At 56.6% G+C, this 57671-nt stretch carries 51 protein-coding genes and 2 pseudogenes (2 of these 53 running past the window's edge); 41 read left to right on the top strand and 12 right to left on the bottom strand.

The genetic code is table 11. The features are described 5' to 3' along the window. The 5 genes from ACOTX1_RS13125 to rnd form a co-directional block, all read left to right on the top strand. Positions 1-1218: the 3' portion of an ATP-dependent DNA helicase gene (locus ACOTX1_RS13125; protein WP_003859928.1), read on the top strand. It extends 693 nt beyond the left edge of the window; only the last 1218 of its 1911 coding nucleotides appear in the window; its start codon lies off the left edge, out of view; the stop codon is at positions 1216-1218. 66 nt (positions 1219-1284) lie between these two features. After that, positions 1285-1980 carry a tRNA (adenosine(37)-N6)-threonylcarbamoyltransferase complex dimerization subunit type 1 TsaB gene (gene tsaB, locus ACOTX1_RS13120; RefSeq protein WP_003859930.1) on the top strand — a complete coding sequence of 232 codons (696 nt, stop codon included), beginning with the start codon at positions 1285-1287 and terminating at the stop codon, positions 1978-1980. A 37-nt stretch (positions 1981-2017) separates the two neighbouring features. Beyond that, positions 2018-2599 carry a Slp family lipoprotein gene (locus tag ACOTX1_RS13115; RefSeq protein ID WP_023314324.1) on the top strand — a complete coding sequence of 194 codons (582 nt, stop codon included), beginning with the start codon at positions 2018-2020 and terminating at the stop codon, positions 2597-2599. 203 nt (positions 2600-2802) lie between these two features. Continuing rightward, positions 2803-4488, top strand: coding sequence for a long-chain-fatty-acid--CoA ligase FadD (fadD, locus tag ACOTX1_RS13110; protein WP_003859933.1), 1686 nt, complete (start codon positions 2803-2805; stop codon positions 4486-4488). A gap of 83 nt (positions 4489-4571) precedes the next feature. Then, the gene (rnd, locus tag ACOTX1_RS13105) at positions 4572-5687 is read left to right on the top strand and encodes a ribonuclease D (protein ID WP_122966917.1); all 1116 of its coding nucleotides are present in this window, start codon (positions 4572-4574) and stop codon (positions 5685-5687) included. Between the two features lie 86 nt (positions 5688-5773). Here rnd and minE read toward each other — a convergent pair whose 3' ends face one another. From minE to minC, 3 genes are read right to left on the bottom strand one after another with little or no spacing between them, the layout of a single operon-like run. Further along, the gene (gene minE / locus ACOTX1_RS13100; RefSeq protein ID WP_003859937.1) at positions 5774-6040 is read right to left on the bottom strand and encodes a cell division topological specificity factor MinE; all 267 of its coding nucleotides are present in this window, start codon (positions 6038-6040) and stop codon (positions 5774-5776) included. Between the two features lie 3 nt (positions 6041-6043). Further along, positions 6044-6856: a septum site-determining protein MinD gene (gene minD, locus ACOTX1_RS13095; protein ID WP_003859938.1), complete on the bottom strand. Its 813-nt coding sequence runs from the start codon at positions 6854-6856 to the stop codon at positions 6044-6046. Between the two features lie 22 nt (positions 6857-6878). After that, positions 6879-7586, bottom strand: coding sequence for a septum site-determining protein MinC (gene minC / locus ACOTX1_RS13090; protein ID WP_017384318.1), 708 nt, complete (start codon positions 7584-7586; stop codon positions 6879-6881). 123 nt (positions 7587-7709) lie between these two features. Here minC and ACOTX1_RS13085 point away from each other — a divergent pair, with 123 nt between their 5' ends. The 3 genes from ACOTX1_RS13085 to ACOTX1_RS13075 all read left to right on the top strand — a co-directional run bounded on the left by ACOTX1_RS13085 (position 7710) and on the right by ACOTX1_RS13075 (position 9226). Then, positions 7710-7985, top strand: coding sequence for a YcgL domain-containing protein (locus ACOTX1_RS13085; RefSeq protein ID WP_006810982.1), 276 nt, complete (start codon positions 7710-7712; stop codon positions 7983-7985). A gap of 47 nt (positions 7986-8032) precedes the next feature. Further along, positions 8033-8692, top strand: coding sequence for a fumarylacetoacetate hydrolase family protein (locus tag ACOTX1_RS13080; protein ID WP_003859945.1), 660 nt, complete (start codon positions 8033-8035; stop codon positions 8690-8692). Positions 8693-8785: 93 nt separating this feature from the next. Continuing rightward, positions 8786-9226 (top strand): YcgN family cysteine cluster protein, encoded by a 441-nt coding sequence (locus ACOTX1_RS13075; protein ID WP_015570314.1) that lies wholly within the window; start codon positions 8786-8788, stop codon positions 9224-9226. A 99-nt stretch (positions 9227-9325) separates the two neighbouring features. Here ACOTX1_RS13075 and dsbB read toward each other — a convergent pair whose 3' ends face one another. Together dsbB and nhaB are read right to left on the bottom strand one after the other, a co-directional pair. Then, on the bottom strand, positions 9326-9856 hold the full coding sequence (gene dsbB / locus ACOTX1_RS13070; protein ID WP_017693268.1) for a disulfide bond formation protein DsbB: 531 nt from the start codon (positions 9854-9856) through the stop codon (positions 9326-9328). Positions 9857-9902: 46 nt separating this feature from the next. Beyond that, a complete protein-coding gene (nhaB, locus tag ACOTX1_RS13065; protein WP_023314322.1) occupies positions 9903-11441 on the bottom strand; it encodes a Na(+)/H(+) antiporter NhaB in 1539 nt (512 codons plus the stop codon). Positions 11442-11642: 201 nt separating this feature from the next. On the opposite strand from nhaB, the gene fadR reads away from it, so the two are divergent. Further along, complete coding sequence (gene fadR, locus ACOTX1_RS13060) at positions 11643-12362, top strand: fatty acid metabolism transcriptional regulator FadR (protein WP_003859951.1); 720 nt, start codon at positions 11643-11645, stop codon at positions 12360-12362. A 114-nt stretch (positions 12363-12476) separates the two neighbouring features. On the opposite strand, the gene ACOTX1_RS13055 is transcribed toward fadR, so the two are convergent. Beyond that, complete coding sequence (locus tag ACOTX1_RS13055; protein ID WP_022651425.1) at positions 12477-14009, bottom strand: SpoVR family protein; 1533 nt, start codon at positions 14007-14009, stop codon at positions 12477-12479. A gap of 321 nt (positions 14010-14330) precedes the next feature. Between ACOTX1_RS13055 and ACOTX1_RS13050 the strand changes: the two genes are divergently transcribed. The 3 genes and pseudogenes from ACOTX1_RS13050 to ACOTX1_RS13040 all read left to right on the top strand — a co-directional run. Further along, positions 14331-15629, top strand: a complete 1299-nt coding sequence (locus tag ACOTX1_RS13050) for a D-amino acid dehydrogenase (protein ID WP_023314321.1) — start codon at positions 14331-14333, stop codon at positions 15627-15629. Positions 15630-15638: 9 nt separating this feature from the next. Next, complete coding sequence (gene dadX, locus ACOTX1_RS13045) at positions 15639-16709, top strand: catabolic alanine racemase DadX (RefSeq protein WP_003859954.1); 1071 nt, start codon at positions 15639-15641, stop codon at positions 16707-16709. A 105-nt stretch (positions 16710-16814) separates the two neighbouring features. Beyond that, a pseudogene (locus ACOTX1_RS13040) lies at positions 16815-16919 on the top strand (hypothetical protein); the annotation flags it as partial. On the opposite strand, the pseudogene ACOTX1_RS13035 reads toward ACOTX1_RS13040, so the two are convergent. Next, positions 16872-18539: pseudogene (locus ACOTX1_RS13035) on the bottom strand (potassium/proton antiporter); the annotation flags it as partial. The pseudogenes ACOTX1_RS13040 and ACOTX1_RS13035 sit on opposite strands and share 48 nt — an antisense overlap. 97 nt (positions 18540-18636) lie before the next feature. Continuing rightward, the gene (ldcA, locus tag ACOTX1_RS13030; protein ID WP_023314319.1) at positions 18637-19551 is read right to left on the bottom strand and encodes a muramoyltetrapeptide carboxypeptidase; all 915 of its coding nucleotides are present in this window, start codon (positions 19549-19551) and stop codon (positions 18637-18639) included. Positions 19552-19658: 107 nt separating this feature from the next. Between ldcA and emtA the strand changes: the two genes are divergently transcribed. After that, positions 19659-20270 carry a membrane-bound lytic murein transglycosylase EmtA gene (gene emtA / locus ACOTX1_RS13025; RefSeq protein WP_017384310.1) on the top strand — a complete coding sequence of 204 codons (612 nt, stop codon included), beginning with the start codon at positions 19659-19661 and terminating at the stop codon, positions 20268-20270. A gap of 37 nt (positions 20271-20307) precedes the next feature. On the opposite strand, the gene ycgR is transcribed toward emtA, so the two are convergent. Then, a complete protein-coding gene (gene ycgR / locus ACOTX1_RS13020; RefSeq protein WP_023314318.1) occupies positions 20308-21039 on the bottom strand; it encodes a flagellar brake protein YcgR in 732 nt (243 codons plus the stop codon). A 160-nt stretch (positions 21040-21199) separates the two neighbouring features. Here ycgR and ACOTX1_RS13015 point away from each other — a divergent pair, with 160 nt between their 5' ends. Continuing rightward, positions 21200-23302: a TonB-dependent siderophore receptor gene (locus ACOTX1_RS13015; RefSeq protein ID WP_023314317.1), complete on the top strand. Its 2103-nt coding sequence runs from the start codon at positions 21200-21202 to the stop codon at positions 23300-23302. Between the two features lie 85 nt (positions 23303-23387). On the opposite strand, the gene ACOTX1_RS13010 is transcribed toward ACOTX1_RS13015, so the two are convergent. The 3 genes from ACOTX1_RS13010 to ACOTX1_RS13000 form a co-directional block, all read right to left on the bottom strand. Continuing rightward, on the bottom strand, positions 23388-25070 hold the full coding sequence (locus ACOTX1_RS13010; RefSeq protein ID WP_023314316.1) for an alpha,alpha-trehalase: 1683 nt from the start codon (positions 25068-25070) through the stop codon (positions 23388-23390). A gap of 213 nt (positions 25071-25283) precedes the next feature. Then, positions 25284-26294, bottom strand: a complete 1011-nt coding sequence (gene gap, locus ACOTX1_RS13005; protein ID WP_023314315.1) for a type I glyceraldehyde-3-phosphate dehydrogenase — start codon at positions 26292-26294, stop codon at positions 25284-25286. Between the two features lie 78 nt (positions 26295-26372). Beyond that, the gene (locus ACOTX1_RS13000) at positions 26373-27353 is read right to left on the bottom strand and encodes a GlxA family transcriptional regulator (RefSeq protein WP_023314314.1); all 981 of its coding nucleotides are present in this window, start codon (positions 27351-27353) and stop codon (positions 26373-26375) included. A gap of 848 nt (positions 27354-28201) precedes the next feature. On the opposite strand from ACOTX1_RS13000, the gene ACOTX1_RS12995 reads away from it, so the two are divergent. The 27 genes from ACOTX1_RS12995 to ACOTX1_RS12865 all read left to right on the top strand — a co-directional run. After that, positions 28202-28696 carry a hypothetical protein gene (locus ACOTX1_RS12995; RefSeq protein WP_006810964.1) on the top strand — a complete coding sequence of 165 codons (495 nt, stop codon included), beginning with the start codon at positions 28202-28204 and terminating at the stop codon, positions 28694-28696. A 23-nt stretch (positions 28697-28719) separates the two neighbouring features. Further along, complete coding sequence (gene tssJ / locus ACOTX1_RS12990; RefSeq protein ID WP_015570327.1) at positions 28720-29223, top strand: type VI secretion system lipoprotein TssJ; 504 nt, start codon at positions 28720-28722, stop codon at positions 29221-29223. Positions 29224-29251: 28 nt separating this feature from the next. Beyond that, the gene (tssK, locus tag ACOTX1_RS12985) at positions 29252-30595 is read left to right on the top strand and encodes a type VI secretion system baseplate subunit TssK (RefSeq protein ID WP_022651416.1); all 1344 of its coding nucleotides are present in this window, start codon (positions 29252-29254) and stop codon (positions 30593-30595) included. 17 nt (positions 30596-30612) lie between these two features. Beyond that, a complete protein-coding gene (locus tag ACOTX1_RS12980) occupies positions 30613-31851 on the top strand; it encodes a DotU family type VI secretion system protein (protein WP_003859963.1) in 1239 nt (412 codons plus the stop codon). Between the two features lie 2 nt (positions 31852-31853). After that, entirely contained in the window at positions 31854-35474 is a 3621-nt protein-coding gene (gene tssM / locus ACOTX1_RS12975; protein ID WP_032667437.1) for a type VI secretion system membrane subunit TssM, read from the top strand. Positions 35475-35490: 16 nt separating this feature from the next. Next, positions 35491-36207 (top strand): type VI secretion system-associated protein TagF, encoded by a 717-nt coding sequence (gene tagF, locus ACOTX1_RS12970; protein WP_006810959.1) that lies wholly within the window; start codon positions 35491-35493, stop codon positions 36205-36207. An 11-nt stretch (positions 36208-36218) separates the two neighbouring features. Next, entirely contained in the window at positions 36219-37235 is a 1017-nt protein-coding gene (gene tssA, locus ACOTX1_RS12965; RefSeq protein ID WP_003859964.1) for a type VI secretion system protein TssA, read from the top strand. A 75-nt stretch (positions 37236-37310) separates the two neighbouring features. Next, a complete protein-coding gene (gene tssB / locus ACOTX1_RS12960) occupies positions 37311-37835 on the top strand; it encodes a type VI secretion system contractile sheath small subunit (RefSeq protein ID WP_008502644.1) in 525 nt (174 codons plus the stop codon). Between the two features lie 3 nt (positions 37836-37838). Next, entirely contained in the window at positions 37839-39338 is a 1500-nt protein-coding gene (gene tssC / locus ACOTX1_RS12955) for a type VI secretion system contractile sheath large subunit (RefSeq protein WP_006810956.1), read from the top strand. Positions 39339-39417: 79 nt separating this feature from the next. Beyond that, a complete protein-coding gene (locus ACOTX1_RS12950) occupies positions 39418-39843 on the top strand; it encodes a Rap1a/Tai family immunity protein (RefSeq protein WP_023314312.1) in 426 nt (141 codons plus the stop codon). 3 nt (positions 39844-39846) lie between these two features. Further along, a complete protein-coding gene (locus ACOTX1_RS12945) occupies positions 39847-40341 on the top strand; it encodes a T6SS effector amidase Tae4 family protein (protein ID WP_023314311.1) in 495 nt (164 codons plus the stop codon). After that, the gene (locus ACOTX1_RS12940) at positions 40326-40775 is read left to right on the top strand and encodes a T6SS amidase immunity protein Tai4 family protein (RefSeq protein WP_022651413.1); all 450 of its coding nucleotides are present in this window, start codon (positions 40326-40328) and stop codon (positions 40773-40775) included. Before ACOTX1_RS12945 ends, ACOTX1_RS12940 begins: the two co-directional genes overlap by 16 nt. Before the next feature lie 180 nt (positions 40776-40955). Next, positions 40956-41438, top strand: coding sequence for an Hcp family type VI secretion system effector (locus tag ACOTX1_RS12935; RefSeq protein WP_014884229.1), 483 nt, complete (start codon positions 40956-40958; stop codon positions 41436-41438). A gap of 600 nt (positions 41439-42038) precedes the next feature. Then, complete coding sequence (locus ACOTX1_RS12930) at positions 42039-43055, top strand: hypothetical protein (protein WP_023314310.1); 1017 nt, start codon at positions 42039-42041, stop codon at positions 43053-43055. Next, complete coding sequence (locus ACOTX1_RS12925) at positions 43056-43448, top strand: hypothetical protein (RefSeq protein ID WP_032634186.1); 393 nt, start codon at positions 43056-43058, stop codon at positions 43446-43448. Positions 43449-43452: 4 nt separating this feature from the next. Beyond that, a complete protein-coding gene (locus tag ACOTX1_RS12920) occupies positions 43453-43875 on the top strand; it encodes a hypothetical protein (RefSeq protein ID WP_126497698.1) in 423 nt (140 codons plus the stop codon). 90 nt (positions 43876-43965) lie between these two features. Further along, positions 43966-45741, top strand: a complete 1776-nt coding sequence (tagH, locus tag ACOTX1_RS12915; RefSeq protein ID WP_023314308.1) for a type VI secretion system-associated FHA domain protein TagH — start codon at positions 43966-43968, stop codon at positions 45739-45741. Next, positions 45738-46535 carry a PP2C family protein-serine/threonine phosphatase gene (locus ACOTX1_RS12910; RefSeq protein ID WP_003859969.1) on the top strand — a complete coding sequence of 266 codons (798 nt, stop codon included), beginning with the start codon at positions 45738-45740 and terminating at the stop codon, positions 46533-46535. Before tagH ends, ACOTX1_RS12910 begins: the two co-directional genes overlap by 4 nt. 16 nt (positions 46536-46551) lie before the next feature. Beyond that, entirely contained in the window at positions 46552-47538 is a 987-nt protein-coding gene (locus ACOTX1_RS12905) for a hypothetical protein (RefSeq protein WP_023314307.1), read from the top strand. Between the two features lie 9 nt (positions 47539-47547). Then, on the top strand, positions 47548-48360 hold the full coding sequence (locus ACOTX1_RS12900; RefSeq protein WP_023314306.1) for a type VI secretion system accessory protein TagJ: 813 nt from the start codon (positions 47548-47550) through the stop codon (positions 48358-48360). Then, positions 48353-48916 carry a type VI secretion system baseplate subunit TssE gene (gene tssE / locus ACOTX1_RS12895; RefSeq protein WP_015570336.1) on the top strand — a complete coding sequence of 188 codons (564 nt, stop codon included), beginning with the start codon at positions 48353-48355 and terminating at the stop codon, positions 48914-48916. Before ACOTX1_RS12900 ends, tssE begins: the two co-directional genes overlap by 8 nt. Positions 48917-48918: 2 nt before the next feature. Further along, entirely contained in the window at positions 48919-50790 is a 1872-nt protein-coding gene (gene tssF, locus ACOTX1_RS12890) for a type VI secretion system baseplate subunit TssF (RefSeq protein WP_263521627.1), read from the top strand. Continuing rightward, positions 50787-51830, top strand: coding sequence for a type VI secretion system baseplate subunit TssG (gene tssG / locus ACOTX1_RS12885; RefSeq protein WP_022651406.1), 1044 nt, complete (start codon positions 50787-50789; stop codon positions 51828-51830). The genes tssF and tssG overlap by 4 nt, the downstream gene beginning before the upstream one ends. 38 nt (positions 51831-51868) lie before the next feature. Continuing rightward, positions 51869-54484 carry a type VI secretion system ATPase TssH gene (tssH, locus tag ACOTX1_RS12880; protein WP_023314304.1) on the top strand — a complete coding sequence of 872 codons (2616 nt, stop codon included), beginning with the start codon at positions 51869-51871 and terminating at the stop codon, positions 54482-54484. Between the two features lie 24 nt (positions 54485-54508). After that, positions 54509-55942 carry a serine/threonine protein kinase gene (locus ACOTX1_RS12875; protein WP_023314303.1) on the top strand — a complete coding sequence of 478 codons (1434 nt, stop codon included), beginning with the start codon at positions 54509-54511 and terminating at the stop codon, positions 55940-55942. Positions 55943-55967: 25 nt separating this feature from the next. Then, positions 55968-57434: a hypothetical protein gene (locus ACOTX1_RS12870; protein WP_003859977.1), complete on the top strand. Its 1467-nt coding sequence runs from the start codon at positions 55968-55970 to the stop codon at positions 57432-57434. Then, positions 57431-57671: the 5' end (the start) of an ankyrin repeat domain-containing protein gene (locus ACOTX1_RS12865; RefSeq protein ID WP_023314302.1), read on the top strand. 521 nt of this gene lie beyond the right edge of the window; the window shows 241 of its 762 coding nt (coding positions 1-241); it begins with the start codon at positions 57431-57433; the stop codon falls past the right edge of the window. The genes ACOTX1_RS12870 and ACOTX1_RS12865 overlap by 4 nt, the downstream gene beginning before the upstream one ends.

The raw sequence follows: 57671 nt of genomic DNA, 5'->3' as shown, positions 1-57671 counted from the left end.
GACATCGCCAGCCAGTATTTTGGTCAGTCGCTCTCCAGCCGTCAGCTTCAGGATCTGGCGAAAGATATTACCATTGCCTATCGCACCGAACTCAAAGATACCCAGCAGTTGCAGAAGTGCGCGGACCGCCTGGCGCAATGCGCACAGGATTTCCGCTTACAGCTTGGCGAGCCGGGCTATCGCGGCAACCTGCGCGAACTGCTCGCAGACAAAAATATCCAGCGCGCGCTGCTGCTGCTCGATGATGCCCTTGAACTCTGTTACGACGTGGCGAAGCTGTCCCTCGGACGTTCAGCGCTGCTGGACGCCGCCTTCGAGCGCGCCACGCTTTACCGTGGGCGGCTGAAGCGGCTGAAAGAGATCAACCAGCCGGGCTACAGCTACTGGTACGAATGTACCTCGCGCCACTTCACCCTGGCGCTCACGCCGCTGACCGTTGCTGATAAATTTAAAGAGGTGATGGCGCAAAAGCCCGGCACCTGGGTCTTTACCTCGGCCACGCTGTCGGTCAATGACGATCTGCACCACTTTACCGAGCGCCTCGGCATTGAGCAGGCGGAATCCCTGCTTCTGCCGAGCCCGTTCGACTATGAGAGACAGGCGCTGCTGTGCGTGCCGCGCAATCTGCCGCTGCCTAACCAGCCGGGCGCGGCGCGCCATCTGGCGGCCATGCTGAAGCCGATGATCGAGGCCAACAACGGGCGCTGCTTTATGCTCTGCACCTCACACGCCATGATGCGCGATCTGGCCGAGCAGTTCCGCGCCACCATGACGCTACCGGTGCTGTTGCAGGGAGAAACCAGTAAAGGCCAGCTGCTCCAGCAGTTTGTCAGCGCCGGTAATGCCCTGCTGGTGGCGACCAGCAGCTTCTGGGAAGGGGTGGACGTGCGCGGCGACACGCTCTCGCTGGTGATTATCGATAAGCTGCCGTTTACATCGCCGGACGATCCGCTTCTGAAAGCGCGCATGGAGGACTGCCGTCTGCGCGGGGGCGATCCGTTCGACGACGTCCAGCTGCCGGACGCGGTCATCACGCTTAAACAGGGGGTAGGGCGACTGATCCGCGACGTCACCGATCGCGGGGTGCTGGTGATCTGCGACAACCGCCTGGTGATGCGTCCCTACGGCGCGACCTTCCTCGCCAGCCTGCCGCCCGCGCCGCGCACGCGGGATATTAAACGCGCGGTCCGCTTCCTGGCGAACCCGACGGCGGAGTAATTCTTCCCGGAGTGTGTTAAGATGCGCGCCATTTTGTGACTGACCATTGCGAGAGCGCGACGACTGATGCGAATTCTGGCTATTGATACCGCGACAGAGGCCTGTTCCGTTGCCCTGTGGAACGACGGTACGATTTTTGCTCATTTCGAAGAGTGCCCACGGGAACACACCCAACGTATTCTGCCCCTGGTAAAAACCATTTTAACCGAGGGCAACACCGCCCTGACTGACCTCGACGCGCTGGCCTACGGCCGTGGTCCGGGCAGCTTTACGGGCGTACGTATCGGGATTGGCATTGCGCAGGGGCTGGCGCTGGGCGCTGACCTGCCGATGATCGGCGTCTCCACGCTTGCGACCATGGCCCAGGGAGCATGGCGCATGACCGGCGCCACCCGCGTGCTGGCTGCGATTGATGCCCGCATGGGGGAAGTCTACTGGGCGGAGTACACCCGTGACGAAAACGGCGTCTGGCACGGCGAAGAGACGGAAGCGGTGCTTAAACCTGAAGCCGTCACCGGGCGCCTGAAACAGCTCTCCGGTGAGTGGGCGACGGTCGGAACCGGCTGGGCGGCATGGCCTGAGATGGCGGAGGACACCGGCCTTACGCTGGTGGACGGTAACATGCTCCTGCCCGCCGCAGAAGATATGCTGCCGATTGCCTGTCAGCTACTTGCCGCAGGAAAAACCGTGGCGGTTGAACATGCTGAACCGGTTTATTTACGAAACACCGTCGCGTGGAAGAAACTTCCTGGCCGCGAGTGAATCTCAGTAACAGGAACTGAGAAAAAGGAGTCGCATCATGGCGGTTCAGACTAAAGTTGTACGCTTTCTTATGGCAGGCGCGGTTGCCATAGCACTGAGCGGGTGCGTCACCGTTCCTGATGCGATCAAGGGCACCAGCCCGACGCCACAGCAGGATCTGGTACGCGTGATGAATGCCCCGGAGTTGTATGTCGGGCAGGAAGCGCGGTTTGGCGGCAAGGTGGTTGAAGTGCTAAACCAGCAGGGGAAAACCCGGCTGGAGATTGCCACTGTCCCGCTGGACGACGGCGCGCGGCCTGTTCTGGGTGAAGCCTCGCGCGGGCGGATCTACGCTGACGTCAGCGGCTTCCTCGATCCGGTAGATTTCCGCGGGCAGCTGGTGACCGTCGTCGGGCCGATTACTGGTTCGGTGGCGGGGAAAATCGGCCATACGCCATACAAATTTATGACCATGCAGGTGAACGGCTACAAACGCTGGCGTATCGCCCAGCAGGTGGTGATGCCGCCACAGCCAATCGATCCGTGGATGTGGGGACCGCATCCGTATCGTTACGGCTACGGTGGCTGGGGGTGGTACAATCCAGGCCCTGCACAGGTTCAAACAATAGTAACTGAGTAAGTTACTGTTATTGCTAGGAAAGAGACAGCGGCTCAGCCGCTGTCTCTGTTTTTTTACGGATAAAACGAAAAAAAAGAGTGACGCGCTTCGCAACCTGCAATCTGAACAATTAATAAACTGGTACGCTGAGTTAATATAATGTTAACAAACTGTTTATTATCGGGGCTGTGATGACGACGAACACTCATTTCAGAGGTGATGCATTGAAAAAGGTTTGGCTTAACCGTTATCCCGCGGATGTCCCTGCGGAGATCAATCCTGACCGTTATCAATCCCTGATTGAATTATTTGAACACTCGGTACGGCGCTACGCTGACCAGCCCGCGTTTGTGAATATGGGCGAAGTGATGACCTTCCGTAAGCTGGAAGAACGCAGCCGGGCGTTTGCGGCCTATTTACAGGAAGGGTTGGGCTTGCAGAAAGGGGATCGCGTCGCGCTGATGATGCCAAACCTTCTGCAATACCCGGTGGCGCTGTTCGGCATCCTCAGGGCAGGGATGATCGTGGTTAACGTTAACCCGCTCTATACCCCGCGCGAGCTGGAACATCAGTTGAATGACAGCGGCGCGGCGGCGATTGTGATTGTCTCCAACTTTGCCCACACGCTGGAAAAAGTCGTTGAAAAAACTCAGGTTAAGCACGTCATCCTGACGCGCATGGGTGACCAGCTCTCTACCGCGAAAGGTACGCTGGTCAACTTTGTCGTTAAATACGTTAAGCGGCTGGTGCCGAAATACCACCTGCCGGATGCCATCTCCTTCCGCCGCGCCCTGCATGCGGGCTACCGGATGCAATACGTAAAGCCGGAGATCGTGTCCGAGGATCTGGCCTTCCTGCAATACACGGGCGGCACCACCGGCGTGGCGAAAGGGGCGATGCTGACCCACCGTAACATGCTGGCGAACCTTGAGCAGGTTAACGCCACCTACGGGCCGCTGCTGCACCCGGGCAAGGAGCTGGTGATCACCGCGCTTCCGCTGTATCACATTTTTGCGCTGACCATGAACTGCCTGCTGTTTATCGAGCTTGGCGGTCAAAACGTATTGATCACCAACCCGCGCGATATCCCGGGGCTGGTCAAAGAGCTGGCGAAATACCCGTTCACCGCCATGACCGGCGTGAACACCCTGTTTAACGCGCTGCTTAACAATAAAGAGTTCCAGCAGCTCGATTTCTCCACGCTGCACCTCTCCGCGGGCGGCGGGATGCCGGTTCAGCAGGCTGTTGCCGAGCGCTGGGTGAAACTCACCGGGCAGTATCTGCTGGAAGGCTATGGCCTGACGGAGTGCGCCCCGCTGGTCAGCGTTAACCCGCATGACATCGACTACCACAGCGGCAGTATCGGTCTGCCGGTCCCGTCGACGGAAGCAAAACTGGTGGATGATGAGGATAACGAAGTGCCTCACGGTGAGCCAGGGGAGCTATGCGTCAGAGGGCCGCAGGTGATGCTGGGCTACTGGCAACGTCCGGATGCCACGGATGAGATCATCAAAGACGGCTGGCTGCACACGGGCGACATCGCGGTGATGGATGACGAAGGCTTCCTGCGCATCGTCGATCGCAAGAAAGACATGATCCTGGTGTCAGGGTTTAACGTCTATCCGAACGAAATCGAAGACGTGGTGATGCAGCACAGCGGCGTGCTGGAAGTGGCGGCGGTGGGCGTTCCTTCCGGCAGCAGCGGTGAAGCGGTGAAGATATTTGTGGTCAAGAAAGATCCTTCTCTGACCGAGGATGCGCTGATAACGTTCTGTCGCCGTCAGCTGACGGGCTATAAAGTGCCGAAGCTGGTGGAATTCCGGGATGAGCTGCCGAAATCCAACGTCGGGAAGATATTACGACGAGAATTACGTGACGAAGCCCGTGCCAAAGTGGACAATAAGGCCTGAGCTTCACGTTAATCGCCCAGACGCCGGTTAAGCCGGCGTTTTTTATGGGCGCAAACAAAAGAGAGTCCGATTTGAATTACCAGATGATCACTACCAACGACGAGCTGGCTTCACTGTGCGAGGTGACGCGTGAATTTCCCGCTATCGCCCTGGATACGGAATTTGTCCGCACCCGAACGTACTATCCGCAGCTGGGTCTGATTCAGATGTATGACGGCAAACACGTGTCATTGATTGACCCCCTCGGCATTACCGACTGGGCGCCAATGCGCGAGCTGTTGCTGGATACCGCCGTGACCAAATATCTGCACGCGGGCAGTGAAGATCTGGAAGTCTTTCTCAACACTTTTGGCATCATGCCGCAGCCGCTGATTGATACCCAGATCCTCGCGGCGTTCAGCGGTCGTCCGCTCTCCTGGGGCTTCGCCGCGATGGTGGAAGAGTACACCGGTCTGACGCTGGATAAGAGCGAATCGCGTACCGACTGGCTCGCGCGTCCCCTAACGGCGCGTCAGCTTGAATACGCCGCGGCAGACGTCTTTTACCTTCTTCCAATTGCCGGCCAGCTTATGAAAGAGGCTGAGGCGTCCGGTTGGCTGTCTGCCGCACTGGACGAGTGCCGCATGACGCAGCAGCGTCGTCAGGAAGTGGTTGATCCGAAAGAGGCCTGGCGTGACATCACCAACGCCTGGCAGCTGCGCACCCGCCAGCTGGCCTGTCTGCAACTGCTGGCTGACTGGCGTCTGCGTAAAGCACGTGAGCGCGATCTGGCGGTTAACTTCGTGGTGCGTGAAGAACACCTGTGGGCGGTGGCGCGCTATATGCCGGGTAGCCTTGGCGAACTGGACAGCATTGGCCTTTCCGGGAGTGAGATCCGTTTCCACGGTAAAACGCTGCTCGCGCTGGTAGAGAAAGCTCAGCAGCTGCCGGAGGACGCACTGCCAGAACCACTGCTTAACCTGATGGATATGCCGGGCTACCGCAAGGCATTCAAAGATATCAAAGCGCTGGTGCAGACGGTGGCGGGGGAAAGCAAACTGAGTGCCGAACTGCTGGCTTCACGTCGTCAGATTAACCAGCTGCTGAACTGGCACTGGAAGTTGAAACCGCAAAATGGTTTACCGGAGCTGGTCGCCGGATGGCGGGGGGAACTGATGGCCGAACGCCTGAATACCCTGCTGGAAGTGTATCCGCGCTAAAGAATTGTAGCCCCGGTAAGCGCAGCGCCACCGGGGAAATTGCCGGGGGGCGCGATGCTTGCCCGGCCTACAAAACCACAACCGGATTAACGCGACTCTTCCGCTTCCGGAAGCGTGACGTTCAGCTCCAGAATCGAAATATCCCCGTCTTTTTGCTCCAGCTGAACGGTGACCATTTCCGGGTCAATCTGCACGTATTTGCAGATCACTTCCAGAATGTCTTTGCGCAGCTGCGGCAGGTAGTGCGGTTCGGCGTCGCTACGACGACGTTCCGCCACAATGATTTGCAGACGTTCTTTTGCGATGTTGGCGGTGCTTTTTTTCCGCGAGAGAAAAAAGTCCAGTAATGCCATAACTTATCCTCCGAACAGGCGTTTGAGGAAACCTTTCTTCTCTTCTTCAATGAAGCGGAAAGGACGTTCTTCTCCCAGCAGACGGTCAACGGTATCCGCATACGCTTTACCCGCGTCTGCCTGTGTATCCAGGATCACGGGCTCGCCCTGGTTAGAGGCGCGCAACACGGACTGATCTTCCGGGATCACGCCAACCAGTTTGATGCGCAGGATCTCCAGCACGTCTTCCATGCTCAGCATGTCACCTTTGTTCACCCGGCCCGGGTTGTAGCGGGTCAGCAGCAGGTGCTCTTTGATTGGCTCCTGGCCATTTTCCGCGCGACGGGATTTCGAGGCCAGAATGCCGAGAATACGATCGGAATCACGTACTGACGAGACCTCCGGGTTGGTGGTGATGATGGCTTCATCCGCGAAGTAGAGCGCCATCAGCGCGCCGGTTTCGATACCGGCCGGGGAGTCGCAGACCACGAAGTCGAACTCCATCTTTTTCAGATCGTCGAGCACCTTTTCCACGCCTTCGCGGGTCAGGGCGTCTTTATCACGGGTCTGGGACGCCGGAAGAATGTAGAGGTTCTCGGTACGCTTATCTTTAATCAGCGCCTGGTTAAGGGTGGCATCGCCCTGAATGACGTTCACGAAGTCATACACCACGCGACGCTCGCAACCCATGATCAGGTCCAGGTTACGCAGACCGATATCGAAGTCGATTACGACGGTTTTCTTTCCCTTCTGGGCCAAACCAGTAGCGATGGCCGCGCTGGAGGTGGTCTTGCCAACGCCTCCTTTACCCGAAGTCACAACAATAATGCGTGCCATAGAAATTCCTTGTTAAAAGGGATCAATTTAACGGTTGAACGGTCAAAGCGTTATCTGCCAGTTGCAGACGGGCCGCTTTGCCATAAAATTCGGCTGGGATTTTATCGCTCAGCCAATATTCACCTGCGATAGACACCAGTTCTGCCGTCAGGTGAGTACAAAAAATTTGTGCTTCTCGATCGCCGCTGGCGCCCGCAAGCGCACGTCCACGCATCATACCGTAAACGTGAATATTGCCATCTGCAATCAGTTCAGCGCCCGCACTGACGTGGCTTGTAACAATCAGATCACAGTTTGGCGCATAAATGCGCTGACCGGAACGAACCGGCAGATCAATCAATCGCGTTTTTGTGACTGGGGCTACATTTTGCGCCGGAGGCGGGGGAGCGGGAACGGTTGCAGGCGTTGCACGTGGGGCTTTTTCTTTGCCCTCGTTTAACAAGGGCAAACCCGCGCGTTCAATTTCGGCTTTTAACTCTGCGTCTTTGCAGCCGCTTATGCCCACGATGCGCAACCCCGTGGAGGCGACGGCCTGCTGGAGCCGCTTCCAGTTAACCGGCCCCTCAAGGTCGCTTACATTGACGACGACAGGAGCATGCTTAAGAAAAGCGGGAGCCTGCGCGATTTTGTCTTCTAACGCCTGACGAATAACCTCGGGTTTTGCATCATGCAAATGAACCACTGATAAGGTGAAGCTACTGCCTTTAAGCTCGATGGGCGTATTTGACATCCTGGCCTTACTCAATTTGCTATTAACCGCAACACATCGCCGCGATATTCCGAAGAGTATCAGGCATGTTATAGTCAGGAGTATATTGAGGCAAGCAACCACCCGTTAATTCAGAGTAAAAACATGTTTTGTGTGATCTACAGAAGTACCAGCCGCGACCAGACCTACCTTTATGTCGAAAAGAAAGACGATTTTTCCCGCGTGCCTGAAGAATTAATGAAAAGCTTTGGCCGACCGCAGCTGGCGATGCTGCTGCCGCTGGACGGCCGTAAGAAGCTGGTGAACGCCGATCTGGAGAAAGTCAAAAAGGCGTTAACCGAGCAGGGCTATTATTTACAGCTTCCGCCGCCACCGGAGAATTTATTAAAACAGCATCTTGAGGTGAGCGGAAAGAAATAAGCCCGGGTCCTTCCGGGAACAACTCATCAACCGATTAGGGGTCGACCATGTATCAACATCATAACTGGCAAGGTGCATTACTGGATTATCCCGTCAGCAAAGTGGTCTGCGTGGGCAGCAACTATGCAAAACATATTCAGGAGATGGGCAGCGCCGTGCCGGAAGAGCCGGTTCTGTTTATTAAGCCAGAAACCGCACTGTGCGATATTCGCCAGCCGCTGGTTCTGCCGCAGGGACTGGGCTCGGTGCATCATGAAGTGGAGCTGGCGGTGCTGATCGGCGCGACGCTGCGCCAGGCGACCGAAGAGCATGTAGAGAAAGCGATTGCGGGTTACGGTGTCGCGCTTGACCTGACGCTGCGTGATGTTCAGGGCAAAATGAAGAAAGCGGGGCAGCCGTGGGAAAAAGCGAAGGGTTTTGATAATTCATGCCCGATTTCCGGTTTCATTCCGGTGAGTGAATTTACCGACGATCCGCAGAACACGCCGCTCAGCCTGAAGGTCAACGGCGAGATCCGCCAGCAGGGAACGACCGCTGACATGATCCATAAGATCGTTCCGCTGATTGCCTACATGAGCCGCTTCTTCACCCTGAAACCTGGCGACGTGATCCTCACCGGCACTCCGGAAGGTGTGGGGCCGCTGCTTAGCGGCGACGAACTGGATGTCAGTTTTAACGGCCTGTCGCTGAAAACCCGCGTGCTGTAAAAGCACCTTGCCGCCTGAAAAGGGCGGCAAAACTTGCATCAACGTGCCAGACTCGTTATAAGGTGCGCTCTATTTTGACGTGTGGACATCCCGATGAACGACATTCCTTTCTGGCAAAGCAAAACTCTCGACGACATGACCGACGCGGAGTGGGAATCGTTGTGTGACGGCTGCGGGCAGTGCTGCCTGCATAAGCTGATGGATGAAGATTCGGACGAGATCTATTTCACCAACGTAGCCTGCAAGCAGTTAAACATCAAAACCTGCCAGTGCCGCAACTATGAGCGCCGTTTCGAATATGAGCCGGACTGCATCAAGTTAACCCGTGAAAATCTACCGACCTTTGAGTGGCTGCCGCATACCTGCGCGTATCGCCTGCTGGCGGAAGGGAAAGATCTGCCCACATGGCATCCGCTGTTGACGGGGTCGAAAGCGGCGATGCACGGTGAACGTATTTCCGTGCGCCACATAGCGGTGAAAGAGTCCGAGGTGCGGGACTGGGAAGACCACATTATGAATCACCCTAATCGGTGACAATAAAAAACCCGCCGAGGCGGGTTTTTTATTGTGCGCAATTTTGTCGAGTGGCGCTGCGCTTACCCGACCTGCAAAACTGACGTTGCCGTTTTGCTTTTACCGTCCAAAAAGATCGCGTTTCTTTGGTTTGAACGGCTGGGCAATCAGCACCAGCAGCGCCACCACAAAGTAGGCGACAAAAATGCCCACCAGCCACTGCGGCATCTCCAGCGTCAGGAATTCCCACTGGCGTACAGAGCAGTCACCGGAGGCCACAAACACCTGCGGCAGCCATTTATCCAGCGGCAGCCAGCTCGGGAAGCGGGCGGCAAAATCGCAGGTCATAAACGGCGACGGGTGAAGCTGCATTTGGGTGTGCTCCCAGGCAAGCGCAATGCCTTTCCCGGCGCTGTACAGCCAGATGGCAATTGCCGCATAGCGTAACGGTGATTTGGGTGCAATCGCACCTACCAGACCCGCGCCCATAATGCCGAACAGCGCACAACGCTCATAAATACACAGTACGCAAGGTTTCAGCCCCATCACATGCTGAAACCACAGCGCGACCATTTCCAGCGCAAAGGCGGTCAGGGCCATCAACAACCACGCTCCGCGACCGCGTGAGCACTGGTTCAAAAATCGCAACATAATCATTTCCCTGGAACATGCTTAGACAGCGCAGTGTAAACGAATTTTAATGCGCCGCAAGTATACCTGCTTGCAATAACCATTGCGTACAGGGAACGAGAGTAATTTTGATGCACAGTAAACCAACCAGGGTAAGCACCAGCGTATACGGCAGCGCCATCCAGACCATTCTTCCATAAGAAAGTCGTATGAGTGGCGCCAGCGCCGAGGTCAGCAGGAAGAGGAATGCCGCCTGACCGTTCGGGGTTGCCACGGAGGGGAGGTTGGTTCCGGTATTGATCGCCACCGCCAGCAGCTCGAACTGTTCACTGCTGACAATCCCTTGCTCCATCGCGGCTTTGGCCTCATTGATGTATACCGTCCCGACAAAGACGTTATCAGATATAGAGGACAACAGACCGTTAAACAAATAGAACAGCGTTAGCTGCGAATCTGGCGTAGCCTGAAGCACAAACGCGATGATCGGCGCGAACAGATGTTGGTCAATAATCACCGCCACGACGGCAAAAAACACCGCCAGCAGGGCGGTAAACGGCAGCGCTTCGGTAAAGGCTTTTCCAATAGCATGTTCGTCCGTAACGCCGCCCAGGCTGGTTGCAAGGATAATTACCGACAGGCCAATCAGCCCCACCTCGGCAAGGTGGAAGGCCAGCGCAGCGATAAGCCACACGCCGATGAAACCCTGTGCAATCAGGCGCAGCGTCTCCTGGCGCGTGCGTTGTTTGCGGCTCTGCTCGTCAAACTTATGCAGCTCCTGGCGGACCTGATCGGGCAACGTCGCGCCATACCCAAAGAGGTTGAATTTTTCGACCAGCACACAGGTGGCTAACCCGCAGACCAGCACGGGTACGCTGACCGGCGCCATGCGCAGGAAAAATTCGCCAAAATGCCACTCAGCTGCTTTGGCGATAATCAGGTTTTGCGGCTCCCCGACCATGGTCATCACGCCGCCCAGCGCCGTCCCCACGCCTGCATGCATCATCAGGCTGCGCAGAAATGCGCGGAACTGTTCCAGCACATCGCGGTTGTGCGCCTCAACGTGGCTGTCGTCCTGCAAGTTATCGCCAGGACGAGACGAGGCCACCCGGTGGTAAATCCCGTAAAAGCCGACGGCGACGCTGATCACTACCGCCACGACCGTCAGCGCATCCAGGAAGGCAGAGAGGAAGGCTGCGGCGAGGCAAAACGCCAGCGAGAGCAGCGTTTTCGACGGAATGCTCAACAGCAAACGGGTGAAGATAAACAGCAGAAGCTGCTTCATAAAGTAGATCCCCGCCACCATGAAGATCAGCAGCAGCAGGACTTCAAGATTCGACGCTATCTCGTTTTTAACATGCTCCGCGCTGGTCATTCCAATGACCACGGCTTCCAGCGCCAGCAGCCCGCCGGGCAACAGCGGATAGCACTTCAGCGCCATCGCCAGGGTAAAGATAAACTCGGCGACCAACATCCACCCGGCAACGAAGGGATCCAGCAAAAAGATAACGGGATTAACGACCAGGAATACCAGTAAAGTGAGTTTGTACCAGTCAGGTGACTGACCTAAAAAGTTGCGCCACAGCGCGCGCCCAAATGAAATTTCCACGACAGACGTCCTTTCCCCGTCAAATAAGACAAGACATCAGTATACGCAAAAATGGCGGCAAAGCGGGGGATTAAGCCATTTGTAAATTTCATAAAAATGAAACGGCGATCCCTCTTTTCTGTCTCTGCTGCGCTATCTGCCTCTGCACGCCTCTGGTATGATGAGTGCAATTTGCTAAAGCTGTGTAATGGAAATCTCACTATGGTCATTAAGGCGCAGAGCCCGGCGGGTTTCGCGGAAGAGTACATCATTGAAAGCATCTGGAATAATCGTTTCCCTGCGGGATCAATTCTACCTGCTGAACGCGAACTCTCTGAACTGATTGGCGTCACCCGTACCACGCTGCGAGAAGTGCTCCAGCGTCTGGCGCGCGATGGCTGGTTGACGATACAGCATGGCAAACCCACTAAAGTGAATAACTTCTGGGAAACGTCCGGGCTGAACATTCTGGAAACGCTGGCGCGTCTCGATCACGAAAGCGTACCGCAGCTGATTGATAATCTGCTTTCCGTGCGCACCAACATCGCCACCATTTTCATCCGCACCGCGTTTCGCCAGCACCCTGAAGATGCGCTGAAGGTACTTGCTACCGCCAATGAGGTGGAAGACCACGCGGATGCCTTTGCGACCCTGGATTACAACGTGTTCCGTGGTCTGGCGTTTGCTTCCGGCAATCCGGTTTACGGTCTGATCCTGAATGGAATGAAAGGGTTATATACGCGCATTGGTCGTCACTACTTTGCTAACCCTGAAGCCCGCAGTCTGGCGCTTGGCTTCTATCATAAACTGAGCAAACTCTGCACCGAAGGGCTGCACGATCAGGTCTATGAAACCGTGCGTCGTTACGGCCACGACTCCGGTGAAATCTGGCACCGGATGCAGAAAACGCTGCCGGGTGATTTAGCGATTCAGGGCCGGTAAAAGAAAAAACCTCTCGATTGAGAGGTTTTTTTTCGCCGGGTGGCGGCTTCGCCTGAGCCGGCCTACAGGTCCCGTAGGCCCGGTAAGCGTAGCGCCACCGGGCAAAAAATCCCACTACAGCGTATTCAACCGCGCCGGACACCGCTCCAGCAGCTCCACGCTGCCATCTTCGTTCTGCTGTTCCAGCAAGACGTCAAATCCCCACAGGCGATGCACATGCTTCAGCACTTCCTTACGCCCCTTATCCAGCGGCGCGCGGTTGTGCGGAATATAGCGCAACGTCAGAGAGCGATCGCCGCGCAGATCCACGTTCCAGACCTGAATGTTCGGCTCAAGATTACTCAGGTTGTACTGGGACGACAGGCGCGAGCGGATCTCGCGATAGCCCTCTTCGTTGTGGATCGCGGAGATCTCCAGGAAGTTGTTGCGGTCATCATCCAGTACGGTGAAGAAGCGGAAATCACGCATGATCTTCGGCGACATGAACTGGCTGATAAAGCTCTCATCCTTAAAATCACGCATCGCGAAGTGCAGCGTTTCCAGCCAGTCGGAACCGGCAATATCCGGGAACCAGTATTTGTCCTCTTCGGTGGGCGACTGACAAATACGCTTGATATCCTGGAACATGGCAAAGCCGAGCGCGTACGGGTTAATACCGCTGTACCACGGGCTGTTATATGCCGGCTGGAACACCACGTTGGTGTGGCTGTGCAGGAACTCCATCATAAACCGTTCAGAGACTTTTCCCTCGTCATACAGGTGGTTCAGAATGGTGTAGTGCCAGAAGGTCGCCCAGCCTTCGTTCATGACCTGGGTCTGCTTCTGCGGATAGAAATACTGGCTCACCTTGCGCACGATGCGCAGGATCTCACGCTGCCACGGCTCCAGCAGCGGGGCGTTTTTCTCCATAAAGTAGAGCAGGTTTTCCTGCGGCTCGGAAGGGTAGCGACGCGCCTCGGCGACGGTTTTCTCCTCCTCACGTTTTGGCAGGGTACGCCACAGCATATTCACCTGGCTTTGCAGATACTCCTCGCGGCTCTTCTGCCGGGCTTTCTCCTCCTGCAAGGAGATCTTCTGCGGACGCTTATAGCGGTCAACGCCGTAGTTCATCAGCGCGTGGCAGGAGTCCAGCAGTTTCTCAACCTCGTCCACGCCGTAGCGCTCTTCGCAGTCGGTAATGTAGTTACGGGCGAAGATGAGGTAATCAACGATTGAGCTGGCGTCCGTCCAGCTGCGGAACAGATAGTTATTTTTGAAGAACGAGTTATGTCCATAGCAGGCGTGCGCCATCACCAGCGCCTGCATGGTAATGGTGTTCTCCTCCATCAGATAGGCAATACATGGGTTAGAGTTAATGACGATTTCATACGCTAATCCCTGCTGCCCGTGCTTATACAGCCGCTCTGTCTCAATGAATTTTTTACCAAACGACCAGTGCGGATAGTTAATCGGCATCCCGACGCTGGAGTAAGCGTCCATCATCTGTTCCGAGGTGATGACTTCAATCTGATGGGGGTAGGTATCCAGACGATAGAGTTTGGCCACCCGGTCGATCTCCGCCAGGTAGACATCCAGCAACTCGAAGGTCCAGTCGGGTCCATCGCTCAGACGGGTGCTGTCCCTGGACATGGAATCTAGTGTAGCCATTAGCGCGCCCTCGTTGTTGGTCGCTCTCTCTGACTGGAGAGCCTCCTTTCAAGCATAGATCACCCCATTCAAATACGCGGGGCGCAGAAATTTTTTCTTTGCGATTTCACGTTTTCGATACGGCAAAAAAAGCGGTGCTCACAGAATTTTCTACTGGTTAAAAATAACGCGCAGCAGGAGATCCCAAATAAGCGCTATCCCCTGATACAGCGGGATATGTGAGTTGAGTCACCATAAAAAAGTCATATGTTGAATAATATTTTCAACTAGGTTATCAATCTGTAATTAGATGATTGTTCTTTTGCTCATAATGGAGTGGCTATGCGTGTTGTCATACTGGGAAGTGGTGTCGTTGGCGTAACCAGCGCCTGGTATTTAAGTCAGGCGGGACATGAGATTACCGTTATCGATCGCGAATCCGGTCCGGCGCTGGAAACCAGTGCGGCGAATGCGGGGCAAATCTCCCCGGGCTACGCTGCGCCGTGGGCGGCCCCGGGCGTTCCGCTGAAGGCGATCAAATGGATGTTTCAGCGACATGCGCCGCTGGCGATCAGCCTCGACGGCACGCAGTTCCAGCTTAAGTGGATGTGGCAGATGCTGCGCAACTGCGACACCCGCCACTATATGGAAAACAAAGGGCGCATGGTGCGTCTGGCGGAATACAGCCGCGACTGCCTGAAGGCGCTGCGTGCCTCAACGGGCATTGAATATGAAGGACGCCAGGGCGGCACGCTTCAGCTGTTCCGTACCGCGCAACAGTACGAAAACGCGACCCGCGATATCGCCGTGCTTGAAGATGCGGGCGTACCGTATCAGCTGCTGGAAGCCAGCCAGCTGGCGCAGGTGGAGCCAGCGCTTGCCGAGGTCGCGCACAAGCTGACGGGCGGTCTGCGTTTACCGAACGATGAAACCGGCGACTGCCAGCTTTTCACCCAGCGTCTGGCGCGCATGTGTGAGCAGGCCGGGGTGAAATTCCGCTTCAATACTTCTGTCGACAAACTGCTGTCGGAAGGGGAGAAGATTTACGGCGTGAAGTGTGGGGAAGAGGTAATCAAAGCCGATGCCTACGTGATGGCGTTTGGCTCCTACTCAACCGCGATGCTGAAAGGGATCCTGGATATCCCGGTCTATCCGCTGAAAGGCTACTCCCTGACCATTCCTGTGAAAGAGGACAGCGGTGCGCCGGTCTCGACCATTCTTGATGAAACCTACAAAATCGCCATCACCCGCTTCGATAACCGGATCCGCGTCGGCGGCATGGCGGAAATCGTGGGCTTTAATACTGAGCTGCTTAAACCGCGTCGTGAAACGCTGGAGATGGTCGTGGGCGATCTCTTCCCGCGCGGCGGCTTCATTGAGCAGGCGACGTTCTGGACCGGCCTGCGCCCAATGACCCCGGACGGCACGCCGATTGTGGGCCGTACGCCATACAAAAATCTGTGGACGAACACCGGCCACGGTACGCTTGGCTGGACCATGGCCTGCGGTTCGGGCCAGCTGCTGAGCGACCTGATCTCCGGGCGGACGCCGGCAATTCCGTTTGACGATTTGAGCGCCGCACGCTATCAATCAGGGTTTACCCCATCGCGTCCACAACACCTGCACGGCGCGCATAATTAAGGAGTCGCAATGTCCCGTCCTATTCTGGCCCAGCTGGATTTGCAGGCGCTGAAGGATAACCTGCAAATTGTTCGCCGTGCTGCGCCGGGTTCTCGTGTCTGGTCGGTGGTGAAAGCCAACGCCTACGGTCATGGTATCGACCGTATCTGGAGTGCGCTCGGCGCCACCGATGGTTTTGCCCTGCTGAATCTGGAAGAGGCCATCCTGCTGCGCGAGCGCGGCTGGAAAGGACCGATCCTGCTGCTGGAAGGATTCTTCCATGCGCAGGATCTGCCTCTGCTGGATAAGTACCGCCTGACGACCAGCGTTCATAGTAACTGGCAGATCAAGGCGATTCAGGACGCGAAGCTGCATGCCCCGCTGGATATCTATCTCAAAGTGAACAGCGGGATGAACCGTCTGGGCTTTCAGCCTGAACGGGTGCACACGGTCTGGCAGCAGCTTCGTGCGCTGAAAAACGTCGGTGAGATGACGCTGATGGCGCATTTCGCCGATGCGGAAAAGCCGGACGGAATTGCCGATGCCATGGTCCGCATTGAGCAGGCGGCAGAAGGGCTGGACTGTCCACGTTCGCTGTCGAACTCAGCGGCAACGCTCTGGCATCCTGAAGCGCACTACAACTGGGTGCGTCCGGGGATCGTTCTGTACGGCGCGTCACCCTCAGGTCAGTGGCAGGATATCGCCAACAGCGGCCTGAAGCCGGTGATGACGTTACGAAGCGAGATTATCGGCGTGCAGACGTTAAAAGCGGGCGATACGGTGGGCTATGGCAGCCGTTATCGGGCAGCGGGCGAACAGCGTATCGGTATCGTGGCGGGGGGCTATGCAGATGGTTATCCGCGCATCGCCCCGAGCGGCACGCCGGTGTGGGTCGATGGCGTGCGCACCGGCACGGTAGGCACCGTCTCAATGGACATGCTGGCCATTGATTTAACGCCGTGTCCCCAGGCGGGGATCGGGTCACCGGTTGAGCTGTGGGGCAACGAAGTTAAAATTGATGATGTGGCCGCTGCGGCGGGCACCGTTGGGTATGAGCTGATGTGCGCGCTGGCACCCAGAGTGCCTGTTGTGACGGTGTAACTTGTGTATGTGCCGGGTGGCGGCTTCGCCTTACCCGGCCTACAAAAGCCCGAAAGTAGGTCGGGTAAGCGTTATCGCCACCCGGCAAAAAAGCAGCTACTCCGCCTCTTCCTCCATCGGCCTTACGCCGACTTTGCGCACCGCATTATCTTCTTTCTCGGCTACCGTCCAGATCATCCCGGCAAACTCCACCTGGTCACCGACGACCGGCGCAGCCCCTAATAATTGCTGAATAATTTCACCCAGTGTTTGCTGGTTATCGCGATTCTCCAGTCCACCTTCCAGGCCATAAATCAGCGCCACATCCGCAAAGCGGGCGCTGGCTTCGAGGATAAAATCGCCGAAGAAACGCTGATCCAGCGCCACCGGGGGCGACTGGCTGAACAGCTTGCCGAGGGCAGGCAGGTCGCGCTCGCGGCCAATCACGCAGAGAATATCGTTCTCACGCAGCCGCGTGCTGCCGGTCGGGTGAAGCAGGGCGTTATCCCGGAACAGGGCGGCAATGCGCGTTTCAGCGGGCATATGCAGATCGCGCAGGGACGCGCCCACGCACCACTTATCGGCGCTTAGCTGGTAGACAAACTGTTCCCAGGGATTCTCAGGGTGAATATCCAGCCCCACGCGGGAGACCGGCCAGCCAATGGGCGGTACCACCACTTTGGCTTTTTTCGCCGCCCAGCCCAGCGACGTCCCCTGGAACAGCAGCGACACCAGCACCACGAAGAAGGCGACGTTGAAGAACAGGCGGGCGTTGTCCAGCCCGGCCATCATCGGGAACACTGCCAGAATAATCGGCACCGCGCCGCGCAGACCCACCCAACTGATAAATATCCGCTCACGCAGGTTAAACCCGCGGAACGGTAGCAGCCCGGCAAACACCGACAGCGGACGGGCGAAGAAGATCATCCAGGCCGACAAAAGCAGCGCCGGTACGGCGATAGGCAGCAGGTCCGACGGCGTCACCAGCAGGCCCAGCACCAGGAACATGGCAATCTGCGCCAGCCAGGCCAGACCGTCGAAGTTCTGCAAAATGGCGTGACGGTTGCGAATCGGTCGGTTGCCCAACAGGAAACCGCAAAGGTAAACCGCCAGAATACCGCTGCCGTCCAGCGCGGTGGTGACGGCAAAGATCAGGATCCCGCCGCTCAGGGCCAGCAGCGGGTAAAGGCCGGAAGGCAGCGTAATACGGTTGATCGTCTGCTGTAACAGGTAACCGCCGCCGAGACCAATGATAATCCCCAGGCCAAACTGCTGGAGGATGTGCCAGGCGAACATCCAGCTCAGGCCGGTTTCGTGCTGCTGGATCATCTCAATCAGAGTGATGGTCAGGAACACCGCCATCGGATCGTTACTGCCGGATTCAATCTCCAGCGTGGAGCCAACACGTTCGTTCAGCCCCTTGCCGCCGAGCAGCGAGAAAACCGCTGCCGCATCGGTCGAGCCGACGATCGCGCCAATCAGCAGGCCTTCCATAATATCGAGGTTAAACAGCCAGGCCGCCATCATACCGGTCAGGCCGGAGGTGATCAGGACGCCGACGGTCGCCAGAGACAGCGCCGGGCCTAAGGCAACGCGAAACGAACTTGCCTGGGTGCGCATACCGCCGTCCAGCAGGATGACCGCCAGCGCGAGGTTACTCACCATATAGGCGAAAGGGTAATTATCGAAGGGGATACCGCCGATTCCGTCGACTCCCGCCAGCATGCCGATAGCCAGGAAAATGACAAGAATAGGTATGCCAAGGCGCGATGAAAATGAACTTAATAAAATGCTGAAGGTTACCAGGATGGAACCCAGAATGAAAAGACTGATTATCGCTGTGGCACCCAATGTCGTCTTACTCCCACCTCAATGTGAACGCTGTTATTAAAACCCTAACATATTAACAACGGTAACTGCGTATTATTGAGGGGGAATAACGGCTTTTTTATGCCTTTAAGACCGGATGACCGCTGATTGTTAACCGACTGCCTGAATTATCGTGTACAAGGTGCGCCCGGGCGCCCAGCGGCAGCGTAACGGTTTGCTGCTCATGCCCGAAATCCAGGCCAGCGATCACCGGGATATCCAGGCGGGAACGAATGAAATCAATCATCGTTTCCAGGGAATAGCCTGCATCGTAATCGTTGGGGGCTGAACCGCTAAAACTGCCCAGCACAATGGCCGACTGCCGATCCAGGATCCCGGCGTGATACAGCTGCAACAGCATGCGTTCGACACGGAACGGGTGTTCATTGATATCTTCCAGCACCAGTATGCCATCCGTGATCTGCGGCAACCACGGCGTACCAATTAGCGACACCAGCATCGCGAGGTTGCCGCCCCACAGCTGTCCTTCACATTCCCAGTGCGGTCCATTGCCTTGCCACTCGATGGTGAACGTCGGGTTTTGCAGGGCGCGCCAGAAATGGTCCTGCGTAAACGCATCCAGCTCCGGCGCGCCAAAGTTACCGGCCAGCATCGGGCCGCTAAAGGTAATGACGTTATGCAACGCCAGCAGGCCGAGCTGGATCGCCGTGAAATCGCTGTGTCCGCAGATTAACAGCGGATCCTGCTGCTGGCGCGCGGCCAGCCCGGCCCAGTCGATGCTATCCAGCAGCCGGCTTGCGCCATAGCCGCCGCGCACGGCCAGCACAATGGTGTTTTCACCTTCCAGCGTCGCCAGGCTGTTGATATCGCTCAGTCTCTGCGCCTCCGTACCGGCAAAACGCTGCATGCGGCGGGGGATAATTGTCTGATTTTCTACCTGATGGCCCATTTCCAGCAGGCGTTGAACGCCCCGCTGTGCCGCCTCCTGATTGATGCAGTAGCCTGACGGTGCGATGAGATGAAACTGAGGCATGGCAATTCCTTGCTGAATGAGAATCTAATTGTCTATATCATGCCGCTTATACGCCGCCTGCTTCAAGGGGCGACGTACCGCGATGACCGGCTATAAGGATAGATGACGTGAAATTGAGATGGTTTGCTTTTTTGATTGTGCTGCTCGCTGGCTGTAGTTCAAAACATGATTATCAAAATCCCCCCTGGAACCCTGAAGTGCCGGTAAAGCGGGCCATGCAGTGGATGCCGATCAGCGAACAAGCCGGAAAGGCCTGGGGCGTGAGCCCGCGTCTGATCACGGCGATCATTGCCGTGGAGTCCGGCGGCAACCCGACGCTGGTGAGTAAATCGAATGCGGTGGGGCTGATGCAGTTAAAAGCCTCGACGGCGGGAAGAGAGGTCTATCGCTACATGGGCTGGAAGGGACAGCCATCCACCAGCGAGCTGAAAAACCCGGAGCGTAATATCTCTATGGGAACCGCTTACCTGAGCATTCTCGAGCATGGCATTCTGAAGGGGATTGACGATCCGGAAGTGATGCAATATGCACTGGTGGTGTCGTACGTTAACGGAGCCGGCGCGCTGCTCCGAACCTTCTCATCCGATCGCAAAGAGGCGATAGAAGAGATTAACGATATGGATAAAGATGAATTCTTCGAGCACGTTGTGAAGAATCATCCGTCAGCACAGGCTCCACGTTATATCTGGAAAGTCCAGAAAGCGATGGACGCTATGTAACGCCTTTGTCGGGCGGCAGCACGCTGCCCGACGCCTATCAGCGCACTTTATTCGCGCGTTCCCGCGCTTCACGCTCCAGTGAGAAGATGATGCGCTGTAGTTCGCGTTCGGCGCCTGGCCCGACATTCAGAAAGCGAAAGCTCAGTCGCGGCGTGGTAATGGTTTCGTTTTTGCCGTCCACCACCTTGCGCTCGCTGATGGCAATCAGCTGGGCGTCAAACCAGAAGCGTCCCCATCCGCCCATATCCAGCTCAATCTGACTAAAACGCATACCTTCCACCAGCCCTTCCGGCTTCGGCGTATCCATTAACGCGCCCATCCCGCCCAGTGACAGGTCGAAGAGACGAAAGCGAATCTCTTTTTTGTCCGGCATTTTTGCCTTACAGAAATAGGCCGGGTGAAGCGGAGCGCTGATGCGAAAAAACTCCCGGCGTTGCACGAACCAGAGGTTAGCGGGCAGGGGAGCGATAAACGCAGGCAAACCCTGGTACGCGATCGTGGTCAGACGAGGCAGCACAAACTCGACTTTCGCCCCCTGCGTTTCGGCCATCACCGAGAGATTCTCTGCCTGTAGCGCGGCACGGTTTTCATCGCTCTGGCTACCCAGATCGACGATCAGGTGCTCTGCCGTCACGTCCAGGATCTTGCTGATAAACTGGCTGGTTGACCAGTTGATGCGCAGCGGCACCTCGCCTTTTTTCAGGTCGCGTAACACCCCTAATACAGCCAGCGGATTTTGTTTCAGGAACTGCTCACTGTAGCTACTCACGCCAGATGGCTCCTCGATAGATGACAGACTGTCTCTGGGTTATCGGCACGCGGGCATGAAACTTAATACAAACGATCTGTTTTTCTCCGCCGATATTGATTTGCTAATGGAAATGATAATAATTGCCGTTCCCAATACCATCTAATAACAAGACGACACTATGAGCACTTCACGTTTTGCGTTATGCGCGTTGGCAGGCGCCGTCACGCTGGCATTGCAAACACAGGCTTTCGCAGAAGAATCCACCATCGTGGTGACAGGCACAGAGCAGGGCAGCGCGCTTCCTGCCTGGACCAACAGCGCCACGAAATCAGCCGTCGCGGAAAGTAAAACGCCGCAGGTGATCAACACCATTGCCGCTAAAGAGATTGAGCAGCGGCACGCCAGTTCGGTAAACGAGATCCTGCGCTATGCGCCGGGCGTTTCCACGGAGGTGCGCGGGAGCACCTCTTACATGAGCGAGTACAAAATCCGCGGGTTCAACGTCGATCAGGAGTTCTACAACGGCCTGCAACTTCCCTATAACGTCACCGGGAACACCAAAGCGCGAATCGATCCGCTGCTGATTGAGAGCGTCGATATCCTGAAGGGGCCGTCATCCGTGCTGTATGGCGGCGGCTCACCGGGCGGGCTGGTCAATATTCAGAGTAAAAAGCCGCAGAAAGAGGCGAAAACGGAACTGGGCTTTAATACCGGAAACCGCAATCTGAAGGAGGGATACCTGGACTCCACGGGGCAGATCGCGAACAGCGACTGGAACTATCGCCTGCTGGGCAAAGCGACGGAAAGTGACGAACAGGCGCACACCACGCGCTATGAAAACTATCTGGTGGCCCCCTCCGTGACCTGGCAGCCTGATGACAAAACGCGCCTGACCATTGACGCGCTGGCGCAAAATACGCCGAGCCTGACGCCGTCTGATCCGATGCCGCTAAGCTATCTGCGGTCTAAATACGCCGATCGTCGTGACTATGCCGGGGATGAGTGGAGCGGCTTTAAGCAGCGCCAGTGGATGCTGGGATACAGCTTTGAGCATGAGTTTGACAGTGGCTGGGGCTTTAACCAGAAAGCGCGCTACTTTGACGTGGACACCCACCAGCGCAGCGCCTATTCCACCGGGACGGGCAGCGAGGTCTACCAGCTTAACCGCTTCGCCTATACCACGGATGAAGATTTGCAGAGCTTCAATATTGATAACCAGGTCACCCGAACCGTCGCGCTGGGGGACTGGAAACATCATCTGCTGGCGGGCTTTGACTACCAGAAGCTGAACTCTCACTTCCATTATCGTTACGCCTCATCCACCCCGGGTATCGATATGCGTCATCCGGATCACTCGCAGATCGATAACGATGCGCTGGGGCTTGAAACCGCGCAGAAAAACCGACTCAGCTATCAGCAGAATGGCTATTACCTCCAGGATCAGATTGCGTTTGGCGGGCTGAACATGCTGGCCAGCCTGCGCTATGACGACTACCGTTCCGTCACCACTAACTATCTGCAAAACGGTGACAAAGCCTGGGTATCGCAGGATCGCCTCACCAAACGACTGGGCGCGCTTTATGCCTTCGACAATGGACTCTCGCCGTTTATCAGCTATTCAGAAGGGTTCGCCCCAGTATCGCCGCAGGGCACGCTGACCGCGAAAGACGTTAAGCCCACCACCAGCAAGCAGGTGGAGGGTGGGGTGAAATACCTGCTGGCGGAATACGCAACCACCTTCACCGCCTCGGTGTTTAACATTCGTCAGAAAAATGTGGTGACCAGCGATCCGGGCTTCCTCAACTATCGCCAGACCGGGGAAGTGGAATCGAAAGGCGCGGAGCTTTCCGCTATGAGTCGTCCAACGGATAACCTGACGCTGATTGCCAACTATGCCTACACCCACGCCATCAATACCGAAGATGACAAGTACCAGGGCAAACGACCGACGCAGGTCCCTGAGAACGCCTTTAATCTGTGGGGCGATTACACCTTCGACAGCACGCCGCTGAGAGGGGTAACGCTGGGGGGAGGCGCACGCTACACCGGGCCGATGGAGATCTCGCCAGCCAACGACGCAGGCAAGCTGGGCGGTACGACGCAGTACGATCTGGCGGCATCTTACCGCATGGGTGAACTGGCGCCATCGCTGGAGGGGCTGACGCTGAAAGCGAGCGCGCAGAACGTCACCAACAAAGAGACGCTCACCTGCTATGACGCGACCAACTGCTGGATAGGCCGCGACCGCACCTTCCAGGTCGGGGCGAGTTACAGCTTCTGAAAAAAGCCCGGTGGCGCTAGCGGGTCACTTTATTGCACGGAACCTGACCCTCGCCCCTTTGGGGAGAGGGTCAGGGTGAGGGGCGCTACTGCGCCGCCTGTTTCGCAGGTGCAACATCATCGTTTGCCGCAGGCTGATTCTCCGGTACGGTGTCGCATGGCTTCTCTTTCGGGCAGACCATGTCCAGCATCCTGAGCGTCACGCCGTTACTCCAGCCGAAACCGTCCTGCAACGGATACTCACCGCCGCCACCGCCGGTACCGGTCGAAGAGACATCGTACTTCTCAACCAGTTTCTTCTCGCGATCGTAGGTATGCTGAACGTTTTTCAGGAAACGCCAGGTCACGTCCATCGCCACTTTCTGCTGACCATAGTTCTGCAACCCTTCCACCGCTACCCACTGCAACGGCGCCCAGCCGTTCGGCGCATCCCACTGCTGCCCGCTGTTGATGGTGGTGGTAGAAATACCGCCCGGTTTCAGCAGGCGCGACGATGCGGCTGCGGCCACTTTATCGGCGCGATCCTGTGATGCGGCCTTCACATACAGCGGGAAGAGGGCCGCGGCAGTCAGCTGATTACGCACCTTCCTGGTTTTCAGATCGTAATCCGCATACCAGCCCTCTTTATCGTTCCACAGGTGGCTCTCTATGGCTTTCTGACGCGCGGAGGCCAGCGCGTCATATTTACTTGCGCTGGCGGTATCCCCGTCTTCCTGGCTGGCACGGGCCAGCAGTTTTTCCATCTTAAACATCAGCGCATTCAGATCCACCGGCACGATGCTGGTGGTGCGGATGGTATCCAGCTTCTGAGGATCGTCCATCCAGCGGGAGCTGAAATCCCAGCCCGAGGCCGCGGCAGAGCGCAGATCGCGATAGATCTCGGTGGCCGGACGGTTAGGGTTATTTTTGGCGGTGGTGACGTCATCCAGCCACGACTCAGGGCGCGGCGTGTCCCGATCGTCCCAGTAGCGGTTGAGGATCGCGCCGTCATCCAGCTTCACCACGCGTTTGTTCGCCTGACCAGGCTGGAGCCCATCAGCCCCCTCCATCCAGTAGGCATACTCTTTTTCCATCTGCGGACGGTATTTCTTTAACGCGTCGCTGTCATGCGTGGCCAGCAATTCCACCATCAGCGAGAAGAACGGCGGCTGAGAGCGGCTCAGGTAGTAGGTGCGGTTACCGTTAGGGATATGGCCCCAGGTATCAAGCTCGTAAGCGAAGTTGTCCACCATGTCGCCGATCTTATCCCAGTGGCCGCTCTCGGCCAGCCCCAGCATGGTGAAATAGCTGTCCCAGTAATAGACTTCGCGGAAGCGTCCTCCCGGCACGACATAGGGTTTTGGCAGAGGCAGGAGGGAGTCCCATTTGTTCGCTTTGTCGGTGGTGCGGGTCAGAACAGGCCACAGATCGTCTATGTGTTCGCGCAGGCTCTGGCCCTCAGGGGGAACATATTTCTCACCCTCCTTCGGCAGGATAAAGTTCATCTCCACGAAGTGGCGCAGGTCAAAACCGGTCTGGGTATGCTGCATCCGGTAATCCGCCAGGATCATTAGCGGGTCGCTTTTGGGAACGGCATCCGCGAAGGTTTTCTGATCCGGGAACAGTTTGGCGCTCTGTACGTCATTAAAGAGGGGGCCAAGAAGAATATCAGGTGAGCTTTGCTGGCTCGTTGGCTGGTCTTCAGCATAACCAAATGCGGTAACACCGAGTAGTGCGCCTGCCAACGCAAGGGGTAAAAAAGCGGGGCGTCGTGCGCGAGGTCTTATCATCGGTTCGTCTCCTGTCTTCACTGAGCAGCGTGACCGCTGTTGTCAATTACCTGAAAACCTTAGACGAATATCGTTAACTTCGCGTGTTGAATATCCCATTTTTCACATAACCAGATAATTCGGGTGCGCTTTCACAACACCGGGGGTGGATTACTTAATTTTTAACCACATCACGGAATGGCCGGGTAAGCTTCAAGCCACCCGGCTTAAGCCCTACAACCCTTTTTTATCCATAAGCACCGCCAGATCCACCAGACGGTTCGAGAAGCCCCATTCGTTGTCATACCACGACAGGATCTTCACCATATTCCCGCCAATCACCAGCGTTGAAAGCCCGTCGATGATGGATGAGCGCGGGTCGCCCTGATAATCACGGGAGACCAGCGGTTCATCGCTGTAGCCCAGGATGCCTTTCAGCGGCCCGCTGACGGCGGCCTGACGGAACGCGTCATTCACCTCTTCGGCGGTCACGTTGCGGCTCAGCGTCACCGTCAGATCGACAATCGACACCACCGGAACCGGTACGCGCAGGGAATATCCGGTGAGTTTGCCGTCAAGTTCGGGGATCACTTTCCCGAGCGCTTTTGCCGCGCCGCTGGAGTAAGGCACAATGGATAATGCTGCCGCGCGCGCGCCGCGCAGATCTTTTTCCGGCTGGTCATGCAGCGCCTGGCTGTTGGTGTAGGCATGCGTGGTGTTCATCAGCCCGTGTTCAATGCCAAATTGCTGGTGCAGCACCTGCGCCGCTGGCGCCAGACCATTAGTGGTGCAACTCCCGTTGCTGACTACAAAATGCTGGGCCGGATCGTACAGCGTGTGGTTCACGCCCATTACCACCGTCAGATCATCATTTTTAGCCGGGGCGGAAATAATGACGCGTTTTGCGCCGCCGCTCGTGATATGCACCGCTGCTTTTTCACGTTCGGTGAAGAAGCCGGTGGCTTCGATTACCACCTCAACGCCCGCGTCTTTCCACGCAATGTTTGCCGGGTCGCGTTCACTGAATACGGTGATGCGTTGCCCGTCAACCTGTAGCGCGCCGTCCGCCGCTTCAACGGGCACCGGCAGCGTGCCGAGCAGAGAGTCATATTTCAGCAGATGGGCGAGGGTTCTACTGTCCGTCAGATCGTTAATGGCCACAATCTGGAGATCCGGGTTGCCCAGCGCCGCGCGAAGAACATTACGTCCGATACGGCCGAAACCGTTAATACCGACCTTAACCATGATGCACTCCTTATCTGTGTTGTCTGGAGTGACTTTAGGCGTCAGGTCGGATGGCGTAAATGACAAAAAAGGATCAGATTACGCCATTCTGCGGCAGTGGAAGCGCTGGCGATATTCGCCCGGCGTGAGATGAAGCTGCTTTTCAAAAACGCGGCGCAGGTTGATGCTGGTCCCAAACCCGCTTTTTTCGGCAATGACCTCAAGCGGATACGAGGTCTGCTCCAGAAGCTGTCGTGCGGCGGCCAGGCGCGCTTCGGTGACATAACGGGCCGGAGGTACACCGACGTCACGCGTGAACACACGGGTGAAATTGCGCGGACTCATGGCGACCCGTTCGGCCAGCCTTTCGACGCACAAATCTGCGGTGAGGTTTTGCAGGATCCAGCTTTGCAGTTCGCTAACCGGTCCGGTCGCGCCGGACTGCTCCAGTTTATAGCGGCTGAACTGTAGCTGGCCGCCAGGCCGACGCAGGTACATCACCATATCCTGCGCCACGTTGCGGGCGAGGGTGAAGCCGTAATCATCCTCCACCAGCGCCAGCGTCAGATCAAACCCGGAACTGACGCCGCCGGACGTCCAGACGGGGCCATCCTGAACATAGAGCGGGCCGCCCTCAACGTTGACCGCAGGATAGCGGGTTTTCAGAGTTTCCAGCAGCCGCCAGTGGGTCGTCGCCCGGCGCCCATCGAGCAGTCCGGCCTGTGCCAGCAGCAGGGCCCCGCCGCAGACAGAGGCGACGCGGCGCGCATGCGGCGCGGCCAGGTGCAGCCAGTCCACCACCGCGGTGCTTTCCTGTTCATTCATGCCACGACCGGTAATGATGATCGTATCCAGCGGCTCGCGCGGATCCAGCTCCGGCAGGCGATAGTCCGCCAGCAGGTTTAAGCCGGACTGGCCGTGGATCACCAGGTGAGGCTGGGTGGTGGCGATAATGATGCAGTAGCGGGGCTGCGCCAGGCCGTCCGGGTGCAGCCGGTTGGCCTGCATCAGAATGTCGGCGATACCGGCAGCCTCAAACAACATGCCACCGTCAGGTACGATAATCAGGATCTTCTTCATGTCCTGAAAAGTACCTTTATCACAAAATAAGTCAAGCGGCAGACAAACACCGTCGCAGAGACAAATGAGGCGTGCCGGGTGAAAGCGTGGAACGGCAGATGTTGGAAAGAAGTAAAAGAAATATGTAGTAACGGTAAAACTTTTTGCGTTAGGTTTACTGTTACTGCCGCTGAAACCCCCAGTTTATGGGCTGCAATGAAGTGTTCTGAACAATAAGAGAACAAAAAGATGTAGCCATGCTTAATTATTAAGGCTCAAAAAATAACCTCGGAGGATAATTTCGAGTAGGTTATTTCGGATCGCAAAATTAAATCCCTGCCATTTTCTTTACCGTCATTTGTTAATGCGGGATGCACGCACCCAATAAAAGTTATCTTCCAGATGCAACAATGAAAATATCCCAGATATATCCCACAGCGCACAGAAAAAATGAAATTCTACTAATTATGGTAGTGGCGATAATAAGGGGTTACGTTAATGATAGTGGTTCTCTTTTGCCTTTTTAGCCATTAATTTTCATACAGTTACGCTAGAAATTCGTCTAAGAAAAAGACGATTTCAGCTAAGTGCGCATTTTTTATGAGATTAATCCTATAATGCATTGGGCGTATCATTAAACGCCATTAAGCAGGCAAGAAATATTGAATTGATGACAAGCTCATGTAAACTTGTCTACCGTTTGTCAAAATATGTCAGGAGCATGCTGGGCCCATTTCTGTTGGGTTCGTGCGGTAGCTATGCCTTAAAATAGTTACCTGCTGAAAATATCCCGACTATTTTAACAATAGCACCTAAGTCAAATTTTATCCCCCTCTCTTCATCCTCTAAATATCGCTACGGAAAAGCATATGAAACTGCGTGTATTGTTATCACTTCTGTTTGTTATGGCGGTGGCGGGCTGTAAGGCGCCGCAAAAACCAGCGATCACCGATGATACGATTGTGACCAGCCAGGTGAATGGCATCACGCTGACGCACCGTCACGCTGTTACCCCTCCGGCGGAGTTCACTCAAGTGAATGAACCGTATCGTGCCATGTACCCGGCATCCCTGATGAGCCGTCCTGACTACGGTGGAAAAGTGATCCGTACGCTTGAGACCGGCAAAACTTACGTCGTGCTGGGGCAGGTTGAACATTTCTGGATGGCGCTGGCCGATGAAGGGAGTGAACAGCTGATTGGTTATGTGCCGATGCGTGCCGTGATCAAGGCTGACCAGTACGAAGCCACCGTGCGTAAACAGGCACTGCGCCCGAAAGCGCGTAAGAAAACCACCTGTGTTGATGTCGATGGCAACAGCAAAGCCTGCAAAGACAGCGCGAACGGTACCTGGATCCTGAACTAAACGGGTTTCACGAGCATATTTTTATGAATAATAAAAATTTTCATCGGATGTGGTTCCCTTTTTTTGCGTTGATTTTCGCGCTGATCGGTGGTTGTACGTCGTCTTCACACAGCGACCCCTCCCGCTACAATCTTCAGTTTCAGGCTCATCCTCAAATCAATGATTCTGCGCCGCTTAAGGTCAGAGTGTTGCTGCTGAAATCCGATGCGGATTTCATGTCCAGTGACTTCTACTCCTTACAGAACAACGCGTCAGCCACGCTTGGCGCGAATCTGCTGAACAGCGATGTGTTCTTCCTGATGCCGGGCCAGCTTTCGAAAACCCTGAGCGGGCAAAGCTCACCGGAAGCGCGTTATATCGGCGTGATGGCGGAATACCAGGCGCTGGACGGCAAAAAATGGCGCGTCTCACTTCCTTTGCCTGTTCCCGGCGAAAACGCGATTTACCAGTTCTGGAAATGGTCCGCAGATGAACTCCAGGCCAGCGTCTTCCTTGACGTAAATGGTATCCGGGTCATCAGCCAGTAACGCCCTTCATAACAGGAAAGAGATCATCATGACGAAAGCAGAAAAGGTCGTCTGGACCGAGGGCATGTTCCTGCGTCCCCACCATTTTCAGCGGACAGAAAGTTACCTCCTCAACCACGTTCGTGAGTGGGGGGCCTTGCAGCGTTCGTATCTCTGGGGCTTTCTCGACCTTGAGCTGGATGAAGCGATGCTTCGCCAGGGCTGTATTGCCCTCAGCTACTGTAGCGGTTTGCTGCCTGACGGCACCTTTTTCCAGGTGCGCAGCGACCGCAACGGTCCGGCTCCGCTAAAAATCCCCGATAATCTCACCAATGAAAAGGTGGTGCTTGCGCTGCCGGTTCGTCGCGGTGGCCGTGAAGAGGTGATTTTCAGCGAGGAGCAGTCTTCTCTGGCGCGTTTTATTACCTTTGAACAAGAGGTGGAAGACGACAACGCGATGTCGGTCGGGGAGGCGACGGTTCAGTTTGGCCGCCTGCGTCTGACCCTGATGCTGGAGAAAGATCTGACGGCAGAATGGACCGCCATCGGCGTGGCGTACGTCGCTGAAAAGCGCAACGACAACCACGTGCGGCTGGATAACAGCTACATCCCGCCAATGCTGAACGCCAATAACAGCCCGCAGCTGTACGGCATGATCAATGACCTGCACGGCTTGCTGGTGCAGCGTAGCCAGCAGATCGGCGGCCGCCTGCGTCAGCCGGGGCGTTTCAATACGTCTGAGATGGTTGAGTTCACGCTTCTCTCGCTGATCAACCGCCACCTTGGCGATGTCTCACATTTAAAAACGCTGCCGCTGCTTCATCCGGAAGCGCTCTGGCGCAGCTGGCTGCCGTTTGCCACGGAGCTCGCCACCTGGACGCCGCAGCGTACCGCAGAGAGCATACTGCCGGTATACGACCATGACGATCTCGCCGTTTGCTTCAGCAAACTGATGCTGATGCTGCGTCAGGGACTGTCGCTGGTGATGGAAGATCATGCCATCCAGCTGCCGCTGCACGAACGCTCCCACGGTCTGAACATCGCCACCGTGCCGGAGACCAGCATGGTCCGCGAATTTGGCTTCGTGCTGGCGGTAAAAGCCAATGTCCCCGGCGAACACCTGCAAACCCATTTTCCTGCCCAGATGAAGGTTGCGCCAGTCTCGAAAATCCGCGATCTGGTTCAGCTTCAGCTGCCGGGCATCATGCTTCGGGCAATGCCCGTCGCGCCGCCGCAGATCCCGTGGCATGCAGGCTACAGCTATTTCGAACTCGAAAGGGGCAGCGAACTGTGGCACGAGATGGACAAGTCCGGGGCATTCGCGCTGCATCTCGCAGGGGAATTCCCGGGTCTCGATATGGAGTTCTGGGCCATCCGTAGCCCGACAGAATAATAAAGCGAGCGCTTAATATGCAGGAACGACAGGATACCGGCAGTGATGCCGTGTTTACCGGAGCCAGTGGGAACAATCAGCTGGTGGCGGCCGCCAATCCGCTGCTCAATGCGATTCCGCAAATCCGTCATTCGGTTTCCCACGACGATCAGGTCGGGCTGCGCCAGCGCCTGATTGACGAAATTCGCCGTTTCGAGGTGCGATGCCAGCAGGCGGGCTTACCGTATGAAGTGATTGTCGGCGCGCGCTACTGCCTCTGCACGGCGCTGGACGAAGCCGCCGCGCTGACTCCCTGGGGAAGCAGCGGCGTCTGGTCAAGCAATGGTCTGCTGGTGACGTTTCATAACGAAACCTGGGGCGGCGAGAAGTTTTTCCAGCTGCTGGCGCGTCTGTCGCAGAATCCGCGCGAACACATTCTGCTGCTGGAGATGATCAACTACTGTCTGCTGCTCGGCTTTGAAGGCCGCTACCGCGTGCTGGACAATGGCCGGACCCAGCTTGAAACCATCAAACAGCGCCTGTGGCAGATGATCCGTGGCGTGCGCGGCAGCTACCCGCCGCCGCTCTCGCCGCACCCGGAAGATCGCCCCGTTCTGCGCAAGCTCTGGCGGCCGATGATCCCACTCTGGGCGTGCGTGGCGCTGGTCGGTTTTATCGCCTGCCTGTTTTATATCGTGCTGAACTGGCGTCTGGGTGATAACACCAGCCCGGTACTGGCGAAAATTTACCAGTCCCAACTGCCGGAAACCACGATCCAGCAGCCTGCGCGTCAGCTGCCGGCAGTGCTGAACCTGCGCGGCTTCCTGAAACCGGAAATTGATGCCGGTCTGGTGGCCGTTAAGGATGAGGCGGATCGCAGCGTGGTGATCCTGAAAGGGGACGGACTCTTTGCCTCGGCCTCAACGGTGGTGCGCGATCGCTATGAGCCGGTCATCGACCGCATCGCCCAGGCGATGAATAACGTCAGCGGCAAAATTCTGGTGGTGGGGTACAGCGACAACGTGCCGATCCGCAGCGCACGCTTCGCCTCCAACTATGAACTCTCGCTTGAGCGCGCCCGTTCGGTGCAAAAACAGCTCCAGGGTAGCCTCTCGCAGCCTGAGCGCGTCAAAGCCGAAGGGCGGGGCGAGATCAACCCGGTAGCGCCTAACACCACGCCTGAAAATCGCGCCCGTAACCGCCGCGTGGAGATTACGCTGCTGGTGTCGCCTGACAATACCCAGGCCGAGCTGAACGGATTGCCGCAAGGAAACTAAGGATGCTGACTACTCTACTTTCTATACTGACCAATCGCATTCTGTGGAGCTTCCTGGGCGTAACGGCGCTCGCGGCGGTCATCTGGATGATTGGCCCGCTGTTGTCCATCGTAGATACCCGCCCGCTTGAATCAGAGCAGAACCGCGTCATCAGCATTGCGGTGGTCTACCTGATTTGGGCCCAGAGCCATATTCTGCCACGGCTGTATAACGCCTGGCTGAACCGTAAGCTGATGGACAAGCTCAACGAAAATACCACCAGCCCGGAGGCGGCCGATCCGCAGAAACGTCTGAACAGCGAGGAGCAGATCCTTGCCGGGCGTTTCGATGAAGCCGCCCAGATGCTGAAAAAAGCCCACTTCAGCAAAGCGGGACATGGCGCACAGTGGACGCAGCGCTTCAGCACGCAATACCTCTATCAGCTGCCGTGGTACGTCATTATTGGCGCGCCGGGTTCCGGTAAAACCACCGCGCTGGCCAACTCCGGGCTGCAATTCCCGCTGGCGGATCGCTTCGGTAAAACCGCGCTGCGCGGCATTGGCGGCACGCGCAACTGTGACTGGTGGTTTACCAACGAGGCGGTTCTGCTGGATACCGCGGGGCGCTATACCACTCAGGAGAGTGAGCAGGTTCAGGACGCCGGGGAGTGGCTGGAATTTATCAACCTGCTGCGTAAATACCGCCGTCGCCAGCCCATCAACGGCGTGATTATTACTATCAGTATTTCCGACCTGCTTTCGCAGTCCGCTGAGGCCTCCCGACAGCAGGCGGTCAACCTGCGCCAGCGTCTCTCCGAGCTGCATGAACAGCTGGGTATTCGCTTCCCGGTTTATGTGATGGTGACCAAAGCGGACCTGCTTAAAGGCTTCCGCGCCTGGTTTGCGGATTACGACAAAGCCCAGCGCGACCAGATCTGGGGCTTTACGCTGCCGTGGGAGCAGACCAAACACGCCGATTACGATCTGATGGGCAACTTCCAGCAGGAATTTTCCCTGCTGCAACAGCGTCTGGATGCTGGCCTTCCGGAAACCATGCTCAAAGAGCATGACGCCAAAACCCGTGCGGAAGCCTATCTCTTCCCGCAGGAGTTCGCCGCGCTGCGTCCGCTGCTGGCAGACTACCTGAGCACGGTCTTTGCCCGCTCAAACTTCGAAACCGAATTTTCGCCGCGCGGCATCTACTTCGCCAGCGGCACCCAGGAAGGGATGCCGTTTGACCGCGTGATGGGCGAGCTGAACCGCGCGCTCTCCTTACCTGAAGGGGAGGAAAGCACGCGCTGGGATTCGGTGAGCAAAGAGGCGCCGATACCGGGCGCGAAGGGTCAAAGCTTCTTCATTAAGAACCTGCTGCAAAACGTGATTTTCCAGGAAGCGGGTATCGCCGGGGAAAACCGCTGGTGGGAGCTTCGCAACCGCGCCGTGATGTGGTCCGGCTACGCGGCGCTGCTGGCTCTGCTGGTGATCCTGGGTGGCCTGTGGCTGACCAGCTACGCTAAAAATAAAGCCTATCTGGAAGAAGTGGACGCAAAAGTGCCGATGCTGGAGCAGCAGAGCAAGGCGCTGCAAAACCAGCCCCAGCGCGATCTGTTTGCGCTTCTGCCGCTGCTTAACAGCCTGGTGGATCTGCCGAAAAGCGATGCCTTCGACGTTAACGACCCGCCGGTTTCCCGCCGCATGGGGCTTTATCGCGGGGATGACGTCAGCGATGCCTCGCAGTCTCTGTATCAGAAGGCGCTGGATCAGATGCTGCTGCCTGCTGTGGCGATGCACATTACCACCTGGCTGCGCAACGACAACGGCAGCGATGTGGAGTATAGCTATGAGGCGCTGAAAGCCTATCAGATGCTCTACCAGCCGAAGCACTATGACGGCAAATTCCTGCACTCGTGGGTAATGCTCAACCTGCAACGCAACCTGCCGCAGAACGTGACGCAGGCGCAGCTTCAGGAGCTGGAATGGCACCTGACCCAGTTGCTGGAGCCAAAAATTCAGGCTTCACCGTATGCGCAGGATGAGGATCTGGTGGCCCGTGAAAGGGCGCTCATCAACCAGCAGCCGCTCTCCACCCGCGTATATGGCCGCCTGAAACGTCTGCTGGAGCATGATGAGAACCTGAAGCCGGTTTCGCTTTCAGATCTCGGCGGCTCGCAGAGCGAGCTGGTGTTTTCCCGTAAGAGCGGCAAGCCGGTGAGTGAGGGCGTGCCGGGGCTCTATACGCCGGACGGCTACTGGAAGAGTTTTAACGACCAGATCGACAGCGTGACCACCGCCCTGCACGAAGATGATGCCTGGGTGCTGGGAGCAACCGCTGCCCAGGAAGATAAACAGCAGATCGATAACGCCGTGCGCCAGCTCTACATGCGCGACTTTATCGTCAACTGGGATCGCTTTCTCGCGGACATACAGCTCAACAACAGCGCCGATCTTTCCCAGCGCATCAACACCGCGCGCCTGCTTTCAGGCACCAACTCGCCGCTGCGCCGTCTGGTACTTAACCTGAGCAAGGTGCTGACCCTGTCGCGCACTGCGCCTGCCCCGGAAGATGCGCAGAAAGCGGAAGACCAAAGCAACCGCGCCACCCGTACGCTGGAAGCGCTGTTCAGCAACGGTGACAATGTCCCGACGCAGGGCGCGGTTGTGACGCAGGCGCCTGAGCAACTGGTGACCGACCACTATGCGCCGATGATTGAGCTGGCGCAGCCGCTGGAGAAGGGCGGTAAGACCATCGTCTTTGATGATTTTCTCAAGCAGGTTGACGAGCTTTATCGCTACCTGACAGCCGTTCAGGATGCAGCAAACAGCGGTATGCCCGCGCCGGGCGGCGATGCCATCAGCCGCCTGCAAGCCAGCGCGGGCCGTCTGCCGGGCGGGCTGCAAACCATGTTCAGTAATATGGCCGTGGGCGCCAGCAGCGATACCCAGCGTCGCGATCTGGAGAACGTGCGTAAGCGCATCAACGTGGAAGTGGGCGGGTTCTGCCGTCAGGCGATTGCCGGGCGTTACCCGCTGGTGCGTAGCGCCAGCACCGAAGTGACGCCGGACGATCTCGCCCGCATGTTCGCGCCGGGCACCGGACTGATGGACACCTTTTTCCGCGACAACCTGACCAACAAGGTGGACACCACCCAGGCGAACTGGCGCTTTATGCCGGGCATCGACGGTAAAACGCTGCCGGGCAGTGAAGGGCTGCTGCGTCCGTTCCAGCAGGCGCAGTCTGTCCGCGATGCCTTTTTCGCCAATGGCGCGACCACGCCATCCTTTAAGGTCACGGTGCGCACCGTGCGGATGGACAACACCATTCTGAACCTGACGCTGGACGTGGACGGCCAACTGCTGCGCTACAGCCACGGTCCGCAGGCGGTGCAGATCATGACCTGGCCGGGGCCGGGCGGGACGAACCAGGTGCGTATGCAGCTCGGTCTGGCCAATGGCAGCACCGCAACGCTGGTGACCAACGGTTCCTGGGCGCTCAACCGCTTTTTCGACAAGGCGCGCACCAGCCCTGGCGCGGGTAGCCTGAGCCGTCAGGCCACGTTCAACGTCGACGGACATCAGGTCACGCTGGAGTTTGCCCCGAACAGCATCCGCAATCCGTTCCAGCTTCCCCGTTTCTCATGCCCATAACCGCAAGGACAGCCGTATGACGAATACCCCTGCGATGAACCGATATAGCTGGTATGGCAAATTACCCAGCGCCGGAGATTTTTTGCAGCGTCGCTTTCCGGATACCCTGCAACGCCAGTGGTCGCACTGGTTCCAGGTCGGCCTGCTGGCCTGGCAACAGGAAGAGCAGCGCAGCGGCGAGCGCCCGTTTTCTAAAGCCCCGGTGTGGAACTTTGTCGTCCCGCCGATGCTCGGTAGCCAGATGATTCAGATGGGCTGCCTGCTGCCGGGCCGTGACAGCGTAGGCCGCCACTATCCGGTATGCCTGCAACTGAGTTTCACTCCCGCCGAGTGGTCATCCCGCCTGCTCGGGCAGGCTGAGAGCTGGTACCAGCAGCTTGGTCGTCTGGGGCTGCACGCGGTGCGTAACAGCTATTCTGCCTCCCAGCTGGATGAAATGCTGATGACCATCCCGGCGCCCCAGCCGGTTGAGCCGCAAAAGCGCTCCGACATTCTCGACGTGATTGGCTATGACGACGAGGGTCAGAGCACGCTGGGCTGGCCGCAGGCGGCGGAGTGTTTTGATCCGCTGCGCCAGACCAGCTACTGGTGGACAAACCGCTGCGACGGCTATCCGCTGTACACCCACGTCCACAGCGGAAACTTCACCGGGCAGCTCTTTACGCTGCTGTTCGATCCGGCAGGCGGCGCCCGTCCGGGCCGCCACGGTCTTTACCCGCCTATGTTTGAATAAGCAGGGATCTTATGAATATCGATGAATTTCTCGCGCCGATAAGCCCCGACAACCCCTGCGGTGAAAACCTGGAGTACGACGCTGATTTCCAGGCCATGGGGCAGGCCAGTCAGGGCAAAGCCGAGCAGCAGTTTGGCGACACCATCATTCCGGCAGAGCCTGCCGACTGGAACACGGTGGAAAAACTCGCCACCAGCCTACTGGGACGCACCAAAGATCTTCGCGTCATGCTGGCGTTAACCCATGCCTGGACACGTCGTCGCGGGCTGGCAGGTTACGCCGACGGGCTACTGCTGGTGCAGGAAGCCCTGTCCCGTTACTGGGAGCAGCTTTACCCGCTGCTGGAAGAGTATGGCGAAACCGATCCGTTCTACCGCATCAACGCCCTCGCCGGGCTGAGTGATAAATCTGACCTGACGGTCGCGGTACGTAACGCCTCACTGCTCCGCTCAAACGGCGATGAGATTTCGCTCCGTGACGCCCAGGCGCTGCTTGACGGCAGTAAAACCGAGTGTCCGGATTATCCGGGCGGGCGTCCACGACTGATCGATGAGCTGGCCCGGGGCGATCAGCCCGGCACCGAAGCGGTAATCGTGATCAACGAACGCCTGCTGGCCATCCGCGAACTGCTTACCGGCTATCTCGGGGAAAGTGGCGTACCGGAGATGGAACAGCTGCTGAAAACCGTCGGGCTGGTCGCCAGCGCGTGTCAGGTGACCGACATCAGTAAGCTGCTGCCGAACCGTGACGCGCAGGCTGAACAGCACGCTGAGCCGCAGCCTGCGGCAGCGCAGCCCGTTCAGCCGGTCACCGACTGGCGCAGCGTGCAGGTGACCAGCCGCGCCGACGCGCAGCTAATGCTGGAAAAAGCGAAACAGTACTTTGCGCAGTACGAACCCAGCCATCCCGCACCGCTGATGATTGAACGGGTGCAGCGGCTGTCTGAACTCAACTTTATGGACATTATTCGCGACCTGGCGCCAGACGGCGTTAACCAACTGGAAAACATCTTTGGACGCCGCGAATGACGCGTCCTGGCATTATGACGACAGGCATGGAGTCTGCCGTTTCACCTTCACCGCGCATCTTTGATGGAGAACATCATGGCAATGAGTAACAGTGGACAGAAATTCATCGCACGCAACCGTGCTCCCCGCGTGCAGATCGAATACGACGTAGAGATCTACGGTGCAGAACGCAAAATTCAGCTGCCGTTTGTGATGGGCGTTATGGCCGATCTGGTTGGCAAGCCGGTGGAAAACCTGCCAGCCGTCGACGAGCGTAAATTCCTGGAAATCGACATCGACAACTTCGACGAACGCATGAAGGCGCTGAAGCCGCGCGTGGCGTTCCAGGTGGATAACACCCTGACCGGCGAAGGTAAGCTCAACGTCGATCTGACCTTTGACAGCATGGACGACTTCCTGCCGGACGCGGTGGCCCGTAAAGTAGAGCCGCTGAACAAGCTGCTGGAAGCCCGCACCCAGCTCTCTAACCTGCTGACCTACATGGACGGCAAAAACGGCGCGGAAGAGCTTATTGCAAAAATCCTTCAGGATCCGACGCTGCTCAAATCCCTGAGCCAGTTGCCGAAAAATGACGAAAGTGCGAAAGGTAGCGAGGAATAATCGATGAGCAACCAGACTCAACAACACGATCAGCAGGCGGGCCAGGCATTCAGCCAGGACGAGTTCAGCGCGCTGCTGAATAAAGAGTTCCGTCCTAAAACCGATCAGGCGCGCTCTGCCGTAGAAAGCGCGGTTAAAACCCTGGCGCAGCAGGCGCTGGAAAACACCGTGACCTTCTCAAACGATACCTACCGCACCATTCAGAACCTGATTGCCGGTATTGACGAGCAGCTTTCGCAGCAGGTGAACCAGATCATTCACCACGAGGAGTTCCAGAAGCTGGAAAGCGCCTGGCGCGGCCTGAGCTACCTGGTGAACAATACCGAAACCGACGAGATGCTGAAGATCCGCTTCATGAGCATCTCCAAGCAGGAGCTGGGCCGCACCCTGAAGCGCTACAAGGGCGTGGGCTGGGACCAGAGCCCGATCTTCAAAAAAATCTACGAGCAGGAGTACGGCCAATTCGGTGGCGAGCCGTTTGGCTGCATCGTGGGCGACTACTACTTCGACCACAGCCCGCAGGACGTTGAGCTGCTGGGCGAGATGGCGCGCATTGGCTCCGCGGCCCACTGTCCGTTCATCACCGGTACCGCACCGGGCGTGATGCAGATGGAGTCCTGGCAGGAACTGGCTAACCCGCGCGATCTGACCAAAATCTTCCAGAACACCGAATACGCCGCCTGGCGTTCACTGCGTGAATCGGAAGATGCCCGCTATCTGGGCCTGGTGATGCCGCGCTTCCTGTCGCGCCTGCCGTACGGCATTCGCACCAACCCGGTCGACAGCTTTGATTTTGAAGAGCAGACCGACGGCGCGAACCACAACAGCTACTCCTGGGCGAACGCGGCCTATGCGATGGCGGCCAACATCAACCGCTCCTTTAAAGAGTACGGCTGGTGCACCTCGATTCGCGGCGTCGAATCCGGCGGGGCGGTGGAAAACCTGCCGTGCCACACCTTCCCGAGCGATGACGGCGGCGTGGACATGAAGTGCCCGACCGAGATCGCCATCAGCGATCGCCGTGAAGCGGAACTGGCGAAAAACGGCTTTATGCCGCTGGTTCACCGCAAAAACTCCGACTTCGCCGCCTTCATCGGCGCGCAGTCCCTGCAAAAACCGGCCGAGTACCACGACCCGGATGCCACCGCTAACGCGCGCCTGGCCTCCCGTCTGCCTTACCTGTTCGCCTGCTGTCGTTTTGCTCACTACCTGAAGTGCATCGTGCGCGACAAAATCGGCTCCTTCCGCGAGCGCGAAGAGATGGAACGCTGGCTGAACGACTGGGTGATGAACTACGTCGACGGTGACCCGGCGAACTCCTCCCAGGAAACCAAGTCCCGCAAACCGCTGGCGGCGGCGGAAGTGCAGGTGCAGGAAATTGAAGACAACCCGGGCTACTACGCCGCGAAGTTCTTCCTGCGTCCACACTACCAGCTGGAAGGTCTGACCGTTTCCCTGCGCCTGGTTTCTAAACTGCCGTCGCTGAAGACGAAAGACGCGTGATAATAATTGCCGGCCCGCAGGGGCCGGCCATTTGTGCGTAAAAGCTTAACTTATTTCTGTCAGTGAATAAGGATATACGGTGAAATATATACTTTTGATCGCAACCAGTTTGCTGGCAGTTTCTACTCTGGCAAGCGCGGACGCCGGAAATTATAAATACCCTCAAGCGGAAGCATTGCCTCAGGATGACACATCAAACTTCCAACGCGATCCGACGCTGTTAACAGGGTACGATTTAAATCTGAGTGCAGAGCGTTTTGCTAAAGCCTGGCTGTCGAAAACGAATGAACGTGAACGCATTAAGGCAAATATGTATCTTCTCGGCGTAGTCGACGCGTCTGAGGGCACTGCATGGTGCAAGGGCAGGCCTTTTTTGCCAAATACAATACATGAGTTTCTCTATTCTCGTTTTGCGAACTTATCGAAACAGCAAGGCGAGGAGCGCGCTTCAAAAATCATCATTGACGGCATGAAAGAATTACGCCCGTGCAAAAAAGGAGAGTGACAAATGAGACCATTATACGAACAACTTAAACGTCAGCATTACTCTTCAAATCACACACGCGCGGGTTTTGCCTCGGGTGAACAGGTTTTTTCAGAAATTGGCTACGATTATTCGACGATTATCAAGCAACAACCGGCATACGAAAATACCTGTGCGGTAAGAATGAGCCTGGCATTGTTAAAATGCAATGTTGAATTTACAGGGCGTTTACCCATAAAGACCGGTCCCTATAAGGGAAAAACAATCGAGCCTGGCGCAAAATTACTTGCCGATCAGCTTTATAAATCCCATGTGTTTGGCAAGGCAGAAAGCTTTAAAGACCGCGAGGCTGGTGCACGCTCAATGTTGGGCCGAAAAGGTGTTGTTTTCTTCAATAAAATTGATGGATATGGCGGTGGTCATATCGACCTTATCGAGCCTCTGAGTAATAATTCTTTTATATGTAACTCCGATTGCTTTCCGTACTGTCAGGAAATCTGGTTTTGGGAATTAAAATAATTATATTCAGGTGTTTAAAGACCGTATTTCTTTTGCTCACTTGCTTATCTTTTTCTGCTCGCGGTGACAACCCTTACGTTGATTTTTATCAGCAGCAAACATACCGGCAGGTGGTTAAAGATTTTGTCCTGGCGCGCTGCCTTGCGCAGGTAGCAGATAAAGGCAGTCAATTTTCTGCTGATGCGGCCCGCAGTGCGAGTGCATTTATTGAATGGATACCGTTTGATGCTGAAAACGGTACTGACAAAGTTAACGCCATTATTGGAAAGTATAAAAACCAAATTAATGGTTTCCACTCGGAGCGCAAACCTGATGTAAAAGGCGTAACCTTAAATTGTCTACGTCTTTATCATAGCGACGAACTGAATAAACTGGTTCCGCAGCTCATCATTGGCGATCCTGATCGTACCTGGATTCAGGATAATCCGCAGTAGTAAAAGACTTCACATTCTTTCCGTTCATTCAGGGGGAATGTAAGACTGTCAAATGACACGGGTCGTTTGATATGAGGCAGAGGTAAAATATGGACGGTTTTATTCAGCCCCATGCTTTCCTGTTTGCCATATAAGGGCTTTTTCGAAAGCAATATTGTTCATCCACGAAGAGTAGATATTATGGCTATTGATATGTTTCTGAAGGTCGAGGGTGTTACGGGCGAATCTAAAGATTCTAACCACACCGGCTGGACTGACATTACCTCCTTCTCCTGGGGCGCGTCCCAGCCAGGTAATATGAGCGTTGGCGGTGGCGGCGGTGCCGGTAAAGTGAACTTTAACGATCTGCACGTTAACGCTCTGATCGACAAATCCACTACAGCAATCCTGAAACACTGCGCAAGCGGTAAACACCTGACCAAAGTTGAACTGTCCGTCTGCAAAGCGGGTGGTCAGCAGGTTGAATACACTCGCATCACCCTGGAAGACGTTCTCGTGACTTCTGTTCAGTACACCGGTGCCGACAACGGCGATACCGTTGGCGTGACCTATGCATTCCAGGCTGCGAAAGTGAAACAGCAGTACTGGGAGCAGACCACTGCCGGTGGTAAAGGTGCTGAAAGCAGCGCTGGCTGGAACATCAAAGAGAACAAAGAAGCGTAATTGTTCATCCATGACCGGGGAACCTCCCCGGTCATGATGATTGATTCCAAATATGTTGTAGGTGAATGATGATTAGAAAGTTAAACGTAATATCAATCGCATTAGCCTGTAGTGCTTGCATTTCACCACCTGCACAGTATAAGAAACTTTCTCTTACGTTAAAAAAACAAAATCCCTTGTTTTGATATCAGGCTGGATTCAAATTTTACTGGGCCTGTATCAGTTTACGCACCATCTGTAATGAAACGCGTTGGTAATCAATGGAAAACTATTAATTCTCATGACCAACTTCCAGCAATGCATATCTTGATTACAGAGGAGTGTATTCGTCTGAATGAGGTTGACTGGCGCAAAAGTGAGTATGATGTAGTATTGAAGATTGTCAATGAAAAAACTGCTATTCGATATGCTGCACGGTTAATATTAAAGAAAGGTATAAGTTGCGAGTTACTTTTAACGGCAAGTGAATGATATAATTTTCAAACCTCGGTGTTTTCGAGAGTGCATCGGCGTTTGAATGTTTATTTAATTATAAAATAATTAAACAATTCACCACTGCAAACTCTGGACAACTATGTGTGTTGATTAAAGGGTTTAAATATGACACATCGTTCAACCGTTAGCCCGGGCTACTGTGTGGTCCAACATCCTGGAACTTTAGATTATCAAGCACGATTATTGTTTAATAATGTCAATAGCGAAGCCGCTAGATACTTTATGCAAATAAACAATGACACACCTTGGTTGAAACCAGGGCAGTTACTCATCGTGGCTGACCCAGACAACACGAATCAGTCATCGCAACTGAGTATTCTTTCCAGGGCAAAACAGAAAATTAACCATGCGCTGGCATCATTAAACGCATCGGTTGCAGAGTATCTCCACGCTAATTATGACAATATTTCCGCATTGACTTCCTTAGGTGATAAACTAGCTGGGAATGCTGGTGATTTAGGTGAGAAATATTTCAGGCAAATTGAAAATATACTCATTAAAATTGAGAGGACTTATCAGAATCAGTTTATATCCCAAGGTTCTTTAATTGGTCGGCAGTTTTATATGGAAAGAAGGGTGTTATTCTCTCAGCTAAAACCTTTATTAAATAACCTAAGCAAGCTAACACTTAAGATTCAAACCTACGAAAATATTAAAAAAGCATTGAACTTATCAAGCCGCTCTATCGTCCATGAATGGAGTACGGTTGGTGTCGGCGCGATCCCTGGATATTCAGATTATATTGTACGCTCTTCTCGCGCGGCTAGTATTATGAAAGCAGGGGGCTGGATCTCACTAGGTTTCTCTTTTTTGAATACTTCTAATGATGTTTATAAAGCCTGTACTGTCGATCGTGAAGATGAATGTGGAAAAGTTGCTGTTACTGAATATAGTAAGTTTGGTGGAGGTACGCTTGGTGCTGCGGGAGGAGCCTGGGCTGCGTCTTTAGGTACTGGCGCTCTTTGCGGTGCAATGGGAATACCTACGATGGGTACTGGTGCCCTTGTGTGTGGAATTGTTGTAGGACTAGGCGCTACTTCTGCGGGAGCCTGGATGGGTACTAAAGGAGGGGCTGAATTGGGTGAAGGGATTAGTAACTTGATTTTTTCTGGGGACGAATAAATGAATGGAGATTTGCGTTTAATATTGCTTTTATTGGTTTTTTTAGGACTGTTTGCTTCTTTGTGTTTTTATTTTTATTTTTATCGTAAATATTCCCTGGAGCTATCAAAATCATTTCATATTTTGAGCGATAAGCAATATTTAGATGTAAACGATTATCTTTTTTATGAACAACTTGGTCTTCCCGGATTTGCGCATCGTGTGTTCCTTATGAAAAGGATATTGGCTGGAAAAGCCACAAAGCAAAATAGCAAAAAAAATCTCCCTCCGGAGGCAGAGGCATTAGTATCATCGATATACGATTTCTCATGGATAAAAATGTTTTACAGGATGACACTTTTTGTTGTCTTTTTGATGCTTCTATTGTTCTTATTGATTGCTACAGGACCCTAAAAGCATGTCATCTTTATGCCTGGCAAATATAACGTTATTGTTTCTTGTGCTTTTATTTATTAACGTTGTAATCATGGATGTTTACAGTTCTCGGCTTTTTAAAAAAAACGAGTCAGATTATAAGTGGCTCCTCTCTGAATATCGCCAAAAAGGCTATGATATCGACCTGATAACAAATTATGCATCGTTTTTTGGTTCACTGGCGAATTATCATAAAATAATCTGGTTTGTTCGTCTTCGCAAAGGCGTGAAGATGAAATTTACCAAAGACAGAAATGTTCAGGACGATGCCTATAAATTCGTTCAGGCATTACCGGAAGAGAGAATCGGCTGGATATTAAAACTGCATCGACGCTATAAAGTTCAGGCCTTACTTTTTACGCTATGGCTGCTTATCGGCATTATTTTCCTGAATGTAGTCAAATAGCTTTAATCAGCCCTTAATCCCCAAACCCCGCCGTTTTCACCCCCGAGAGCGGCAGCGTTTGAGCGCTAATCATACCAGCAGGAATACGCCATGCGATTCACGATTATTTCTACGAAACCCGGTCATCAGCCGCCGCAAAGCAGCTGTGATTTTTATGCCCCGGGCGGCACCATTGGGCGCGGTACGGATAACAATCTGGTGCTGCCGGACAATGACCGCACCATCTCGCGTTTGCAGGCCATCGTTCACGTCGACGCCAGTGGCGAATGCCGCGTCACGAACCGCGGCAGCGTTACCCGCGTGGTACTGAATGATATCCCGCTGGAGCGTGGGCGTCAGGTTGAGCTTCAGGACGGGGATATTCTCGGTATTGATGATTATCGCATTGAAGTCAGCGAACTCATTCATGACACCCAGCCCGTAAGCCGCATGGCGGCCAGCATGCAGCAGGCGCGCCCAGCGGCGACACCTGCTCCGGCGCCACAACCGAAACCGGCCAGCGCCGCGCCTCGCGGAAAAGCTGAACCTACGGCCGTGCCGTCGGAAATCTGGGACAGCCTGATGCAGGAGTTTTCCATCTCCGACAGCATCTCCAGCAACCGGGCAAAACCACAGCCCGCGGCATCCCACGATCCGTTCTCTCAGCCTGCGGCCCCGGAGCGGAATGCCGAAGATCCGCTGGCAATGTTTAACGACGCCGAACCGTCGCTTGAACGTAAAAACGTTGACCCGGACACGCTGTTCAGCGATGAAGCGTTGTTTAAAAAAGAGAGCATCTTTGACGATGTCACCCCTTCAACGCTGGTACAGCCGGACGAAAGCAAACCTGCCCAGCCAAAGGAAGAGGCGTCGGACGAACTTGATCCGTTAGCCCTGTTTGGCGGGTCGGCGAGCGCACCTGCCGCGCGTCACGATGACCCCCTCGGCCTGATGGGTGGCGCGCCGTTAACCCATCCGGATGAAATCGTGGCCGATAAGCCGGAGCCAAAGCCTGAACCGCAAGCCGCACAGGAAGAGGATGCGCTGGCCAGCTCACCGCTGTTCGATCCGGAACCGACTGAACCACAGGATGTGCCGCGCGCGGAAGAAGAGCCCGCGCGTCCCGATTACGCTGGCTTCACCATGCCAACGCCGCAGGCCGTGGCGCGCAGCAACGCGCAGGCGCCTAAAGGCCGCCTGCGTATCGACCCGGTTAAAAACGCTGCTTCGCCTGCTGCCTCCGCGCAGACCGGCGAGCGGGGCGAGGTGCTTCAGGGCGAACTGCTGGAGGCGCTGCTGGAGGGCATGGGCCTGAGCGAAATGCAGCCGGTACCGCAATTCGACCGGGAAAATATGCGTCAGCTGGGGCAGATCCTGGGCATGTTCTCGCAGGGGACCGTGGCGCTGCTCTCCTCGCGCTCCATCCTCAAGCGTGGGGTGAAAGCCGATATGACCATGGTGCTCGACGATGCGAACAACCCGTTCAAACTGTTGCCGACCGGGAAAACGGTGCTGATCCAGATGTTCGGCACGCCGATGCCGGGCTTTATGCCGCCGACCAAATCGGTGCGTGATGCGCTAATCGATCTCCAGGCGCACCAGCTGGGGATGATCTCCGGTATCCGCGCCATTATCGCCGCCATGCTGCAATCCTTTAATCCGGAACAGCTGGAAGAGCAGGCGAAGCAGAACGGGATGACGTCACGCCTGGCGCTGCCGGGCAGCCGTAAAGCCGCGCTGTGGGATTATTTCGTTCGCAGCTATGGCGAGACGGCGGGCGAGATCGAGGACGACTTCCATACCCTGTTTGGCGAAGCCTTCCTCCATGCCTATGACATGGAGGTCAATCAGTACAAAGACTCACAAAGCGGATCGGAAGAAAAATGAATATCGCAACGGCTTCTCTCTCCCGCCAGGGGACGCGCGCCAGCAACCAGGATCAGACGGGAGAAACCATCGGGGAACGTTCAGCCTGCTTTGTCGTCTGTGACGGCATCGCGGGCCTGCCGGGCGGCGAGGTGGCCGCTGAGCTGGCCCGCAACAGCATTATTTCCCGCTTTGACGGCGACAAGCACCTGAATGCGCAGCATATTCGTGACTACGTCCAAACGGCGAACCGCACCATCCTCAGCGAACAACAGGCCGTGCAGGACTATCGCCGGATGGGCACCACGCTGGTCAGCCTGTTTATCGACAGGGATTACCGTCTGGCTTACTGGGCGCACGCCGGAGACAGCCGCCTGTACCTGTTTCGCCGCGGCTGGCTGTGGCATGTCACCACCGATCACAGCCTCGTCCAGCAGATGAAAGATGCCGGGCATCAGACCGACGATCTCAACAGCAACCTGCTGTATCTGGCGCTGGGTATTGAGAATGGCGGACCGGAAGCGAGCTACAGCGATGTCGTGCAGGTTGAGGACGGTGATGCCTTCCTGCTCTGCACCGATGGTTTCTGGCACGGCGTCAGCGAAGAGCAGATGAAGCAGTCGCTGCACATGGTTAATACGCCACAGGAGTGGCTGACCTTAATGAACCAAATCATTCAAAAGAATGCCGAACAGGAGGGCAATGCTCAGGATAACTATACCGCCGTGGCGGTGTGGATGGGCAACCCTCAGGACACCACTTTGCTGCATACGCTCTCTGACGCAGCACAATTTCTTCCCTGCGGAACTGATTAGACACACAAGGATTGATATGAAACTTTGGCTATCGGGTTTGGCTCTTCTGACGGTGGCGACCACCGCACAGGCTGAAAACTTCCGCATCGTGCAGTCTCCTGCGCAGAAGCTGGATATCTGGATCGACAACATTAAAGACAATACGCCGCAAAGCTGGTGTAAGGCGGACGTGGCGCTGCGTATCGTGGCGAACGGCAAGAAAGAGGTTTCGGTGCTGGAAAACTTCGTGCCGCGCCTTGGCTCGCTGCTGGAGCACCAGTGCAGCAAGCTGAATACCCTGAACTGGACGCTTAACGATCCGGAAGGCACGACGCTTGCCCGGGGCACAGCGGCTAAAGCACAGGACTGGGCGCTGGTGGTGAAACAGCAGGAAACGACGGCGGCAACGACCACCACCTCAGGCGCGCTGCTGCCGCCTGACCAGAATCCGGAGACGCACACCGTGGCGGCAGATCGTACGCCATGGCAGGAGTTCACCCTTCAGGACGGTTGCCACCTGCGCACCTTCTGGGAGGGCGGTTCCTCCGCGCCGGCGCTGTTTATTCCGGATTCCGACACCACCCGCTGCGGCAACGGTAGCTGGCTCAGCGGCCACACCGTGGTGACGCAAAATCGTAACGGGGCGCAGAAAGCGATTCCGGTCACCTACATTCATGGCTTCCCGGTGATGGGACTGAACAACGCGGTCGATCCTGAAAAGGCGCTGATCACCTCCGTCAACAAAGAGCGCATGGTCTTCAGCACCCCGAACAGCGACCAGAGCTGGATGATCCTGCCGTACGACAGCACTCTGAACGGCTGGAAGAGCAACGGCACGGTGGCGGTGGAAATCACCCGTGAGATCGCCAGCGACGACGCCAGACTCCAGGCGCGTATCGCAGAGGTGAAGAAGATCTGGAGCGCATGGGTTGCACCGGGCGCGGAGCTGAACGTTGTTCTGATTGACACGCTGCGCCCGCAGTTGCGCGATCCGGCAGTGGGCGCCTGGCGCGCGGCGAATTAAGGAGGGGCTATGAATACGCTTTATCAACGTCTGGCGGGCGAGTCGATTAGCGACGCGCTGCTTCGCCTGGAAGCCGATATCAAAGCCCGTCCGGCGGATGCCGATCTGCGCGCCGCGTTTGTGCAGTTTCTGATCCTCAGCGGCAACTGGGCGCGCGCCCTGACCCAGCTGAAAAGCTGGCTGGCGCTGAAGCCGCAGGCAAAACCGACCGTAACGCTGCTGGAGCAGGCCATTCAGGGTGAACAGCAGCGGGCGCGCGTATTCGCGGGAGAGGCGCGACCGGCAATGCCCGAGGCGCAGTGGCCGTGGCTGTCGACGTTAGCCCAGGCGCTGACCGAACGCGCCGGGCAAGCGCAAACGCTGCGCCTGGAGGCACTCGAACAGGCCCCGGCAAGCCGCGGGCAGGTCACGCTGGAGAATGAAGAGAGCCACACCTTTGAATGGCTGATGGACGGCGATGCCCGTCTGGGGCCGGTGTGTGAAACCCTGGTCAATGGCCGCTATTTCTGGGTGCCGTTCTGCGCCATCGATGCGATCCGTTTTCAGGCTCCGGCCAGCGTGACCGATCTGGTGTGGCGTCATGCGCTGGTCCGCCTCACGGACGGCACCGAGCAGGTGTGTCAGATCCCGGCGCGTTATCCGTTTGCTGACGGGGCGCCAGACAGCGTTAAGCTGGGGCGCACCACCGAATGGCTCCCGCTGGACGATGACGGCGCCCTGTATGAAGGCATGGGACAGAAAGCCTGGCTGAGCGAGCAAAGCGAAAGCCCGCTGCTTACCCTGAGCCTGGTGACGTTTGCTGCGGATGGTGCGGATGAGTAATCCCGCTGGCGAAGGCGATCTGCTGCGCAGCGGCTGGCAGGCCCGCAGCAGGCAGGAGAAAGTGGGGGCGCGGGACAAAATGCAGCCCTCACTGCTGGATCGCCTGACGGATAACGATCCGGAAAAAAAACGCGAGTCCGCCAACAGCAATCTGATTACCCACGCCGCGCTGCGTCGTAACGTCCTGCGGGATTTACAGTGGTTGTTTAATACCATCAACCACGATGCCTCCAGCGATCTGAGCGGGCTGACGCAGGTGAGCCGTTCCGTCGTTAACTTCGGCGTCGCGCCGCTGGCGGGGAAAAGAATGTCTGATATCGAATGGCACGACATTCAGCGCAAGCTCACCGAAGCGATTATTAACTTTGAACCGCGGATCCTGCCGCAGGGGCTTCAGGTTCGCTGCGTGTCCGATACCTCCTCGTTAGATCTGCACAACGTTCTGTCTATCGAAATCAAAGGCCGCCTGTGGTGCGTGCCGTATCCGCTGGAGTTTCTCTTTCGCACCGACGTCGATCTGGAAAACGGCCATTTTGAACTGAAAGATGCGGGGTAATGATGGAAAGCAAACTGCTCGAATATTACAACCGTGAACTGGCCTATCTGCGCGAGATGGGCGCGGAGTTTGCCGAACGCTACCCGAAAGTGGCGGGGCGGCTCGGCATGCGCGGCATCGAAGTGGCGGACCCGTACATTGAGCGCCTGATGGAAGGTTTCGCCTTCCTGACCTCCCGCGTGCAGATGAAAATGGACGCCGAATTCCCGCGCTTTTCACAGCGTATGCTGGAGATGATTGCGCCAAATTATCTGGCGTCTACGCCGTCGATGGCGATCGCTGAAATTCAGCCCGACAGCAGCCGGGGCGACCTGAGCAAAGGCTTTATTGTGCCGCGCGGTACCATGATGGACAGCCTGGTGCTGAAAAAAACCGGCGTTACGTGCAGCTATACCACGGCGCACGAGGTGAACCTGCTGCCGTTAAAAATTGAGCGGATCGAGCTGGGCGGCGTTCCCGCCGATCTGCCGCTGGCCCAGCTCGGCCTGAGTCAGCGGGGGATCAGCAGCGCCTTACGGGTCCGCATTGCCTGCGATGGCCCGCAGCATCTCGGGCACCTGAATTTTGACCGCCTGGAGTTCTTCTTAAGCGGCCCGGACATCGAGGCGCTGAAGCTGCTGGAGCTGGTGATGGAGCACCACGCGGGCATTGTCTGCCAGACGGTCAGCAAGCAGCCCCAGCGCCAGCTGCTGTCGTCTGACGCCCTGCGTCAGGAAGGCTTTGATGCGGACCAGGCCCTGCTCCCGGACGATCTGCGTAACTTTGACGGCTATCGCCTGTTGCAGGAGTACTTCGCGTTCCCGGCGCGTTTTCGTTTCATCAGCCTGAGCGGGCTGGGCAAGTTGATCCAGCGCTGCGAAGACGAAAAAGCGTTTGATATCTTCATTCTGCTCGACAAGAGCGACGATCAGCTGGAGCGCGTGGTGGATGCCAGCCACCTGGCGCTGCACTGCACGCCGGTGATCAACCTGTTCCCGAAAGTGGCGGCCCGGCAGAAGCTGAGCGAAAGCCAGCATGAATACCACCTGGTGGTGGATAACATCCGCCCGCTAGATTATGAAATTTATGCCGTGAAAAAAATTTATGCCAGCGCCGATGGTCAGCGGGACGACCAGACGTTTCGTCCTTTCTGGAGTACCTGGAGCGGAGACGCGGGCAACTACGGCGCCTATTTTTCCCTGCGCCGTGAGCAGCGCGTTCTCTCCGAACACGCGCTGCGCTATGGCACCCGCACGGGCTATATCGGCTCGGAGGTCTTCGTCTCGCTGGTGGATGCGCAGCACGCGCCGTGGCAGGAGAATTTGCGCTACATTTCCGCCGAGGTGCTGTGCACCAGCCGTGACCTGCCGCTGATGCTCCAGCAGGAGCTTGGGCAGTTTATTATGGCCGACTCCATGCCGGTGAAGGCGTTAACCCTGCGTAAAGGCCCGACGCCGCCGCGTCCGGCACTGGCCGAAGGGTTCAGCACCTGGCGGCTCATCAGCCAGCTGCAAATGAACTACCTTAGCCTGATGGACAGCGAAAACGAAGAGGGCGCTGCCGCGCTGCGTCAGCTGTTAGGGCTGTACGCCAACCTCGCCGAGACGCCGGTTGCCCGTCAGGTGGATGGCGTTCGTCACTGCGTGCTGGAGCCGGTGCACCGCCGCGTGCCGGAACCCGGGCCGGTGGTGTTCGCCCGCGGGATCGGCATCACCCTGACGGTGGACGAACGTGCCTTTTCCGGTGCCAGCCCGTGGCTTTTCGGCAGCGTGCTGGAACGCCTTTTTGCCCGCCTGGTCTCCATCAACAGCTTTACGGAGTTCACGCTCAAGAGCCAGCAGCGCGGCGAAATCGGCTACTGGGCACCGCGTATGGGTAAAAGGGCGCTGGTATGAGTGAAGTTGCCCCTGCAACGCTGCGCGTGCATCGCCTGACGCCGCTGCCCGATGCGTTCTGGCGCGGAGTGCGCGAGACGCCGTGGCGCTACGATCTGTTCCAGCTGTTAAGACGCATTGATGCCCAGGGCGGCGAGCGTTACCCGCTGGGACGCGCGCCGCTGCCTAAATTTGAGCCGCTGCGTATTGGTCAGCAGCCTTCAATGGGCTTTGCGCCGTCAACGGTTGCTGAGGTCCGGCAGCGGGAAGAGAACGGACTGCATGAGGTTTCCATTCTGAGCTTCGGCCTGTTTGGTCCTAACGGCCCACTGCCGGTGCACATGACTGAGTATGCCCGCGAGCGTATTCATCATCATCAGGATCACAGCCTCAGCGCGTTTGCCGACCTCTTTCACCACCGCCTGACGCTGCTGTTCTACCGCGCCTGGGCGGACGCGCAGCCTGCCGTTTCACTGGATCGCGACGACAACAGGCGCTTCGAAGGGTATCTGGCATCGCTGATTGGCATGGGGCAGCCTGCCCAGATGTCGAAAGGCAGCCTGAGCGCGCATGCCCGCTTTACTCACGCCGGGCACCTGACCCGCCACGGGCGGGACCCGGAAGGGCTGGAGAAAATCCTGCGCAACTATTTCAACGTGCCGGTCAGGCTGGTGGCCAACGTCCCGCAGTGGATGCCGCTCTCAACGCGGGAGCAGGCACAGCTGGGTGAGGGGCGTCGCCTGCCGCGCATGGGAGAGTCCGCTTTTCTCGGCATTGCGGTACGCGACGTGCAGCATAAATTCCGGCTCGAGATTGGCCCGTTGAGCGCAGACGACTACAACCGTTTTCTGCCGGGCGAAGGATGGGTCACCGAGCTGCGCGACTGGGTGCGACAGTACGCCGGGGTGGAATTTGAATGGGAAACACGGGTGATCCTGCGCGCCGATGCGGTGCAGGGCGCCACGCTCGGTAGCGCCGGGCGATTAGGGTACAACACCTGGCTCGGCCTTCAGCCTCAGCCTGTTCCGCGTGGCGATCTGGTGTATCGCGCAGAGCGATAATCCTTCCGTATACCGAATCATTGTTAATGGAAACTAACATGTCAGAAATTAGCCGTGCCGTGCTTTTCGGCAAACTGGATACGCTGTTATTTACCTCTCTGGAAAGCGCGACTGCCTTCTGTAAGCTGCGCGGCAACCCGTACGTTGAGCTGGTGCACTGGCTGCATCAGCTGATGCAGCAGCAGGATGGCGATCTGCAACAGGTCATCCGTCACTTCGCCCTTGATGAACAGCAGCTGACGCGCGATATCGTGGCGGCGCTGGATGCCCTGCCGCGTGGCGCGAGTTCCGTGTCTGATCTTTCCGAGCATATCGACAGCGCCGTCGAGCGCGCCTGGGTCTACGGCTCGCTGAAATTTGGCGTCAGCCGCATCCGCGGCGGCCATTTGCTGATCGGCATATTGAAAACGTGGAATCTGGCTAACGTGCTGAAAAGTATTTCGGCGCAGTTCACCCGTCTTAACGTTGAGGTGCTGGTCGAGCAGTTCGACGCCATTTGCGCCAGCAGCAAAGAGAGCCAGCAGGCCGCCGCCGCTGCGGACGCGCCTGCCGGGGCAGTACCGGCTGCGCAGGGCACGCTGGCGCAGTATGGTCAGGATCTGACGGCGCGCGCCCGGGAAGGCAAGATTGACCCGGTGGTGGGGCGCGATGAAGAGATCCGCCAGATGGTCGATATCCTGATGCGTCGTCGACAGAACAACCCCTTGCTGACCGGGGAAGCCGGCGTCGGGAAAACCGCAGTGGTGGAAGGGCTGGCGCTGCGTATCGCCGACGGCGACGTGCCGGAGCCGCTGCAAAACGTTCAGCTGTGGCTGCTGGATATCGGCATGCTTCAGGCCGGAGCGGGCATGAAAGGGGAATTTGAGGCGCGCCTCCAGGCGCTGATTAACGAGGTGCAGTCCAGCGCCACGCCAATTATTCTGTTTATCGATGAGATCCACACCCTGATTGGCGCAGGCGGACAGCAGGGCACCGGCGATGCCGCTAACCTGCTCAAGCCAGCCCTGGCGCGCGGGCAACTGCGCACCATCGGCGCGACCACCTGGGCGGAATACAAAAAATACATTGAGAAAGATCCTGCGCTGACCCGCCGCTTCCAGACCGTACAGGTTCACGAGCCGGATGAAGCGAAAGCCGTACTGATGCTGCGTAGCACCGTGTCGCCGCTGGAAACCCATCATCAGGTTTTACTCCTCGACGAAGCGGTCAGCGCGGCGGTGAAACTGTCGCATCGCTATATCCCTGCGCGTCAGCTACCGGATAAAGCGGTGGCGCTGCTGGATACCGCCTGCGCGCGCGTGGCCGTCAGCCAGAGCGCGCCGCCTGCTCAGCTGGAAGACTGTCTGCGTCACCTTGCTGCGCTTGACGTGGAAATTGAGATCGCAGAACGCGAAGCGCGCGTGGCGGCCGGTGATGCCGAGCGCGTCACGGCATTACGCGCCGAACGCGACGCGTATGAGACAAAACGCGAAGCCCTGGCCCGACGCTGGGAAGAAGAGCGCAGCCTGGTGCAGGAGATTATCCGTCTGCGTGCCGCGCTGTTTGCGGCGGTAGATGAGGATACCGCCGAGCTGCACGGCCAGCTGGCAGAACAGCAGCAGGCGCTGAAGATCTTACAGGGTGACGAACCGCTGCTGTTTGCCGCGGTGGATGAGAACGTGGTGGCTGCGGTGGTCTCAGACTGGACCGGGATCCCGCTGGGCCGGATGGTGAAAAATGAGATTGACGCGGTGCTGAACCTTGCCGACACGCTGAACCAGCGTGTTATTGGCCAGCGTCACGGTCTGGATCTGATTGCCCGCCGCGTGAAAACCTCGCGGGCGAAGCTTGATGATCCGAACAAGCCGGTGGGCGTCTTTATGCTGTGCGGTCCGTCCGGCGTCGGTAAAACCGAAACCGCGCTGGCGCTCGCCGAATCCCTGTACGGCGGCGAGCAGAACGTCATCACCATCAACATGAGCGAGTTCCAGGAAGCGCACACCGTCTCCACCTTAAAAGGTGCGCCTCCGGGGTACGTAGGGTATGGTGAAGGCGGGGTATTAACCGAGGCCGTCCGCCGCCGTCCATACAGCGTCGTGCTGCTGGACGAAATTGAGAAAGCGCACCCGGACGTCCACGAGATCTTCTTCCAGGTCTTCGACAAGGGCTGGATGGAGGACGGCGAAGGGCGTCACATTGATTTCCGTAACACCATTATTATTCTGACCTCTAACGTCGGCACCGACCTGATCGCAGCCATGTGTGCCGACCCGGAACTGATGCCGGAGCCTGACGCGTTAAGCGGCGCCCTGCGCCAGCCGCTGCTGGAGGTGTTCCCGCCTGCGCTGCTGGGCCGCCTGCTGGTGGTGCCGTATTACCCGCTGAGCGACGAGATGCTGGGGCAGATTGTGCGTCTTCAGCTCAGGCGCATTCAGCGTCGTCTGGAAGAGAATCACAATATTATTTCTGAATTTGACGACAGCGTGGTCGAACAGATTGTTCAGCGCTGTACCGAGGTTGAGTCGGGCGGGCGTATGGTGGATGCGATTCTGACCAATACGTTGCTGCCTCAGATGAGCCAGATTTTACTTACCGCCAGCCGCAGCGACCAGCAGTACCGACGTCTGCATGTCACCTGCGAGCAGGGCGAGTTCCACTGTCAGTTTGCCGCGTAATAATCATCAAGAGAACTGTAAAAGATGACGGATAATGATAACAATCGGACTGTCCCAAACGCGCTCCCGGTCGGGTACCGTTTCAATGAGTTTGAGATAAAAGAGGTGATTGGCGGCGGCGGATTCGGCATCGTCTATCGCGCCTGGGATCACCAGCTCGAACGCACTATCGCTATCAAAGAATTTATGCCTTCCTCCCTCGCCGTGCGCGGCGAGGATATGACGCTGGTGCTGCGCAGCGAGCGCTTCGGCAAAGCGTTTTCTGCCGGTCTGAACAGCTTCATCCAGGAAGCCCGCCTGCTGGCGCGCTTTAACCACCCGAACCTGCTGCACGTACTGCGTTTCTGGGTGCAAAACGACACGGCCTATATGGGGACGCTGTTTTACAGCGGTACCACGCTGTCGCGTCTGCGCGAAGAGAAACCGGAGCTGATTAACGAGGCGTGGATCCGCCGCATGCTGCCAATGCTCTTCGGCGCCATCAAAACGATCCACGACGAGGGTTATCTACACCGCGACATCTCGCTGGATAACATTCAGATTCAGGATAACGGCCTGCCGGTGCTGCTCGATTTCGGATCGGCGCGCCGCACCATCGGTAATCTCTCGGATGAGACGGAAACCATGCTGCGTCCGGGCTTCGCGCCTATCGAGCAGTATACCGACGACAATGAAAGCGAGCAGGGGCCGTGGACGGATATCTACGCGCTCGGCGCCGTGTTGCGCACCCTCATCGTGGGCTCTCCGCCACCGGTCAGCGTGGTGCGCTCGATTCAGGACACCTGCAAACCGCTGGTGGAGCTGATGCCGCAGGGCTATTCCATCCCGCTGCTACAGGCCATCGACAAGGCGCTGGCGCTGCATATGGAAGACCGTCCGCAATCCATTGAGGAATTCGCGGCGCTGATCGAGATGCCCGTCGCCGGTATCGACGAGGTGCTGACCGCGAAGAAGACCGGCACGATGCTGGTGCCGGTGGAAGAGGAGGCATCTGCTTCCGCGCTGGACTGGCGACGTTACAAGCTTTCGGGGCTGGTGGCCGCGGGCGTGCTGGTTGGGGTGGTTGCCGGTGCGATGCTGTTCGGCGGCGGCAGTCAGGAAACGCCAGAGCAGACGGCGCAAACCCCTGCCGTGAGCCCTCCGGCTGAGACCTCATCCCAATCGGAAACCAGACCGGCAACGGCAGACGTGAGCGAGCCGGTAGCGCCACCTGCTACGGCGCAGCAGAGTGCGCCGCCTGTCGACGCCAGCCCGGTCGCGCTGGTCTACATCCGCATGCTTGATGGCGAGACGCTGAAGGTGAACGGCGAGTCTAAAGCGCTGCGTCCGGGGAATAACGGTTACGCATCGCTGAAATTGCCTGCGGGCGAGACCCGCATTGAACTGGAAGGCAATGGAAGAACGCGTACCCAGACGCTGGATATTGCGAAGCCAGGCACCTGGCTGGTGAATCCGTAAGCCTGCGGGTAACAGGACGGAGCGAATGTATAACATCAAGTTTGTCTATCTGTTCCACGAGAACGTCTCGCCAGCGCTGTTTGCGAAAATAATCCGCCCGTCCGTTGCCGGACAGTGGATTATGTCGGTTCCCGACCATTCGCTGCGCTCACTCTTCACGCGCTACGATCTGCTGCGCACGATCACCGGTGCGAATCCATATCAGTCCGGGCGCGATACCCGTACGCTGATCGCGCAGGATTTAGAGATGGGCAGAGTGGTTGCCATTGACGAAAGTTTTCGTGACTGGTCATCAGTAACGGAAATTTTTTATATCAACGCCAAAGGGCAACTCCAGGCTGCCTCGCTGGTCGGCCTGGGCTGGTATCCGGTGAGTACGATTGTTGACCGCTACGAAACCATGGTTAGAACGTACGGATCTCGCCCTGCGCCAACGGTACTGCCAAAACAGGTGGTGAAATCTAAAACGGCACAGGTGCCGGATGAACCTACTCCGGGCAAGGACGGTAAAACCTATGCCGGGCAGCTACAGAAGATGACCAAAGCAGAACGCTGGCAGGCGCGTAAAGATCTGATCGCGAAGGGGAGCAATAGCCTTTATCCGGATGCCCAGATCGCCGCGAAACGTCTGGCGGCGAATAATATCGCGGTGGAAAAAGCGAAGCTTGCGGAAAATATTTATAAGACCGTGAACCCGCTGGAAACCACACCGGGCGTGCCGGAGGGATGGACGGATATCAGTAATGACGATGCGCTGTTAGGAAAGTTCGGGCTGAACAAATCCATGCTCTTTGACGATGATACGTCCCCCAATTTTCTGGCGCGCGTCTATCAACCGAAGCCGGAAGTGTTTGGTGCAGATATGAACCCCACGCTGGTATTCAGGGGATCGCGCGAGCCTGGCTTCGCCTCTCTGTCTGAGAATGTCTCCTCTCTACTGACCAAAGGGGAACTGGCGCCGGTGGTAAACGGGGCTGACTGGTCGAATAACTTCTCACAGGGCATGGGTATGGCTTCAGATTATTATAAAAAGGCCGTGAGTATCGGTAAGGAGCTGGCAAGGTCAGGCCAGAATATTGATATTGCCGGTCATTCCCTTGGCGGTGGTCTCGCCTCTGCAACCTCTATGGGCAGCGGGAAAGCGGGGTGGACGTTTAACGCCGCCGGCCTCAATGCCGGAACCGTAGAAAAATACGGCGGTAAGATATTAGGCAGTACGGATAATATCCAGGCGTATCGGGTTGAAGGTGAACTGCTGACGAAGATTCAGGAAGTTAACCCCTGGGAAGATCTGAAAACGATGAAAGGGCATGTCCCTTCGTGGATCCTCAAAGAGGAAATCTCTGCGCTGAGCCCTAATGCTGCCGGAATACCCCATGACCTTCCCGGTGGAACCGGAAGTGCGCTGGACCGCCACGGGATTAATCAGGCGATTGATTGCATAGAGCAACAGAAGGATGAGGATATTTCGATAATCGGGAGTCGATTGTGAAAAAAGGGTTGATGGCTTTTGTCGCGTTATGTTTTTTATTCATGATTCAGGGGTGTAAGCAGGATATGGACCTTAATCCACAGGACTACTTCAGCGGTCAGCAGCTTGAACTGGCGAAAGCGATTGAAGAAGGCGATGTCGACGCGGTGAAGACGATTGCACCAGACAGCGATCTTAATAAACCGGGAAAGCAGGATATGACCCTGCTTTTTTGGGCCATCGGCAACGCGATTAATG

It is taken from the genome of Enterobacter cloacae complex sp. IR5401 (assembly GCF_049238425.1).
GTDB lineage: Bacteria > Pseudomonadota > Gammaproteobacteria > Enterobacterales > Enterobacteriaceae > Enterobacter > Enterobacter hormaechei_C.
This window is presented reverse-complemented; position numbering and strand designations above follow the sequence as displayed.

Coding starts and splice junctions, on each gene's coding strand:
- tsaB (WP_003859930.1), top strand. CDS start 1,285: ATGCGAATTCTGGCTATTGATACCGCGACAGAGGCCTGTTCCGTTGCC.
- ACOTX1_RS13115 (WP_023314324.1), top strand. CDS start 2,018: ATGGCGGTTCAGACTAAAGTTGTACGCTTTCTTATGGCAGGCGCGGTT.
- rnd (WP_122966917.1), top strand. CDS start 4,572: ATGATCACTACCAACGACGAGCTGGCTTCACTGTGCGAGGTGACGCGT.
- minE (WP_003859937.1), bottom strand. CDS start 6,040: ATGGCATTACTGGACTTTTTTCTCTCGCGGAAAAAAAGCACCGCCAAC.
- minD (WP_003859938.1), bottom strand. CDS start 6,856: ATGGCACGCATTATTGTTGTGACTTCGGGTAAAGGAGGCGTTGGCAAG.
- minC (WP_017384318.1), bottom strand. CDS start 7,586: ATGTCAAATACGCCCATCGAGCTTAAAGGCAGTAGCTTCACCTTATCA.
- ACOTX1_RS13085 (WP_006810982.1), top strand. CDS start 7,710: ATGTTTTGTGTGATCTACAGAAGTACCAGCCGCGACCAGACCTACCTT.
- ACOTX1_RS13080 (WP_003859945.1), top strand. CDS start 8,033: ATGTATCAACATCATAACTGGCAAGGTGCATTACTGGATTATCCCGTC.
- ACOTX1_RS13075 (WP_015570314.1), top strand. CDS start 8,786: ATGAACGACATTCCTTTCTGGCAAAGCAAAACTCTCGACGACATGACC.
- dsbB (WP_017693268.1), bottom strand. CDS start 9,856: ATGTTGCGATTTTTGAACCAGTGCTCACGCGGTCGCGGAGCGTGGTTG.
- fadR (WP_003859951.1), top strand. CDS start 11,643: ATGGTCATTAAGGCGCAGAGCCCGGCGGGTTTCGCGGAAGAGTACATC.
- ACOTX1_RS13055 (WP_022651425.1), bottom strand. CDS start 14,009: ATGGCTACACTAGATTCCATGTCCAGGGACAGCACCCGTCTGAGCGAT.
- ACOTX1_RS13050 (WP_023314321.1), top strand. CDS start 14,331: ATGCGTGTTGTCATACTGGGAAGTGGTGTCGTTGGCGTAACCAGCGCC.
- dadX (WP_003859954.1), top strand. CDS start 15,639: ATGTCCCGTCCTATTCTGGCCCAGCTGGATTTGCAGGCGCTGAAGGAT.
- ldcA (WP_023314319.1), bottom strand. CDS start 19,551: ATGCCTCAGTTTCATCTCATCGCACCGTCAGGCTACTGCATCAATCAG.
- ACOTX1_RS13015 (WP_023314317.1), top strand. CDS start 21,200: ATGAGCACTTCACGTTTTGCGTTATGCGCGTTGGCAGGCGCCGTCACG.
- ACOTX1_RS13010 (WP_023314316.1), bottom strand. CDS start 25,070: ATGATAAGACCTCGCGCACGACGCCCCGCTTTTTTACCCCTTGCGTTG.
- gap (WP_023314315.1), bottom strand. CDS start 26,294: ATGGTTAAGGTCGGTATTAACGGTTTCGGCCGTATCGGACGTAATGTT.
- ACOTX1_RS13000 (WP_023314314.1), bottom strand. CDS start 27,353: ATGAAGAAGATCCTGATTATCGTACCTGACGGTGGCATGTTGTTTGAG.
- ACOTX1_RS12995 (WP_006810964.1), top strand. CDS start 28,202: ATGAAACTGCGTGTATTGTTATCACTTCTGTTTGTTATGGCGGTGGCG.
- tssJ (WP_015570327.1), top strand. CDS start 28,720: ATGAATAATAAAAATTTTCATCGGATGTGGTTCCCTTTTTTTGCGTTG.
- tssK (WP_022651416.1), top strand. CDS start 29,252: ATGACGAAAGCAGAAAAGGTCGTCTGGACCGAGGGCATGTTCCTGCGT.
- ACOTX1_RS12980 (WP_003859963.1), top strand. CDS start 30,613: ATGCAGGAACGACAGGATACCGGCAGTGATGCCGTGTTTACCGGAGCC.
- tssM (WP_032667437.1), top strand. CDS start 31,854: ATGCTGACTACTCTACTTTCTATACTGACCAATCGCATTCTGTGGAGC.
- tagF (WP_006810959.1), top strand. CDS start 35,491: ATGACGAATACCCCTGCGATGAACCGATATAGCTGGTATGGCAAATTA.
- tssA (WP_003859964.1), top strand. CDS start 36,219: ATGAATATCGATGAATTTCTCGCGCCGATAAGCCCCGACAACCCCTGC.
- tssB (WP_008502644.1), top strand. CDS start 37,311: ATGGCAATGAGTAACAGTGGACAGAAATTCATCGCACGCAACCGTGCT.
- tssC (WP_006810956.1), top strand. CDS start 37,839: ATGAGCAACCAGACTCAACAACACGATCAGCAGGCGGGCCAGGCATTC.
- ACOTX1_RS12945 (WP_023314311.1), top strand. CDS start 39,847: ATGAGACCATTATACGAACAACTTAAACGTCAGCATTACTCTTCAAAT.
- ACOTX1_RS12935 (WP_014884229.1), top strand. CDS start 40,956: ATGGCTATTGATATGTTTCTGAAGGTCGAGGGTGTTACGGGCGAATCT.
- ACOTX1_RS12930 (WP_023314310.1), top strand. CDS start 42,039: ATGACACATCGTTCAACCGTTAGCCCGGGCTACTGTGTGGTCCAACAT.
- ACOTX1_RS12925 (WP_032634186.1), top strand. CDS start 43,056: ATGAATGGAGATTTGCGTTTAATATTGCTTTTATTGGTTTTTTTAGGA.
- ACOTX1_RS12920 (WP_126497698.1), top strand. CDS start 43,453: ATGTCATCTTTATGCCTGGCAAATATAACGTTATTGTTTCTTGTGCTT.
- tagH (WP_023314308.1), top strand. CDS start 43,966: ATGCGATTCACGATTATTTCTACGAAACCCGGTCATCAGCCGCCGCAA.
- ACOTX1_RS12910 (WP_003859969.1), top strand. CDS start 45,738: ATGAATATCGCAACGGCTTCTCTCTCCCGCCAGGGGACGCGCGCCAGC.
- ACOTX1_RS12905 (WP_023314307.1), top strand. CDS start 46,552: ATGAAACTTTGGCTATCGGGTTTGGCTCTTCTGACGGTGGCGACCACC.
- ACOTX1_RS12900 (WP_023314306.1), top strand. CDS start 47,548: ATGAATACGCTTTATCAACGTCTGGCGGGCGAGTCGATTAGCGACGCG.
- tssE (WP_015570336.1), top strand. CDS start 48,353: ATGAGTAATCCCGCTGGCGAAGGCGATCTGCTGCGCAGCGGCTGGCAG.
- tssF (WP_263521627.1), top strand. CDS start 48,919: ATGGAAAGCAAACTGCTCGAATATTACAACCGTGAACTGGCCTATCTG.
- tssG (WP_022651406.1), top strand. CDS start 50,787: ATGAGTGAAGTTGCCCCTGCAACGCTGCGCGTGCATCGCCTGACGCCG.
- tssH (WP_023314304.1), top strand. CDS start 51,869: ATGTCAGAAATTAGCCGTGCCGTGCTTTTCGGCAAACTGGATACGCTG.
- ACOTX1_RS12875 (WP_023314303.1), top strand. CDS start 54,509: ATGACGGATAATGATAACAATCGGACTGTCCCAAACGCGCTCCCGGTC.
- ACOTX1_RS12870 (WP_003859977.1), top strand. CDS start 55,968: ATGTATAACATCAAGTTTGTCTATCTGTTCCACGAGAACGTCTCGCCA.